Source organism: Sphingopyxis sp. GW821-FHT02C12, assembly GCF_059421785.1.
In genome coordinates this window covers 1-57,671 of sequence record NZ_JBWKVQ010000002.1, presented here as the reverse complement: position 1 = coordinate 57,671, position 57,671 = coordinate 1, and the positions used below count along the sequence as shown (strand labels likewise).

At 65.1% G+C, this 57,671-nt stretch carries 45 protein-coding genes (1 of these 45 running past the window's edge); 19 read left to right on the top strand and 26 right to left on the bottom strand.

Features of this window, described 5'->3' with window-relative positions; translation table 11 throughout:
- Nucleotides 1-119, top strand: the end of a protein-coding gene (locus AC07U1_RS15425; RefSeq protein WP_495178419.1) for a CaiB/BaiF CoA-transferase family protein. Its footprint begins 2,185 nt before the window's first position; only the last 119 of its 2,304 coding nucleotides appear in the window; the start codon falls outside the window, past its left edge; the stop codon is at nt 117-119.
- 15 nt (nt 120-134) lie between these two features.
- Here AC07U1_RS15425 and AC07U1_RS15420 read toward each other — a convergent pair whose 3' ends face one another.
- Nucleotides 135-509 (bottom strand): EthD domain-containing protein, encoded by a 375-nt coding sequence (locus AC07U1_RS15420; RefSeq protein WP_495178420.1) that lies wholly within the window; start codon nt 507-509, stop codon nt 135-137.
- Nucleotides 510-653: 144 nt separating this feature from the next.
- Here AC07U1_RS15420 and AC07U1_RS15415 point away from each other — a divergent pair, with 144 nt between their 5' ends.
- Both AC07U1_RS15415 and AC07U1_RS15410 read left to right on the top strand, forming a co-directional pair.
- Nucleotides 654-1,064 (top strand): Zn-ribbon domain-containing OB-fold protein, encoded by a 411-nt coding sequence (locus AC07U1_RS15415; protein WP_187141342.1) that lies wholly within the window; start codon nt 654-656, stop codon nt 1,062-1,064.
- The gene (locus AC07U1_RS15410) at nt 1,061-2,224 is read left to right on the top strand and encodes a thiolase C-terminal domain-containing protein (protein WP_187141341.1); all 1,164 of its coding nucleotides are present in this window, start codon (nt 1,061-1,063) and stop codon (nt 2,222-2,224) included. The genes AC07U1_RS15415 and AC07U1_RS15410 overlap by 4 nt, the downstream gene beginning before the upstream one ends.
- Before the next feature lie 187 nt (nt 2,225-2,411).
- Here AC07U1_RS15410 and AC07U1_RS15405 read toward each other — a convergent pair whose 3' ends face one another.
- From AC07U1_RS15405 to AC07U1_RS15385, 5 genes are read right to left on the bottom strand one after another with little or no spacing between them, the layout of a single operon-like run.
- On the bottom strand, nt 2,412-3,197 hold the full coding sequence (locus AC07U1_RS15405) for an SDR family NAD(P)-dependent oxidoreductase (protein ID WP_492739847.1): 786 nt from the start codon (nt 3,195-3,197) through the stop codon (nt 2,412-2,414).
- Nucleotides 3,194-4,678, bottom strand: coding sequence for an aldehyde dehydrogenase (locus AC07U1_RS15400; protein WP_492739846.1), 1,485 nt, complete (start codon nt 4,676-4,678; stop codon nt 3,194-3,196). Before AC07U1_RS15400 ends, AC07U1_RS15405 begins: the two co-directional genes overlap by 4 nt.
- 22 nt (nt 4,679-4,700) lie before the next feature.
- Entirely contained in the window at nt 4,701-5,477 is a 777-nt protein-coding gene (locus tag AC07U1_RS15395; protein ID WP_492739844.1) for an enoyl-CoA hydratase/isomerase family protein, read from the bottom strand.
- Nucleotides 5,478-5,488: 11 nt separating this feature from the next.
- Nucleotides 5,489-6,262 (bottom strand): enoyl-CoA hydratase-related protein, encoded by a 774-nt coding sequence (locus AC07U1_RS15390; RefSeq protein WP_495178421.1) that lies wholly within the window; start codon nt 6,260-6,262, stop codon nt 5,489-5,491.
- Nucleotides 6,259-7,863 carry a GMC family oxidoreductase gene (locus AC07U1_RS15385; protein WP_495178422.1) on the bottom strand — a complete coding sequence of 535 codons (1,605 nt, stop codon included), beginning with the start codon at nt 7,861-7,863 and terminating at the stop codon, nt 6,259-6,261. Before AC07U1_RS15385 ends, AC07U1_RS15390 begins: the two co-directional genes overlap by 4 nt.
- A 128-nt stretch (nt 7,864-7,991) precedes the next feature.
- Here AC07U1_RS15385 and AC07U1_RS15380 point away from each other — a divergent pair, with 128 nt between their 5' ends.
- Nucleotides 7,992-8,312 carry a 2Fe-2S iron-sulfur cluster-binding family protein gene (locus AC07U1_RS15380; RefSeq protein WP_495178423.1) on the top strand — a complete coding sequence of 107 codons (321 nt, stop codon included), beginning with the start codon at nt 7,992-7,994 and terminating at the stop codon, nt 8,310-8,312.
- Between the two features lie 44 nt (nt 8,313-8,356).
- A complete protein-coding gene (locus AC07U1_RS15375; RefSeq protein WP_495178424.1) occupies nt 8,357-8,983 on the top strand; it encodes a TetR family transcriptional regulator in 627 nt (208 codons plus the stop codon).
- A gap of 11 nt (nt 8,984-8,994) precedes the next feature.
- On the opposite strand, the gene AC07U1_RS15370 is transcribed toward AC07U1_RS15375, so the two are convergent.
- The gene (locus tag AC07U1_RS15370) at nt 8,995-11,130 is read right to left on the bottom strand and encodes a molybdopterin-containing oxidoreductase family protein (protein WP_495178425.1); all 2,136 of its coding nucleotides are present in this window, start codon (nt 11,128-11,130) and stop codon (nt 8,995-8,997) included.
- A gap of 227 nt (nt 11,131-11,357) precedes the next feature.
- Here AC07U1_RS15370 and AC07U1_RS15365 point away from each other — a divergent pair, with 227 nt between their 5' ends.
- From AC07U1_RS15365 to AC07U1_RS15355, 3 genes are read left to right on the top strand one after another with little or no spacing between them, the layout of a single operon-like run.
- Nucleotides 11,358-12,554, top strand: coding sequence for a cytochrome P450 (locus AC07U1_RS15365; protein WP_495178426.1), 1,197 nt, complete (start codon nt 11,358-11,360; stop codon nt 12,552-12,554).
- Between the two features lie 57 nt (nt 12,555-12,611).
- Nucleotides 12,612-13,802 carry an acyl-CoA dehydrogenase family protein gene (locus tag AC07U1_RS15360; protein ID WP_495178427.1) on the top strand — a complete coding sequence of 397 codons (1,191 nt, stop codon included), beginning with the start codon at nt 12,612-12,614 and terminating at the stop codon, nt 13,800-13,802.
- Nucleotides 13,799-14,815, top strand: coding sequence for an acyl-CoA dehydrogenase family protein (locus AC07U1_RS15355; protein ID WP_495178428.1), 1,017 nt, complete (start codon nt 13,799-13,801; stop codon nt 14,813-14,815). The genes AC07U1_RS15360 and AC07U1_RS15355 overlap by 4 nt, the downstream gene beginning before the upstream one ends.
- Nucleotides 14,816-14,858: 43 nt before the next feature.
- Here the strand turns inward: AC07U1_RS15355 and AC07U1_RS15350 are convergent, their stop codons facing one another.
- Entirely contained in the window at nt 14,859-16,283 is a 1,425-nt protein-coding gene (locus tag AC07U1_RS15350) for an aldehyde dehydrogenase family protein (protein ID WP_495178429.1), read from the bottom strand.
- Between the two features lie 84 nt (nt 16,284-16,367).
- Here AC07U1_RS15350 and AC07U1_RS15345 point away from each other — a divergent pair, with 84 nt between their 5' ends.
- From AC07U1_RS15345 to AC07U1_RS15330, 4 genes are all read left to right on the top strand, one after another.
- Nucleotides 16,368-18,515, top strand: a complete 2,148-nt coding sequence (locus AC07U1_RS15345) for a molybdopterin-containing oxidoreductase family protein (protein ID WP_495197736.1) — start codon at nt 16,368-16,370, stop codon at nt 18,513-18,515.
- Nucleotides 18,516-18,596: 81 nt separating this feature from the next.
- Complete coding sequence (locus AC07U1_RS15340; RefSeq protein WP_492739831.1) at nt 18,597-19,205, top strand: TetR/AcrR family transcriptional regulator; 609 nt, start codon at nt 18,597-18,599, stop codon at nt 19,203-19,205.
- A gap of 115 nt (nt 19,206-19,320) precedes the next feature.
- Nucleotides 19,321-20,097: a hypothetical protein gene (locus AC07U1_RS15335; RefSeq protein ID WP_492739830.1), complete on the top strand. Its 777-nt coding sequence runs from the start codon at nt 19,321-19,323 to the stop codon at nt 20,095-20,097.
- A gap of 19 nt (nt 20,098-20,116) precedes the next feature.
- The gene (locus AC07U1_RS15330) at nt 20,117-21,718 is read left to right on the top strand and encodes an AMP-binding protein (protein WP_492739829.1); all 1,602 of its coding nucleotides are present in this window, start codon (nt 20,117-20,119) and stop codon (nt 21,716-21,718) included.
- Here AC07U1_RS15330 and AC07U1_RS15325 read toward each other — a convergent pair.
- Entirely contained in the window at nt 21,690-23,297 is a 1,608-nt protein-coding gene (locus tag AC07U1_RS15325; protein ID WP_492739828.1) for an AMP-binding protein, read from the bottom strand. The two genes, AC07U1_RS15330 and AC07U1_RS15325, sit on opposite strands and share 29 nt — an antisense overlap.
- 159 nt (nt 23,298-23,456) lie before the next feature.
- Here AC07U1_RS15325 and AC07U1_RS15320 point away from each other — a divergent pair, with 159 nt between their 5' ends.
- The gene (locus AC07U1_RS15320; RefSeq protein ID WP_492739827.1) at nt 23,457-24,662 is read left to right on the top strand and encodes an aromatic ring-hydroxylating oxygenase subunit alpha; all 1,206 of its coding nucleotides are present in this window, start codon (nt 23,457-23,459) and stop codon (nt 24,660-24,662) included.
- Between the two features lie 3 nt (nt 24,663-24,665).
- Here the strand turns inward: AC07U1_RS15320 and AC07U1_RS15315 are convergent, their stop codons facing one another.
- The 4 genes from AC07U1_RS15315 to AC07U1_RS15300 all read right to left on the bottom strand — a co-directional run bounded on the left by AC07U1_RS15315 (nt 24,666) and on the right by AC07U1_RS15300 (nt 29,960).
- Entirely contained in the window at nt 24,666-25,841 is a 1,176-nt protein-coding gene (locus tag AC07U1_RS15315) for a CaiB/BaiF CoA transferase family protein (RefSeq protein WP_495178431.1), read from the bottom strand.
- Nucleotides 25,831-26,571, bottom strand: coding sequence for a cysteine hydrolase family protein (locus AC07U1_RS15310; protein WP_495178432.1), 741 nt, complete (start codon nt 26,569-26,571; stop codon nt 25,831-25,833). The genes AC07U1_RS15315 and AC07U1_RS15310 overlap by 11 nt, the downstream gene beginning before the upstream one ends.
- Before the next feature lie 61 nt (nt 26,572-26,632).
- On the bottom strand, nt 26,633-29,023 hold the full coding sequence (locus AC07U1_RS15305; RefSeq protein WP_495178433.1) for a TonB-dependent receptor: 2,391 nt from the start codon (nt 29,021-29,023) through the stop codon (nt 26,633-26,635).
- Between the two features lie 346 nt (nt 29,024-29,369).
- On the bottom strand, nt 29,370-29,960 hold the full coding sequence (locus tag AC07U1_RS15300) for a TetR/AcrR family transcriptional regulator (RefSeq protein WP_495178434.1): 591 nt from the start codon (nt 29,958-29,960) through the stop codon (nt 29,370-29,372).
- A 223-nt stretch (nt 29,961-30,183) separates the two neighbouring features.
- Here AC07U1_RS15300 and AC07U1_RS15295 point away from each other — a divergent pair, with 223 nt between their 5' ends.
- On the top strand, nt 30,184-31,818 hold the full coding sequence (locus AC07U1_RS15295) for a tannase/feruloyl esterase family alpha/beta hydrolase (protein ID WP_495178435.1): 1,635 nt from the start codon (nt 30,184-30,186) through the stop codon (nt 31,816-31,818).
- A gap of 47 nt (nt 31,819-31,865) precedes the next feature.
- Here the strand turns inward: AC07U1_RS15295 and AC07U1_RS15290 are convergent, their stop codons facing one another.
- On the bottom strand, nt 31,866-33,401 hold the full coding sequence (locus AC07U1_RS15290) for a class I adenylate-forming enzyme family protein (RefSeq protein ID WP_495178436.1): 1,536 nt from the start codon (nt 33,399-33,401) through the stop codon (nt 31,866-31,868).
- Nucleotides 33,402-33,477: 76 nt separating this feature from the next.
- The gene (locus tag AC07U1_RS15285; RefSeq protein ID WP_495178437.1) at nt 33,478-34,626 is read right to left on the bottom strand and encodes an aromatic ring-hydroxylating oxygenase subunit alpha; all 1,149 of its coding nucleotides are present in this window, start codon (nt 34,624-34,626) and stop codon (nt 33,478-33,480) included.
- A 105-nt stretch (nt 34,627-34,731) separates the two neighbouring features.
- Between AC07U1_RS15285 and AC07U1_RS15280 the strand changes: the two genes are divergently transcribed.
- The 3 genes from AC07U1_RS15280 to AC07U1_RS15270 are packed head-to-tail and all read left to right on the top strand — an operon-like array spanning nt 34,732 to nt 40,464.
- Entirely contained in the window at nt 34,732-37,041 is a 2,310-nt protein-coding gene (locus AC07U1_RS15280; RefSeq protein ID WP_495178438.1) for an arylsulfatase, read from the top strand.
- A 19-nt stretch (nt 37,042-37,060) separates the two neighbouring features.
- Nucleotides 37,061-39,169 carry a molybdopterin-containing oxidoreductase family protein gene (locus AC07U1_RS15275; protein WP_495178439.1) on the top strand — a complete coding sequence of 703 codons (2,109 nt, stop codon included), beginning with the start codon at nt 37,061-37,063 and terminating at the stop codon, nt 39,167-39,169.
- The gene (locus AC07U1_RS15270) at nt 39,166-40,464 is read left to right on the top strand and encodes an MFS transporter (RefSeq protein WP_495178440.1); all 1,299 of its coding nucleotides are present in this window, start codon (nt 39,166-39,168) and stop codon (nt 40,462-40,464) included. Before AC07U1_RS15275 ends, AC07U1_RS15270 begins: the two co-directional genes overlap by 4 nt.
- A 4-nt stretch (nt 40,465-40,468) precedes the next feature.
- Here AC07U1_RS15270 and AC07U1_RS15265 read toward each other — a convergent pair whose 3' ends face one another.
- The 3 genes from AC07U1_RS15265 to AC07U1_RS15255 all read right to left on the bottom strand — a co-directional run bounded on the left by AC07U1_RS15265 (nt 40,469) and on the right by AC07U1_RS15255 (nt 45,190).
- Nucleotides 40,469-41,650, bottom strand: a complete 1,182-nt coding sequence (locus tag AC07U1_RS15265; RefSeq protein WP_495178441.1) for a lipase family protein — start codon at nt 41,648-41,650, stop codon at nt 40,469-40,471.
- Nucleotides 41,651-41,718: 68 nt separating this feature from the next.
- On the bottom strand, nt 41,719-44,178 hold the full coding sequence (locus AC07U1_RS15260) for a TonB-dependent receptor (RefSeq protein WP_495178442.1): 2,460 nt from the start codon (nt 44,176-44,178) through the stop codon (nt 41,719-41,721).
- 157 nt (nt 44,179-44,335) lie between these two features.
- Entirely contained in the window at nt 44,336-45,190 is an 855-nt protein-coding gene (locus AC07U1_RS15255; RefSeq protein ID WP_495178443.1) for an alpha/beta fold hydrolase, read from the bottom strand.
- Between the two features lie 145 nt (nt 45,191-45,335).
- Here AC07U1_RS15255 and AC07U1_RS15250 point away from each other — a divergent pair, with 145 nt between their 5' ends.
- Nucleotides 45,336-45,977, top strand: coding sequence for a TetR/AcrR family transcriptional regulator (locus AC07U1_RS15250; RefSeq protein WP_056351936.1), 642 nt, complete (start codon nt 45,336-45,338; stop codon nt 45,975-45,977).
- Nucleotide 45,978: 1 nt separating this feature from the next.
- On the opposite strand, the gene AC07U1_RS15245 is transcribed toward AC07U1_RS15250, so the two are convergent.
- Genes AC07U1_RS15245 through AC07U1_RS15235 form a run of 3 tightly spaced genes read right to left on the bottom strand, consistent with a single transcriptional unit; the run spans nt 45,979 to nt 49,920 of the window.
- Nucleotides 45,979-47,193 carry a cytochrome P450 gene (locus AC07U1_RS15245; RefSeq protein WP_492739808.1) on the bottom strand — a complete coding sequence of 405 codons (1,215 nt, stop codon included), beginning with the start codon at nt 47,191-47,193 and terminating at the stop codon, nt 45,979-45,981.
- 10 nt (nt 47,194-47,203) lie between these two features.
- Nucleotides 47,204-48,703, bottom strand: coding sequence for a class I adenylate-forming enzyme family protein (locus AC07U1_RS15240; RefSeq protein WP_492739807.1), 1,500 nt, complete (start codon nt 48,701-48,703; stop codon nt 47,204-47,206).
- Nucleotides 48,704-48,741: 38 nt separating this feature from the next.
- Nucleotides 48,742-49,920, bottom strand: coding sequence for an aromatic ring-hydroxylating oxygenase subunit alpha (locus AC07U1_RS15235; RefSeq protein WP_495178444.1), 1,179 nt, complete (start codon nt 49,918-49,920; stop codon nt 48,742-48,744).
- 120 nt (nt 49,921-50,040) lie between these two features.
- On the opposite strand from AC07U1_RS15235, the gene AC07U1_RS15230 reads away from it, so the two are divergent.
- The gene (locus AC07U1_RS15230) at nt 50,041-51,648 is read left to right on the top strand and encodes a GMC family oxidoreductase (RefSeq protein ID WP_495178445.1); all 1,608 of its coding nucleotides are present in this window, start codon (nt 50,041-50,043) and stop codon (nt 51,646-51,648) included.
- A 265-nt stretch (nt 51,649-51,913) separates the two neighbouring features.
- On the opposite strand, the gene AC07U1_RS15225 is transcribed toward AC07U1_RS15230, so the two are convergent.
- The 5 genes from AC07U1_RS15225 to AC07U1_RS15205 form a co-directional block, all read right to left on the bottom strand.
- The gene (locus AC07U1_RS15225; protein WP_495178446.1) at nt 51,914-54,304 is read right to left on the bottom strand and encodes a TonB-dependent receptor; all 2,391 of its coding nucleotides are present in this window, start codon (nt 54,302-54,304) and stop codon (nt 51,914-51,916) included.
- A 68-nt stretch (nt 54,305-54,372) separates the two neighbouring features.
- Nucleotides 54,373-55,557, bottom strand: coding sequence for a hypothetical protein (locus AC07U1_RS15220; RefSeq protein WP_495178447.1), 1,185 nt, complete (start codon nt 55,555-55,557; stop codon nt 54,373-54,375).
- Nucleotides 55,550-56,725, bottom strand: a complete 1,176-nt coding sequence (locus AC07U1_RS15215; protein ID WP_495178448.1) for a sulfotransferase family protein — start codon at nt 56,723-56,725, stop codon at nt 55,550-55,552. The genes AC07U1_RS15220 and AC07U1_RS15215 overlap by 8 nt, the downstream gene beginning before the upstream one ends.
- Complete coding sequence (locus tag AC07U1_RS15210) at nt 56,722-57,489, bottom strand: 3'(2'),5'-bisphosphate nucleotidase CysQ (protein ID WP_495178449.1); 768 nt, start codon at nt 57,487-57,489, stop codon at nt 56,722-56,724. The genes AC07U1_RS15215 and AC07U1_RS15210 overlap by 4 nt, the downstream gene beginning before the upstream one ends.
- On the bottom strand, nt 57,486-57,671 hold a 186-nt coding region (locus AC07U1_RS15205), incomplete at its 5' end, for an adenylyl-sulfate kinase (RefSeq protein WP_495178450.1). The genes AC07U1_RS15210 and AC07U1_RS15205, both read right to left, overlap by 4 nt.

Genomic DNA, 57,671 nt, shown 5'->3' with positions numbered 1-57,671 from the left:
GCGTCCAGTCGTTGAAAGATGCCGCCATTCTCGAACCGCTTGCCGAACTGACGCGACAGCAGGCCGAGGCGCATATGGCGAGCGACGAACCCGTGACCGCGACGGGACGCTGGAAATAGGTTCTTTCGACCCGCCTATCCGATGACGTGAAAATCGTCCGACAGGAAGATAGGCGAATTGGGCAGATCGATGAATTTCCTCTCGTCGGCGAGCAGCAGCGCGCCGGCGATGCGTCCGGCCTCGGTCGAACCTGCGGCGGCAAAGCTGGCCATATCGTCCCACCACAGCTGCGCGACACCATCGAAATCGAGGCTCGAGGAGCCGCGCACATCGGCGAGCGGAAAGGTGCCCGGGAGCGTCAGGCTGTGCGACTGGACATATTTTCGGATGCCGAGCGCCGAGGCATGGTCCTTGACCAGCGGCGCATGCTCGTTCCGCCAATAGTCATGGAATTGCTCGCGCGTCAGGCCCGGCAAGCGCTTGAGGCAGAAGGTCACTCGCAGCATCATCGTCTCTCCCCATCCGTCTGTGCGTCCATGCGAAATCCGCGTCGCGCACTTCCTCATTGCACGTTACCATCAAATCTATATACAGTAGATAAATGAAGCAAGGGCCGCGCAGGCGATGCGGCAGGAAAGGATGGCAAGGGGCGGATGACCTATCATTCGGCAACGGGTCCGGTCGGCGCCGAGGGGCGCTATTGGGACGCGCTTCTCGAAGGGCGGCTTGAACTGCCGCGCTGCACGGGCTGCGGACGCTGGCATTGGCCCGCAGTTTGGCGTTGCGGCAGCTGCGGCAGCTGGGACCATGAATGGACCCAACAGTCGCTCGAAGGCGAGGTCTTCACCTATACCCGCACCCACCACCCGTTCGGCGGGACCGAAGCCTTCGCCAAACCCTTCTCGACCTTGATCGTCACCCTGAATTCGGTGCCGGTCCGCCTCGTCGGCGTATTGGAAGGTGACGAAGCGGGCCTCCGTATCGGCGCCCCTGTCACCGGAACGATCGCGCGCACCGCCTTTGGCGATGCCCAAATCCCCGCGCTGCGCTGGAGCCTTTCATGACCCCCAATTTGTCGGGCCTGACGGCCGCCGCCGGCGTCGGTTATCGCCAGTACAAGCGCGGCACTGCGCCCGCCCCCGAACGCGGCGTGCTGGTCCGCGCGATCGTCGACGCCTGCGAGGACGCGGGTTTCGACCCGGCGGATGTCGACGGCTTTGTCTCCTATGGCGACGACAAGAACGAGCCGGTGCGGCTGATGCCCGACCTCGGCACCAAGGCGATCAACTGGTCAGCACAGGTGTGGGGCGGCGGCGGCGGCGGCATCGCCGGAGCTTTTGGTATCGCGGCGTCGGCGATCCTGACCGGACAGGCGCGCGCCGTCGTAGTGTTTCGCGCGCTGGTCGAAGGGAATAGCGGGCGGCTGTCGGCGGCGGTCATGGCGCATCATCTCAACGACCATATGGTGTCGTCGGGCATTCTAGCCCCCGCGCAGGTCTGCGCGATGCGCGCGCAGCGGATGTTCGAATATCATGGCGTGCCCTATGAGCTGTGCGAAGAACTCGTCCGCGCCTCCTATTATCACGGCAGTCGCAACCCCGACGCGGTCGCCTATGGCAAGGATTTCGACCATACGGAATATAGCGGTTCGCGGATCATCGCCGAACCGTTCCACCTGTTCGATTGCAGCCGTGAGAATGACGGCGCGGGCGCGATCTTGCTCGTCTCGACCGAGATGGCGCGCGACCTGAAGAAGAAACCGGTGAAATTGCTGTCGGTCGCGCAGGGGACCGAGGCGGGTTATGGCGACCTGCTCGAGAATGACGCGACCGAACTTTATCCGACCGCCGGCTTCCGCGCGATCCGCGACCGGCTCTACGGCACCGCGGGACTGACCCCGGCCGATATCGATGTCGTCCAGCTGTACGAGAATTTCAGCGCGCAGGGGATCGCGTCGCTGATCGACCATGGCTTTTGCACATACGAAAATGTGGCAGAGGTTGTGCGCTTCGAAAATCTGATCGCGCCGAGCGGGAAGCTGCCGGTCAACACATCGGGCGGCAATCTGGCGCATGGCTTCGTCCATGGTTTCGTCACGGCGGTCGAGGCGGTGCGCTGCCTGCGCGGCGAAAGCCCGAACCCGGTACCGAACGCGCGCACCTGCCTGCTCGCCGGCGGTCCCGGCGCACCGACGATCAGTTCGGCGATCTTTGGGGTCGATTAAGAGTTTTTGCGTCGAACGGCCGGTTTCGGGTGGGCGTGGTCGCTCTGTATCTTATTACTTTGTCATTCCCGCGAAAGCGGGAACGCAGGGAAAGCTCAGCCTACGCACGCTCTGGGTCCCCGCTTTCGCGGGGATGACAAAAAGAGGAAGCGACCGCTTCCCACACCAAAGCCAGCGCAGGCACCTGTCAACTGACGGTCGAAATACCGCCGCTCACCGGCAGCAGCACGCCGGTCACCCAGGCGCCGGCGCGCGACGAAAGGTAGATCACCGCGCCCGCGATATCGTCCATTTCCCCTGCCCGCGCGCCCAGTGGCGAGACGAAGGCCTTGGGCACCTCGTCGTCCGCACCCATGCCAAGAAATTGCTCGGTGAGCCGCGAGGGGAAGAGGCCCGGCGCGATCGCATTGCAGCTGATGTTGCGCTTGGCGAGGTGGCGGCCGAGGTGACGCGACATCATCGCAACGCCGGACTTGCTCGACGCATAGGCGAAATTTTCGAGATGCCCGGGGTTCAGCGCGGCGATCGACGCAATGTTGATCACCCGCGCCGGATCCCCCGGCGCTGCACCGCTTTCGAGTTGCGGCAGCAATTTGCGCGTCAGCAGGAAAGGCGCGGTCAGGTTGAGGTTCAGCACCGCATCGAAATCCTCGCGCCCATCGGCGTCGAGCGGCGTGGTGCGGTCGGTGCCGGCATTGTTGACGAGAATATGGAGCGGCCGCTCGCCAAGTGCTTCGGCGGCCCGTGCGATGCCGTCGTCGGTTGCGATATCCGCCGCGACGCCCTGCGCATTGCCGCCAAGTTCGGCGACGATGGCATCGACGTCGGCGGCGCCGCGCGCGACGACCCACACCTCGACCCCCGCCTGCGCCAATCCGCGCGCGATCATTCGGCCGATGCCCGATGTCGCGCCGGTCACGAGCGCGCGCTTGCCCGCGACGTCGAACAGGCCGGCGGTGTAGGCTGCGCTCATGCCAGCGTGCCGGGCGCTTGCGGCAGGAAGATCGTCTTGACCTCGGTAAAGGGCTCGATGCCCTCCGGCCCGCCCTCGCGACCGACGCCCGATTTCTTGAAGCCGCCGAAGGGATTGGTCAGGTCGAAATCGCGGCCGTTCTGAGTGAAATGCCCCGTACGGATGCCCCGCGCCACCGCATAGGCGCGGTCGGTGTCATGCGTATAGACGCCGCCCGACAGGCCGAACGGACTGTCGTTGGCGATCGCGATCGCTTCCTCGACGCTGTCATAGGGAATGACCGCGGTAACCGGGCCAAAGATTTCCTCCTGCGCGATCGCCATGTCGTTGGTCGCGTCGGCAAACACGGTGGGTTCGACATAATAGCCGCTGTTCAGCGCCGGCGGACGGCGACCACCGGTCGCGATGCGCGCGCCCTCTGCGACGCCCTTGTCGAAATAGCTGCACACTTTGGCATGGTGCCGCGCCATTGCGAGCGGCCCCATCATCGTCGCGGGATCGAGCGGATCGCCGATGCTGGTCGCCGCCATCGCCGCTGCGAGGCTTTCGACATAGGCATCCTTGCGCGCACGCGGGACAAGGACGCGGCTGAAATTGATGCACACCTGGCCGCAGAGCAGGGTGATCATCGGCGCAAGCGCGGGTCCCATCGCCTCGGGCTCGAAGTCGTCGAGCACGATTGCCGCCGACTTGCCGCCGAGTTCCATCGTAAAGCGCGCCATGCGCGACGCACAAACCTGTGCGATATGCAGCCCGACCTCGGTCGAGCCGGTGAAGGCGACCTTGTCGACACCCGGATGGCGGACGAGCAGGTCCGACGCCTCGCGGTCGGCGGGCAACAGGTTGATCACGCCATCGGGGAAACCCGCCTCCTCGGCAGCTTCGGCTAGCATGAACGCCTCGAGCGGGGTTTCGGGCGCGGGCTTCAGGATCACCGTGCAGCCCGTCGCGAGCGCTGGCGCCAGCTTGATCAGCAGCGAGGCGAGCGGACCGTTCCACGGCGCGATTGCCGCGACGACGCCGACGGGTTCGCGCACCACCACCGCGACCTTCGACATCATGCCATTCGACGGGCGGACATCCTCGAACGGATAAGTCTCGGCGAGTCCGGCATAATAGTCGAGCAGCCCCGCTGTGCCCGCGCCCGACCCCTGCGCCATCCAGATCGGCACCCCGACTTGCGATATCCAGGCACTGTCGAGCGCGGCGCCGCGGCGTTGCAGTGCCTGTGACAGCGCGCGCATATAGCTCGCGCGTTCGGCGGCGGACATCCGCGGCCAGGGGCCCTCGTCGAACGCCTTGCGCGCCGCCGCGACCGCACGCTCGACCTCGGGCACGCCCGCCGCGACGACTTCGCCGAACACTTCCTCGGTCGCGGGATTGGTGACCGTGAAGCGGCCGCTGCCCTCGACGGGAATCCAGCGCCCACCGATAAAGAGCCGGTCGGGATGCGCCACCTGCGCGTTCGCTTGGCCAATCATCGTCTTCTCCTGATATTGCTGTTCAGCGTTTGTGGTCGTCGTGGTCCGACAGGAATTTCCCGAAGGTTTCGCCGCCGGCCGGAGCATCGGTCATGCTCGCGATCATCCAGTCATATTCAGCCTGCCAACCTTCGATTGGCGTGCGCGTCAGGCTGCCGTCGACGAGCGTCTTGATGCCGCCGATGCCCTGCGGCGGATGCGCAGCGATGGCGGACGCCAACGCGATCGCACGCGCGTCGAGATCGGACGCATCAACGACCGCATTGACCAGCCCGATGCGTTCGGCCTCCTCAGCTTCGACCACCTGCCCGGTCATCAGGATCGCCTTGGCGCGCGGCGCGCCGACCGCGCGCGGCAGCGACCAGGTCGCATTGGCGCAGCCATAGCCGACCGCGGTCACCTTGAAGCGAAAGCCGGGCGTCGCGATGCGCATGTCGCAGGCGAGCGCGAGCAGCGCGCCCGCGCCGAAGCAGATGCCGTCGATCGCGGCGATGATCGGCAGCGGATGCGCGGCGACGCGCCCGAACACCGGATCGCGCGCCTCGAAGGCGCGGCGCATCGTGGCGGCATCGAAGCCCGCCATCTCGTGGATATCGAACCCTGCGCTGAACGCCCTGCCCCCGCGCGCACTGATGACGATGGCGCGGATGTCGGGGTCGGTTGCGGCATGGTCGAGCTGCTCGGCAAAGGCGGTGAAGGTCGGCGTGTCATAGGCATTATGCACATCGGGACGGTTGAAGATCAGGTGCAGCACCCCGGGCGCGGGGGTCGCGACGATCAGCGTCGGGTCGGTGGTCATGGTCGGGGTCCTCAGCTCGTTTGCGGCATATGCGCCGCCTGGTCGGGGTCGAAAGCGGTCACCATTTCATAGCCCAGCGATGCCTCGAAGATCGGCATCGCGCCGCGCAGCCAATGGTTGAGCGCCCGCTTGCTGAGCTCGACCGCAAGCGGCGACCGCTCGGCCAGCGTCGCGGCGTAGCGCAGCGCGAGCGGCAACACCTCCGCGGGCGCCACCGCGTCGGAGACGAGCCCGATCCGCTCGGCCTCGCGGCCGTTCAGCTTGTCGCCGGTGAGCAGGTAGCGCTTGGCCTTTGCCATCGAACAGAGCAGCGGCCAGACCATCGCGGCATGATCGCCCGCGGCGAGGCCGATACGCAGATGCCCGTCGGACAGGTTCGCCTCTTCATTGACCACCGAGATATCGGCGAGCAGCCCGAGTGCGAGGCCGATCCCCGCTGCGGGACCGTTGATCGCGGAGACGAGCGGCTTTCGCATCTCGATCAGTCCGGTCAAGATCTGCGCGGTCTCACGCATCATCCTGATCTTGTTGGCATAATCATTGCCGTCGCCCGAGATATCGGCCCAGTCGCCGCCGACGCAAAAGGCCCGCCCTGCCCCCGTCACCACCGCCGCGCGCGCCTCCGGATCGGCGTCGATCGCGGCAGGCAGGCGCACAAGCTCGCTGTGCAGCACATCATTGGTCGCATTCATCCGCTCGGGGCGGTTGAGCGTCAACAGGACGATGCCCGGCGCCGGCCGCGCGACCGTGATATGCTGGAAATCATAGGCGGCGGTACTGCTCATGCGTCGGTGCGGATCATCTCGGCGGCTTTTTCGCCGATCATGATCGTCGCGGCATTGGTGTTGCCGCTGGTGATCTGCGGCATGATCGAGGCGTCGGCGACGCGCAGCCGCCCGACACCGCGCACGCGGCATTGGGGGTCGACCACCGATGCGTCGTCCGACCCCATGCGGCAGCTGCCGACGGGGTGGTAGGTGATCATCGTTTTGGCGCGGACATAGGCCTCCCAGCCCGCATCGTCGGTGGGCACCGGGGCGGGCGAGCGGTCGCCGAGCGTGATCGCATTCAATGCGGGCATCGCGAACAGGCGGTCGACCAGCTTCATCGCGCCGATCAGCGTGTCGACGTCGGCGCGGTCGCCGAGCAATTGATGATTGATCACGGGCTCGAGCGCATCGCCCAGTTCGACACGCCCGCGCGACTTGGGCCGCGTGAGCGACACGTTGATGCTGATGCACGGCTCCTTCGGCATCACCGCCTCAGCCGACGACACCGTCTCGGGCTCGACATTGTAAGCGAGCGGCATGAAGTGGAGCTGGACGTCGGGTTCGTCGAGCCCGTCGCGGGTGCGCGCGAGACCCATTGCCTGCACCGCGGGCGCACCCATCGGCCCGGTCTTGTTCCAGAAAAATTTGGTCAGGTGCCGGATCATGTCGAACGGCCCGACCTGGCTGTTGAGCGTTGGTACGCTGACGAACTTGTTCTGGGTGATGCCGGGATGTTCCTGGAGGTTATGGCCGACCTCGGGCCGGTCGGCCTGCACCGCGATGCCGCGCGATTGCAGATACTCGCCCGCGCCGACCCCCGAGCGCAGCAGCAGCGCGGGCGACCCCATCGCACCCGACGAGACGATCACCTCGCGACGCGCGCGCAGAACCTTCGCATCGCCACCCTGGCGATAGCGGATGCCGACCGCCTCGCCATTCTCGATCAGGATCGTTTCGACATGCGCGTTGGTGACCGTCATCAGATTGGGACGTTTGCGCGCGTCACGCAGATAGGCTTTCTCGGTACTGCACCGCCAGCCGTCGCGCTGCGTCGCCTGCGTGAGGTATGCGCCCTCCATCTGCCCGCCGTTATAATCGTCGAGCCGCGCCAGCCCATATTGCTCGCACGCGCGCAGGAACAGGTCGCACAAAGGATGCGGGTCGCGCATCGGCGACACCGACAGCGGCCCCTGCGACCCATGACTCTGGTTCGGCGCACCGCTCCAACTCTCACTGCGCAGGAAATAGGGAAAGACGCCGTCGAAATTCCAGCCCGTCGCGCCGAGCCGTTCCCATGCGTCGAAGTCGGCGCGGGTGCCGCGGATATAGACCTGCCCGTTGATCGCACTGCCGCCGCCGAGCATGCGCCCGCCCGACCAGATGAAGCGCCGCCCGTTGATCGACGGGTCGGGCAGCTGCCAATATTTCCAGTCGTAGCGGTCGTCGACGAGCATCTTGGCGAAACCGACCGGCATCTGGACCATCAGTCCGGTCGATTCGCCGCCGGCCTCGACCAGAGCGACGCGGACGCCGGGATTCTCGCTCAGCCGCGCCGCCAGCACGCAGCCCGCGCTGCCCCCGCCCACGACGATATAGTCCGCTTCCTCGCCTGACATGCACTCTCCATCAATCGACTAATTAATTTTAAGCTTCATATGCGCCTTCGTTGACACCGTCACCATGAAATATTAATTGATCAATTGAAAGTGGGTTGAACCACGGTGGCCGGGACAGGGAAAACCATATGCCAAGCGTGAATTTCCAGAATGCCGACGGCACCGTCGAGACGGTCGAGATCGAAGTCGGGGACTCGGTCATGCGCGGCGCACGCGACAATATGGTCGAGGGGATCGAGGCCGATTGCGGCGGCGTCTGCGCCTGTGCGACCTGCCACATCTATGTCGCCCCCGAATGGCTGGCGCGCGTCGGAGCCGCCGGCGCCGACGAAAGCGAGATGCTCGATTGCGTCAACGACCCGCGACCGAACAGCCGCCTGTCCTGCCAAATCGCGATGACCGACGACCTAGAGGGCTTGACAGTCTTCCTTCCCGAGTCCCAACGATAGGCGGGGCGAACATAGCGGACATGGGCATGGACAAAGAGAGCGGCTTGACGATCAAGGCAGCGCGGCGCGAGGAACGGTCGGCATCGGCCGAAGCGCTTTTGAACGCGACCGCGCAACTGCTGTCCGAGGCGAGCAACATCGACGTCTCGCTCAACGAGATTTCGCAGCGCGCATCGGTGAACAGCGCGATGATCAAATATTATTTCGGCAACAAGGAAGGACTGTTGCTCGCGGTGCTTGAACGCGATGCCGAAACCGCGATGACCGCGCTCAAGGCGCTGAGCGAGATGGATATCCCGGCCCAGAAGAAGCTGAAGATCCATATCAACGGCATCATCAACGCTTATTTTCGCTCGCCCTATATCAACCGCCTGATCCATTACATGGTCGAGTCCGGCAGTCCCGGAGCGAGCAAGCGCGTCGCGCAGATCTTCATCGAACCGATGATCGAGGTCTATCGCGACATCGTCGCGCAGGGGGTGCGCGAAGGCGCCCTCAGGGACGTCGATCCCGGCCTGCTCTATTATTGCCTCGTCGGCGCCGCCGACCATATTTTCCACGCGGGCTATTCGGTCCCTTCGACGCTCGGCGTCGCGCGGCTCGACGACGGCATCAAGCAGAAATATGCTGAGATGGTCTGCGACATCTATCTGCGCGGTCTCGCGCCCTGAGCGCGCCGCGCTCACGCCGGCTGTAGCGCGGTCAGCTCGACCGCGATCCCGTCCATCAGCGTCGTCCCCGACACCGCCTCGACCACATCGGGGCCGTGGCCGAGCAGGATATTGACGTTCGCGCCCCCGGCCCGGTTCGCGCGCTGCCAGCCGCCGGTGCCATGCCCGAAGCAATGCGGATAAGATACCGTGCCGCGCAAATGGTCGGCGCTGACCTCGACCTCGACCTCGATCGCACCGAAGCGGTTCGACAAGGTCGCGCGATCACCATCCACCAACCCACGCTCGGCGGCATCGGCGGGGTGAATATGCAGCGTGGGCTTTTGCGAGCGGATCAGCCGGTCGACATTGTGCAGCCAGCCATTGTGCGAACGCATGTCGCGCCGCGAAAGCAGTTTCAGCCCCTCGATCGGTGCCGTCGCGAACAGCCGATCGAGCTCGGCGGCAACCATATCGTCCCACAGATGAATTTTCCCGTCGGCGTGCGCGATCTTGTCCTGATTGCCCCAGGGGATCGGAATGTCGAGCATCACGCCGTGCGGATGGTCGCGCAGCTTGTCGATCGACCAGTCGCCATGCAGGCCCGCCGGCCCCTGCCGGATAGCACCGTCGAGCACTTCGAGCGGGCGGAGCTGCCCGCCCGCTGCCTGCGCCGCGACCTCACCGGGCGAGGCGGCAGGCATCCGCAGCCCCATCCGCGCCAATATCTCGCAGAAGGTATCGAACTCGCTCCGCGCTTCGCCGACCGGAGCGATCACCGGTTCGGCATATTGCAGGAACGGCTGCACCATGCTCATGAACGGCACCATCGGCAGGTCGGCGCGCTCGTAGAAGGTCAGGCCCGGCAGCACATAATCGGCGTAGGAGCCGGCCTCGTTGATATAGAGGTCGAACGACACCGACAGCTCGAGCTGTTCGAGCCCGCGCCGCAGCCGCTCGCCCCCCGGCGCCGCGAGCAGCACATTGCCGCCGAGCGAGAGCAAGGCGCGGACCTTGCCGGGGCCGGGCTCCAGAATGTCGTCGGGCATCACCGCCGAGGGCAGGAATTGCGTGACGCTCGGGAAATTGCCGACGCGGCTGCGCACCTCGTCATAACCGCCCGTCGTCGCGCGGTCGCTGCCCGCCAGCACCGGGGTCGCGAAGGTGCTGCCGCCCTCGTGCCCAAATGTTCCGCCGACCATGTTGAGCGCCGAGAGCAGGAAGTTCGCGAGCGTCGCATGTGGCCCGCGGCAGATGCCGACGCGGCCGTAGCAGACCGATTTCGGGCTGGCGGTGAGGCGGCGCGCGAGACCCTTGATCGTCTCGACCGCGATCCCCGTGCGCCGGGCGACATCGTCATAATCGATGCCCGCGAGCGCCACCCGCAATTCAGGCCACCCGGCGCAGCGCTCCGCCAGAAACGCCTCGTCGGCCAGCCCTTCGTCGGCGAGCGTCTTGAGCATCGCCAGCATCAGCCAGCAATCCGAATTGGGCTCGATCGCGACATGTTCGTAGCGCGCCGCGGTTTCGCTGCGCCGCGGATCGACGACCACCACGCCCCCGCGCGCCGCGACCGCGTCGAACTGCTGCCGGACGCGCGGGGTGAAGATCAGCGAGCCGTGCGAGATCAGCGGGTTGGCGCCGAAGATGAGCATGAAATCGGCATTGTTGACGTCGGGCACGTCGATCGTCAGCGGGCTGCCATAGAGGATCCAGTTGGCGGTGAAGCGGGCATTGGTGTCCTGCGACCCGGCGCCATAGATTTTGGTGGTGCCCAGCGCTTTCAGGAACATGCGGAACCCTGTCATGCCATCGGTCGCGTAGGCGGGCGGATTGCCCTGATAGCTCGCCACCGCGTCGGGCCCATGTTCGGCGACGATCGCCGACAGCCGCGCCGCGATATCGCCCAGCGCTTCGTCCCAGCTTACCGGCTCGAACCGCCCCGGCGCGACGCGCTTCATCGGCCGCGTCACCCGGTCGGGGTCGTGCGTCACGCCATGATAGGCGATGCCCTTGACGCAGGCTTGCCCCTGCGACGACGGATTGTCGGGGTCGGGCCGCGCGCGCACGACTTTGCCATCCTCGACCGTCGCCACCAGCCCGCACACTGCCGTGCAGATGCGGCAGAAGGTCACATGGTCGCCGTCCTCGCCCGTCGCTGGTCGCATGATTCGCTCCGGTTAGTTGATCGGTTAGAACCTTTCACTCTTTTTGCCGACTGTCCAGATTCTTCAAAATGTAAAGTCGATCCATATCGCCTGAAATCCCCATAAAGCGCCATTTCCTGTGCGGCAGGCATCGCAAATAATTAACCGATTGGTTGACATGACTTGCCATTTGATCGAAATTGCCTCGCGAAAAAGGCCGAAGGCGGCACAGGCGAGAGGATCGATCGATGGCAGACGTCAAAGACTATGCGGTGGAAGAGTTCAGCCAGCACGACCGCGCGCTGATGCAGCGCCCCTACGACTTCTACGACAAGGTGCGCTCGGGCGGTTGTCCGGTCGCCCGGTCGGAACAGCTCGGCGGTTTCTGGTACACCACCAACTATGCCGCGACGCGCCGCGTCTACGACGATTTCCGGACCTTCAGCTCGGCCGACGGCACCGCGCTGCCCAAGCAGCCGCTGGCGCTCTATCCGATCGACCTCGATCCGCCGCAGCAAACCCGGATGCGCAAGCTGCTCAACCCGATCTTCCTGCCCGATGCGATCCAGAAATATCGTCCGCGTTTCGAGGCGATCATCACCGAGTTGCTCGACGCGATCGCGCCGACCGGCGAGGCCGAATTGCAGGAACAGCTCGTCCGCCCGACGCTCGCGACGGTGATCATGCCCTTCCTCGGCGTACCGCGCGATGATTGGGACACGCTGTCGTTCAAAATCGATTTCCTGACCCGGATGCGCGTCGAGGATCCCGAAACCTGTGGCCAATATGGTCTCGAACTCAGCCAGTATCTCTACGAATTCGCTGCACGGCGGCGCCAGTCGCCGCCCGAGGACGATCTGATGCAAACGCTGATCGACGCCCGGATCGGCGACGAAGCGCTGACCGACGACGAAATCGTCGGTATCGCGACTTTGGTGCTGTTCGGCGGGCTCGACACGACCAGCGCGGTCGCGGGCATGTCGCTCTGGTATCTGATCGAACATCCCGAAGAGCGCGCGCGCCTACTGAACAACGAGATCGACTTCCCGACCGCGCTGCAGGAATTCGTGCGCTATGCCTCGCCGATCCAGGGCCTGCGGCGCACCGTCACGCGCGACACCGAGCTCGAGGGGTGCCCGCTCAAGGCCGGCGACTATGTGATGGCGATGAACGGAGCGGCGAACCATGATCCGGAGCATTTCGCCGACCCCAATGAGGTCCGTTTCGACCGCGAAGTGCGCACCGAGCACGACCATCTCGGCTTTGGCGGCGGCGCGCATATCTGCATCGGCCAGCATTTCGCCAAGGTATTGCTCGAAATGATGATCCGCTCGATCTTCGATCGCCTGCCCGACCTGCAGATCCGGTCGGATTTCCAGCCAGACTTCGCAGTCGGGGAATCGCGGGTGCTCAAGACCTTGCCGGTCACCTTCCGCGCATCCTGACCATGTTCTAGGGTGGGTCCGCGACCCGCGCTCCCACCCTGTCGACAGGATCATCATGTGCTGAAGCTCACCCCCGAAGAAGCGGCCTTTCAGGACGACGTGCGCGCGTTTTTCGCGCACGACTATCCCGCGCATGTCATCGCGAAGAATGAGGCGGGCCAGCGGCTCACGAAACAGGACCATATCGACGCGCAGCGCGCGCTGAACGCGCGTGGCTGGCTTGGGGTGGGCTGGCCGCTCGACGTGGGCGGCACCGGCTGGACACCGATCGAACGCTATATCTTCGATCAGCAACTCGAATATGCGCACGCCGCGGGGATCATCCCGATGGCGGTCATCTATATCGGCCCGATCATCGCGGCCTTCGGGTCGGAGCAGCAAAAGGCCGAATGGCTGCCCGCGATCCTCGAATCGCGCTGTTTCTGGGCGCAAGGCTATTCAGAGCCCGAGGCGGGGTCGGACCTCGCATCGCTGCGCTTTTCGGCGGTGCGCGACGGCGACGATTATATATTGAACGGGACGAAGATCTGGACCTCGGGCGCGCTATGGGCCGACTGGATCTTCTGCCTCGCGCGGACCAGCCGCGAGGAGCGCAAGCAGCAGGGCATTTCGCTGATCTGCGCCCCGCTCGACCTGCCGGGCATCCGGGTCCACCCGATCCGCCTGATCGACGGGTCGGACGAACTCGCCCGCATCGAATTCGACAATGTCCGCGTACCCGTTACCAACCGCATCGGCGACGAGGGGCAGGCTTGGCACTATGCCAATGTCCTGCTCAAGACCGAGCGCCTGTCCTACGCGCATATCGGGTCGAAGAAGCGCGACCTCGCGAAGCTGCTGGAGCAAGCCGCCAAACTGCCGGCGAGCGGCGGCGGCACGATGGACCGCGACCCGGCCTTCCGCCTGGCCCATGCCCGCGTCGAGGCGCGGCTCGCGGCGATCGAGGCGTCGATCCTGCGCGCGCTGCGCGGCGAGGTGTCGATGGCGACCGCGGCGGCGCTCAAGATCGCCTGTACCGAATGTGCGCAGGCGATCAACGAATTGAGTATAGATCTCGCAGCGCGTCACCGCCTGCCGATGCTCGATCGCGACCGCGCCGACTGGGCGGCGGCAGCACCCGCAGTTGGCCCCTTCGGCCCGGCTGCGGTGCAATCCTATCTCTTCGAACGCGCGCAGACGATCTATGGTGGATCGACCGAGGTGCAGAAGAATATCATCTGGCGTTCGCTGGCGGGAATGGTGCGATGAGCGCCGCTCTGTCCGAAGCCGAACAGGCGATGCTTTGCAACGCCGTGCGTGCCTTTCTGGTGAAGGAGGGCGCGCCGCGATGGCCCGATTTCGCCGACCGCCTCGGCATCGGCGCGGCGCTGGTCGATGCGCAGCAAGGCTCCATCATCGCCGAGGAAATCGGACGTGCGCGGGCGCATTTGCCCTTCGCCGAGGTGGCGACGGCGGCGTGGCTGCTGGATCATTGCGGCGCCACTGCCCTGCCCGCGTACAAGGTGGCTACGCTCGCTTGGGCCGAGCCGGGCCTCCGCTATGATTTCGCAGGCATCGAAACGCGCGCGCGGCGCGACGGCGACGGCTGGCGTCTCGACGGAACCAAGGCGGTGGTCGGCTGGGCCCCTGAGGCCGATATCATGCTTGTCGCCGCGCGCACCGGCGACGAGGGAGTGTCGCTGTTCCAAGTCGATTCCGCCAGGACCGAAGGCCTCCGGCTGTCGCCCTATCGGACGATCGACGGCCACCCCGCCGCCGACCTGATCTTCGAGAACCACAGCCTTGCGACTGACGCGCTGATCGGCCCCGAAGGCGCGGCCACCGACCTGCTCGAAGAGGCCCGCGACCGCGCGCTCGCGCTGCTCGCGGCCGAGGCGGTCGGGCTGCTCGACAGCCTGCTCGAACAGACGGTCGCCTACACCGGCCAGCGCCGCCAGTTCGGCCAGCCGATCGCGGGTTTCCAGGCGCTCCAGCACCGCATGGTCGACATGTATCTCGAATGCGAACTCGCGCGCTCGTCGGCGTGGCTCGCGGTGGAGGCGCTCGACAAAAGCGCGGCAGCACGCGCCCGCGCCGTGTCGAGTGCGATGGTCAATGTCGCGCGCGCGTGCCGCTTCGTCGGGCAACAGGCGATCCAGCTGCACGGCGGCATGGGCATGACCGACGAGCTGGCGATCGGCCATTATGTGAAGCGCGCGATGGCGATCGAGGTCCTATGGGCCGACGCCGACTGGCACCTCGCGCGGATCGCCGGGCTTTAGGATCGGCGGGCGCTTGATCGAGCAGCGCGCCCGCCGATGGCCGTCAGGCCGGTTTCTTCGGCACGAAGATCACCTTGGGAAAGGTGTATTCGCGCAGGCCCTCGGCGCCGTTCTCGACCCCGAAGCCCGACTGTTTCGCACCGGCGAAAGGAATATGCGGCCCGTTCTGGAAATTGTCGTTGATCCAGACGGTCCCCGTCTCCATCCGGTCGGCGACCGCGACCGCCGCATCGATGTCCTTCGACCACACCGCCCCCGCCAGCCCATAGTCGCAATTATTCGCGCGCGCGACGACATCGTCGATGTCGGAGAAGCGCAGCAGCGGCAGGATCGGGCCGAAGGCCTCCTCGGTCACCACCGCCGCATCCTCGGGCGGGTTGTCGACGAGGGTGATCGGGATGAAATAGCCGTCGCCCTCGGGCACATCGGCCCCCTGGAGCAGGGCCAGCCCCTCGGCGCGCGCGCCTTCGATCAGGCCCCGAACGCGGTCGTACTGCGCGCGGTTCTGGACCGGGCCGTACTGCACGCCCTGCTGCGCCCCGTCGCCGATGACGGCCTCTTTCGCGAGACGATGAAAGGCGCCCAGCATCTCGTCATAGATATCGTCGTGAATATACAGGCGCTTGGTCGCAATGCAGACTTGCGCGCTGTTGTAGAAGGAGCCGAAGAACAGCTTCGGCGCGACCTCCGCCACATCGACGTCGGACAGGACTATCGCCGCATCATTGCCACCGAGTTCGAGCGTGATGCGCTTGAGGTCGCGCGACGCCGCCTCCATCACGCGTTTGCCCGTCGCGGTCGAGCCAGTGAAGCTGATCTTCGCAAAGCCCGGATGCGCGGTCATCAACGGACCGAGCGTATCGTCGCCCGAAATGACGTTATAGACCCCGGCCGGCAGGATATCGCGCCACAGTTCGGCGAGCTTCAGCGAACAGAGCGGGGTGTAGGGCGACGGCTTCAGGACCATCGTGTTGCCCGCCAGCAACGCAGGGGCGATCTTCCACATCGCGAGCAGGAAGGGGAAGTTCCACGGCACGATCGCGGCGACGACGCCCAGCGGTTCGTGCTTGACGATCACCTGGCGCGTGTCGCTGTCCTCGACGATTTCGTTGGGCAGGTCTTGCCGCGCGACCGACTTCAGCCACCAGGCGCCCATCTGCACCTCGCCCTTGGCGAGTGCGGTCGGGCGGCCCTGTTCGGCGACGAAGAGCGCGGTGAACTGGTCGAGTTGCGGCTCGATCGCCTTCGCCGCCTTGACCAGCAGGTCGCGGCGCCCTTCCCAGCCGAGCGCCTTCCACGCCGGCAGCGCGCGCGTCGCCGCGGCGACCGCCAGGTCGAGCTCGGCCTGCCCCGCAGACGGCGCCGACGCAAAGGCCTTTCCGGTCGCGGGATTGAACACGTCGACGCGGGTCGCGGTATCGACCGCCGCGCCGTCGATGGTCAGCGTGTAGTCGTTCGTAAAGTCCATTTTCACCCTCGCCCAATGATGCAGAAACTGTCTCTTGCGGGCGGGTTTGCACCAATTTTAGCGATAATCAAATTATAATAGATAATGAGTGAAATTTATGAGGAGCGGGCGATGATCGACAGCCAGACCACGCGGCTCGCGCCCGGCGAGGATGGGGTGCATTTCACCTTCTGCCGGCTGTGCGAGGCGCATTGCGGACTCGCCGCGAAGGTCGAGGCCGGGCGGATCACCGATGTCCAGCCCGACAAGGACAATCCGCATTCTTTGGGCCATGTCTGCCTGAAAGGCATCACCTTTCACAACGTCACCTATGACCCCGATCGCATTCTGACCCCGATGAAGCGCGTCGGCGGTCCGGGCGAATTTGCGCCGGTCGGCTGGGACGAGGCGCTCGACGATATCGCCGCACGTCTCACCCATGTGATCGACACCCACGGCCCCGACGCAGTCGCGTCGTACAAGGGCAATCCAATCGCCTTCGGCATCGACGTGTCGTTCAGCCTGAAGGCGTTCCTCAAGGCGCTCGGCATCACCAAATATTATGGCGCGGGGTCGCAGGACACCAATGCGCGACTGACCGCCTGTTACCTCGCCTTCGGGTCGGCGGTGACTTACGAGATTCCCGACCTGCCGCATAACGACATGCTGCTGATGTTCGGCGCCAATCCGCTGGTCTCCAACGGATCGATGCTCTGGTCGCCGCGCGTGCGCCACGACCTCGACGCGATCGCCGCGCGCGGACGCGTCGTCGTGGTCGACCCGCGCCGCACCGAAACCGCGCGCCGCTATCAGCATGTCGCGGTCCGCGCGAACGGCGACATCTGGCTGCTGCTCGGGCTGCTCGGCGTGCTGATCGACGAAGGACTCTACGACGCGGACTATGTCGCGGCGCATACCGAGGGGTTCGCCGACCTCGTCAGCGCGGTCGCCGCGCATGGCCTGGCCGACTGCGCCGAGCGCGCGGGCGTCGATGCCGACACGATCGCCGAAATCGCGCGCAGCTTTGCCGCGACGCCGCGGGCGGTCGCTTATGGCCGGCTCGGGGTGTGCCGCGGGCCCCACGCGACGCTCGAGAATTTCCTGCTGATCGCGCTCAACCTGCTCGGCGGCAAGCTGGGCCGCCAGGGCGGCGCGATCTTCAGCCGCACGATCCTCGGCGGATCGCAGAAGGTGCTGACCGGCGGCTATGGCGATACGCGCAGCCGGGTCGGCGACTTCCCCAGCGTCGCGCAATTCCTCGCCTCGGCGATGCTGCCCGCCGACATATTGGAACCCGGAGCGGGCCAGGTGCGCGCAATGATCCTGACCGGCGGCAATATGGTGATGTCGGCGCCCGGCGGGCAGGCGCTGGTCGATGCACTGCAGCAGCTCGACCTGATCGTCGCGCTCGACCTCTACCAGACCGAGAGCAACCGCTACGCCGATTATGTCCTGCCGGTGCCGACCTTTTTCGAACGCGACGATTATCCGATGGCGGGACTCGGATCTATGATCCGGCCGTTCGTGCAGGTGACCGACGCCGTGATCCCGCCGGTCGGCGAGGCACGATCCGAATGGGAGATTTTCAATGCGCTGCTGGCCCGGATGGGCAAGCCGACCCATGGCCGCCCGATGGACGATCTCGACAAGGCTTTCCGCCTCGGCCCCGCGGGCGACGATATGGGCGCGTGCGACGGCTGGAGTTTCAACAAGCTGCGCGCGGCTCCGCACGGCGTGATGGTCGACCTGCCCGATCCCTATGACCCCTGGCCGCGCATCGCCTGGCCCGACGGCCGGGCCAGGCTGTGGCACGCGATGATCGCCGACGAATTCGTGCGCCTGGCACCGACGCCGTCCGACACGCTGCGCCTGATCACCCACCGCGACATCCGCTCGCTCAACAGCTGGCTGCATAATGTCCCGCGCCTCGTGCGCAGCCTGCACCCCGACCTGCTGATGCACCCCGAAGATGCGGAGCGGTTCGGCCTGTCCGATGGCGAGACGGTCGAGCTGTCGACCGGGTCCGCCACCGTCGCGGTCTGCGTCGCGATCACCGAGGATATGCGCCCCGGCACCGTCAGCTATCCGCATGGATGGGGCCATCATGGCGGCTGGCAGCACGCCAATGCGCAGGGCGGCAGCAACATCAACTGGCTGCTTCCGGTGGGCGAGGCAGCGGTCGAGGCGATTTCGGGAACGACGATCATGGACGGACTGGAAGTATTGATCCGGAAACGGCCTGTAGCGGCGTGACGAATTTGCGACTTGTTCGCGATGCCAGCCTTGCTACGACGGTCGGATGCAGCATTCCCCGGTCGGGGCAGGAGATCAGGCATGGACAGCGGCCCGGCATCAGCCCGGACGGACGATAATTCGACGCAGGAGCGCATCCTGCGCGCTGCCTATGATTGTTTCGAGCAATATGGGATCGGCAAGACGACGATCGAGAATATCGCGAGCCGCGCCAAAGTGTCGCGTCCAACCGTCTATAAATATTATCCGAGCAAGGATGCGATCCTCGACGAGATTTCGGTGCGCGAAACCTGGCGAGTCAACAGCGAGGTACGGCGGCGGCTGGTGCGATCGGACGACTTCGCTGATTTCCTGTCCGATACGCTGCTGCTCGTCATCCGGCTGGCGAACGAGAACATCTATATTCGCCGCATGGTCGAAAGCATCGAATTTCAGGAATCGGTGATTTCGCCGAGCAGCCTGATGCAGCAATTGCAGCGCACCTGGTGGGCGAACATGTTCGAACAGGCGCGGGCGCGCGGCGAGATTGCGACCGACCTGAAAATCGACGAGTGCATCTATTGGCTCGCGCGCGCGCAGGCGATGCTGATGCTGCAGGTCGCCTCGCCGCAGATCGAAGATGCCGAGAAACGCCGCTTCATCAGGCGTTTCATCGTCCAGCCTTTGCTCGCGGGCAGCGAAATCCGATAAACCTCCATCGCTGGGTTGACGGCCCTTCCCCAAGCTGACACAGATATTTAATCAATCGATTAAGTAGCCGCAGCGATATCGACGCGCGGCGCAGCGTGGGAGGCCCGCTCGAGCGATGACCGACGATACGGCGCGCCGCATGGCCGCCAATCCCGCTTATGGTGACGGCTATTTTGTCCGGACGACGCGTTTTCGCCGGCTCGGTCCCGATCGGGTCGAGGCGGTGCTGGAAGACCCGTTCCATGCGCTGGCGCTGCTGATCCACCACGACGACCAGAGGCTGACCGCCGTCGAGGGGCGCTGGGAGCGCCACCCGCTATCCAGTTGCGCGGAGGCAGGCGGCGAGATGACCGGCCTCGCGGGCCTGCCCTTGGTCGATGACCTGCGGACCCGATGGTTGCAGACCGAGCCGGCCCTGCAATGCACGCATATGTTCGACACGCTACGCCTCGCGGCGGTGCATATCGCGAAGGGGCGAGCCGACCGCCGCCATGACGTCATCCTGCCCGATTCCGACGCCGATTATCAGCCGGTTCGGCTGTTGCAGGATGGCGCGCTCGTGCTCGAAATCGTGATCAACGGTGATTTTCACATCACGGCCCCGTCCGCTTACTCCGGTGCCCCGCTGCTCAATGGGTTCGCGCGCTGGGCCGCCGAGCGGCTGTCGGCAGAAGATTTCGAGCGCCTGTTCCTGATCCAGCGCGGCGCCTTCGTCGGGCGCGGCCAGCGCATGGACATCACCCGCTATTATGGCCGCGACGGCGCGCTGTCGGGTCCGCTGCCCGCCACCTGCTTCGGATCGCAGCCCGAACGCTATGCGGCCTCGCTCCGCCTCGCCAACGCCCGCCCCGGCCTGCGCCGCGAGGATGCCGCCCTTTTTCCCTTCGCCTGACCACAGCAGGAAGACCCCGATGTCCGACATGCCCTTCCCCACCCCCGACCAGGCCGTCACTCGCCATCTGCTCGAGCGCCAGGCGCGCGAGCATCCGGACGATCTCTACATGCGTTTTCAGGACGGCAGCGAATGGAGTTTTGCCGAGGCGCTCGATCAGGCGCACCGTGCCGCGGGGGCGCTCAAGCGGCTCGGCGTCGAGCAGGGCGACCATGTCTTCAACTGGCTGCCCAACGGCAAGGCCGCGGTACGCGCCTGGCTCGGCACGCATATGCTGGGCGGCGTTTTTGTGCCCGCCAATCTCGCCTATCGCGGCAGCCTACTCCGCCATGTGTTGTGGCTTGCCGACGCGAAGGTCGGGCTGGTCCACCGCGACCTGATGCCGCGCCTCGCCGAGGTTGAGCGCGGTATGCTAGAAAAGCTGATCGTCATCGGGGGCGCCACCGAGCCGGTGGACGGTCTCGAACTCCATGACGAGGCGATGCTGGTAGAGCCAGGCAGCGCGGGCGACCTCGCGCGGCCGATCGCACCATGGGACGATATGGCGATCATCTTCACCTCGGGCACCACCGGCCCGTCGAAGGCGGTGATGTGCTCCTATGCGCATATGTGGACCTTCTACCACGCCGCGATGCCGGCGATGATCGGCCGCGACTATCGCCATCTCGCGCATCTGCCGATCTTCCATTCGGGTGGCTTCGGCTGCCTCTATGGCCAGTTGTCGAACGCGGGATCGGTGGTGCTCGTCGAATCGTTCAAGACCGATCAGTTCTGGCAGATCGTCCGCGATCATGGCGCGAACACGACCACCCTGCTCGGCGCAATGATCCCCTTCCTGCTCAGCACCCCGCCCTCGGACGACGATCGCAACCACAGCCTGAAATCGGTGAGCGCGGTTCCCTACACCGCCGACGTCAAGGCCTTTACCGCGCGTTTCGGGGTCGGCGCCTTCGCCGCCTACAGCATGACCGAGCTCGCCAATCCGGTGCAGAGCCCGCTCAATCCCGACAAGATCGGGGTCGCCGGGCGGCTGCGCCCCGGGCAGCACATTCGGCTGGTCGACGAACATGATATCGAGGTGCCCGAGGGCGCGGTCGGCGAGGCGATCCTGCGCTGCGACCAGCCCTGGACGATGTTCAGCGGATACTACAAGAATCCCGAGGCGACCGCCGAAGCCTGGCGCAACGGCTGGCTGCACACCGGCGACCTGCTGCGCCGCGACGCCGATGGCGACTATTTCTTCGTCGACCGCCGCAAGGACGCGATCCGTCGCCGCGGCGAGAATATCTCGGCCTATGAGGTCGAACAGGAAATCCGCGCCTTCGGCGGAGTCAAGGAGGCCGCGGTGATCGGGGTCGCGAGCGACAAGACCGAGGATGAGGTGATGGCGTGCATTATGCCGTCGGACGGCGCCGCGATCGACCTGATGGCGCTGACCGACTTCCTCGCCACCCGCCTGCCCCATTATATGGTGCCGCGCTATTTCCGGCTGATGCCCGACCTGCCGCGCACGCCCACGCAAAAGATCCAGAAATATGCGCTGCGCGATGACGGAGTCACCGCCGACACCTGGGATCGCGAGGCGGCGGGGATCAGGTTGCGGCGGGAACGGATCGGCTGAGCCGGTCCCAGGTCGCGTCGTTAACGGGCCGCTCGCGCAGCCCGGCCTTGCGGATCTTGCCCGTCGGGGTGCGCGGCAGGTCCGCGACGAACTCGACGAAGCGCGGGACCATGTAGCGCGGCAGCCGCTCGGCGAGATAATCGACGAGATCGCTTTCGGTGAGCGGCGCGGAATCGCCCAGCTGCACCACGATCTTGATCTCGTCCTCGCTGGCGCGCGCATTGCCGGGCAGCGTGGGGACGTCGGCGGCCTTCACGCCGATCGCCGCGGCTTCGGCGACCGCCGGATGCGCACGCACCTCGCCCTCGAGCTCGAGCGACGAGACATTGTTGCCGCGCACACGGAGGTAATCATTGGCACGGTCGAGGAAATAGAAATAGCCGTCGCCGTCACGGCGCAGGATGTCGCCCGTCTTATACCAGCCGTGGCGCGACGCTTTGGCATTCGCCTCGGGCTTGTTCAGATAGCCCTGGGTAATCAGGAAGGGCACCTTACCCCGGATCAGCAATTCGCCCGCCTGTCCGTCGGGCAGGTCGCGGCCTTCGGCATCGACGATCCGCACCTCGTACAGCGGCGACAGCTTGCCGCAGGTCTGCGCATTGGGCAGGTTCGACGCATTCAGCGGAAACCCGATTTCGGTCATGCCCCATCCGGTGCAAACCCTGACCCCGAAACGCGCCTCAAAATCGCGATAGTCGGGCAGCACCGGGTTCATCAGCACCCATAACAGCGGATTGTCGGCGTCGTCGGGCCGCCGCTCGGCATTCATCAGGAAGCCCGCGATGCCCATCAGCTGGGTGTGGGTGCAACCATGCGCGCGCACATCGGCCCAATAATGGCTGACCGAAAAACGGCTGCGGAAGATCATATGCCCGCCACGCACCGCCGCGAAAACGAAGCCGACGCGCCCCGACGAATGGAAGGTCGGCCAAGGCGAATAATAGACGGGGATCTGATCGGGATCGATCACCTCGCCGCTGAAATTATGCTGGACCTGCTGGATCGAACCCCACGCCTGAAGCACGCCTTTCGACGGTCCGGTGGTGCCCGAGGTGTAGATGACGGCATTGGTGTCGGCGAGTTGCGGCTCGGCATGATCGATACGCGGTGCACCCGCCTCGACCGAGGCCAGCGTCGCGACCGGGATATCGCTGGCGCATAGCGCTTCGTCGATGGTGATAATGCGTTCGAGCGTATCGAGGCGATCGCGGACCGCATTGACCTGATCGACACAGGCATTGCTGGTGATCAGCACCCGCGCGCGGCAATCGTTCAGCGCATAGGCGAGCAGATTGCCCTTATATTCGGGGTTGATCGGCACCTCGAGCGCACCGCGCCAGCTGAGTCCGATCCACGCGCAATAGGCGGCAAGACACGGATCGAGCATCGTCACGACGCATTCCCCGCGCGCGACCCCGATCGAGGCCATCGCGTCCGCGACGCGCAGCGCCGCCTCGTGAAACGCGCCGCCGGACATCGTGCCGCCCGCGACGTCGGTGATGAACGGCGCGGACGGATCGCGCGCCGCGCGCTCGCGGATCAGCACCGGGACCGAAGGCATATTCAGGCTGTCGACCATAACTCTCCCCGCGCTTCGCTTTGCCGGCATGCCGGTGCGTAAAGTCACATTTTTCACAAAGCCCTTTTTATATAGGTTTTTACTATTTACAATGCTATATATATGTAAAGTCAATGACGCCGGCCCGCTGGGACCGCGACGTCCCCCACGGAGAGTCGAATGTATCTGAGCCCCGAACATAATCGCCAAGTCGCGGAAAAGCTGTTCCGCCACATCCGCGACAACAGCACCGACATGATCGAGGAAACCTACGAATATCCGCTGTCGGTCTATTCGGACCCCGACATCGCGGTCGCCGAGCGCGAAAAGATCTTCGAACATTATCCGATGATGGCGCTTCACGGCAGCCAGCTTCCCGAATCGGGCAGCTATGTGACGGTGAAACTGAACCGCAGCGAGGCGCTGGTCACGCGCGGCAAGGACGGCCAGGTCCGCGCCTTCCTCAACATGTGCCGCCACCGCGGCGCGACTTTGGTGACCGAGGCCGAGGGCAAGCAGGGGCGCTTTTCCTGTCCCTATCATGGTTGGACCTACACCAATGAGGGCGAGCTGATCGGCCTGACCTTCAAACAGACGCTGGGGCTCAGCCTGCCGTGCCGCGAACGCAATCTGATTGCCCTGCCCTGCGAGGAACGCCACGGCTTCATCTGGATCGTCGAAAATCCTGAAGGGTCGATCGACGTAGCCGCGCATCTCGGCCCGGTGATGGACGGGGTGCTCGCGGGTTATGGTCTCGACCGCCAATATTTCTACCGCGAAGCCTTTTTCGAGTTCGACCAGAATTGGAAGATCATGGTCGACGGGCTGACCGACGGCTATCATGTCCAATGGGTCCATGGGCCAACGATCCGGCCCTATTTCTATATGAACATGATGGCGCGCGTCGAAGGCACCGGCGACCATGCGGTGACGACGACGCCGCGGCGCAAGATCGACGAGATATTGGACAGCGAGCCGGGCGAACACGACCTCGATCCCTATGTCGTCTATGGCAATATGGTCTTTCCCAATGTCAGCATCCAGCTGCACCCGCATCACGCCGAATTCTGGACGATGTATCAGGACGTCCACAACCCCGGCCGCTCGCGCGTCCATCTGCGCTTCCTGACCCCCAGGGCGCCCGGCGACTATGACGAGCGCGGCCAGACGATCCTCGCCAAGAATTGGGACATCGCCGAAGCCGCGATCCTGAACGAGGATGTGCCGATCGGCGACAGCATCCAGCGGTCGGCGAACATGCCGAACACCGGCACGATGCTGCTCGCGCACAACGAAGTGATCAACCAGCAGTTTCACCGCAGCTATGACCGGGTGATGGCGGGCCCAAGCGTGGTTCCGATGCAGGCGCGCGCAGCGCGCGGCTGAGACTCAGCGCGCGCCGAGGCCGAATTCGGCGCGGATCGCGACGTCGTCCTCGCCAACTTCGGGCGCCAGCGGCATGCCGAAATGCTGTCCCGCGACATGGATCGCGGTCGAGGTCAAAGTCAGCTTGCGCCCGTCGGGCAGCGACGCCTGATAGGTGTTGTCGCGCGCACTGAAATGCGGGTCGGCGATGACATCGGCAAAGCTGTTCACCGGCATCGCCGCCACATTGTCGCGCTCGAAATCGGCGAGCCAGTCGGCGCGCGGGCGCGAGGCGAAGATCGGGATCAATGCGGCATTGACCTCCGCGTCCTCGGTCCCCGTCTGCGGCTCGCGCGTGTAGATGGCTTCGAGGTCGGGACGGCCGACGAGCTTAAGCAGCGCCTGCCAGCTCTTCGGCGTGAAGGTCATCAGGAAGACCAGCTTGCCGTCGGCGCAACGGTAATTTTCCATCCGCGCCCAGAAACGCATTTTGCCGCTGGCATCGAGGAATCCCGGCCGCGCAAAGGTCGTGTCGGGATTGAGCAAAGGATCGAGCGCCTCGGGCAGCCAGTGCGCCGAACAATCGGCCGCCGCGACCTCGATCGCCGCCCCCTCGCCCGTCCGCCGCGCGCGATGTACCGCCGACACGACGGCGAAGGCCGCCTCCAGCCCATAGGCGTACATGCCGATCGACGGCGCCTGCGCCCCGTCGTAGCGCGAGATGCTGCCGCTCACCGGCGTGCCGAGCCCGCCATAGGCGTCGAACGACGGCCCGTGCGAGGCGAGCTTGGCATAAGGGCCCGTCTCGCCGAGCCCCGACAGCGAGCAGAAGATGATTGCAGGGTTCACCCCCTTCAGCACCTCATAACCGAGCCCCAGTCGCGCCATCACGCCGGCGCGCATGCCCTCAATCACGACATCGGCCTTGGCCGCCAGCGTCAGGAACTCCGCGCGTCCCGCCTCGCTCGCGAGGTCGATGATCACGCTTTCCTTGCCGCGATTCCAGCGCAGATGCATGTAGGAAAAGCCCGTTTCGTCGCCCACCGACCAGGGACCGGCGCGGCGCAGCGGGTCGCCGCCGTCGGGATCCTCGACCTTGATCACCCGAGCCCCCATGTCGGCAAGCCTGCCGCCGAGCGCATCGGGGCCGAAATGCGATACCTCGAGCACCAGCAGGTCGGTCAGGAAATCATAGGGCATGGGATTGCTTCTCCATCGCCGCGACGGCATCGGCGGCAGTCACGATTTCGGCCAGATAATTGCCGATCAGCCGTTCGGCATCCTCCTGGTCGCGCGCCGACAGCGTGCCGGTGCAATCGGCGACCAGATATTGCCGGTATCCAAGGTCGAACCCCGCGGCAACGCTGAGCAGCACGCAGGCTGTCGTCACCACCCCGGCGTAGAGGATCGTGTCGATGCCTTCGCGCCGGAGAAGAAAGTCAAGCTCGGTCCCGCCGAACGCGCCCGACCCCGATTTGACGATCGACAGGTCGCCGGGCTCGTCGCCGACCTCGGCGATCGACGCAGCGCCGGGCGATCCCTCCAAAGCCCCGGCCGCTTTCACATAGGGGCGCAGCGCCGGGACGACATCGGCATAGTCCGGATGCCGGCTGGCAAGCCGCGCATGGACCACGCGCACGCCCGCACGGCGCGCGGCGGGCAGCAACAAGGCAAGATTGGGCGCGATGGTGTCGGCGAAGCGCGCGAGCAGATGGTCGGCGCGATCGTCATGCCCCGCCGCGCGCATTGCGGCAATCGAGGAGCCATCCGGATCGAGCTGCCAGTTGATCAGGTCGACGAGGACGAGCGCGGTTCGCGCCGGGTCAAAGCCGTTCCACGGATCGCCGGGCGTAAAGGCATCCGCATTATACCAATGGGCGGAAAGGCCGGACGGCAGCATGCCACCTATGGTGCCGGCTGATTGGTCCACCTTGCCCTCCTGCAAAAAACGCGGCCGCCGGCAATCCCCGTGCCGGCGGCCGTGCTTCCTTTTAGCGCTGCGACCCGAACTTCGTGCCGATCGTGACACCGGCGGTAGTCCCGCGCGAAAGCACCGAATAATAGCCGAAGGAGGTCGTCGACACGTTACGGAACACATCGTTCTGGTTGAACAGATCCTTGCCCCACACCGAGACGTAGAACGCATCGTCGGGCGCATGGAAAGTGGCCGACAGGTTGAGGGTCTCGGTCGCCTTCTGGATCGGAGCACGTCCGATGCCGGCCGGATAAGCTCCCGCTCCCGTGCCGCCCGCAGGATAGGCGCCATAGGTCGCATGGTCGAACGAGTCGACGTAGCTGAACAGGCCGCTCAGTTCGAACTTCCCGCCGTTGGCCAAGGGGACATTATAATTGGCCTGGACGCTGACGGTGACGTCGGGCGTTGCCGGCAGGTCGAAACCCGAGCAATCCGCATTGGGAGGAACCGCGAGGCCCGATGCCCGGCGCCGATAGATGGCACAGTTTTTGAAGCTGTCATATTCCGATTTGAAGAAGGTCGCGAAGCCCGTCGACAGCGAGAAGCGGTCGTTGGGGCGGTAGGCGGCTTCGATTTCGAGGCCCGAGATCGTCGCCTTCGCCGCATTGATCGACTGCTGGGTATTGGTCACCGGATCGACGATCGGAACCTGCAGATTGTCGTACTTGTAGTAATAGGCAGCGGCGTTGAAGGTTACTTTGCGGTCGAACAGGCTGGTCTTGAGCCCGACTTCGAACGCGTCGATCGTCTCGGGCTGGGTCGGGATGACGTTGGGGATCGACGAGATATTATAGACGCCGCTCTTGAAGCCGCGGTTGTAGCTCAGATAGCCCATGACATCGTCGCTGAACTTATAGTCGAAAACCGCACGATAGGTCAGCTCGGAGAAGGGCGCGCTAAGGCCCTTGCACGCCGTGTTCGCCGCGCAGATCGCGGCCGAATTGCTGTGGATCGCAATGACGCCGCCGGTGCCGTTGGGCACATAGGTGGTGCCCGCATTGTCCTTGTCGAGGACATGCTTTTCGTCGGTGTAGCGCAGACCTACCGTCAGCTTGGCAGCGTCGCTGAACGCATAGGATGCTTCACCGAAGAGGCCGAGCGACTTGATGGTCACGAAGGCGCTCTGATCGATATAGGCCAGGCCCGACGCCGGGCCGGCGCCGGCCGCCGAGCGGTCGAGCAGCGCTTGCGGCACCGTGTGCGGCCGGAGCGTGCTGGGAACGGGCAGTCCGACATATTGGTCAAGCCCCGCATAGCCGTCGCGGTAGTTGAGATAGAAGCCGCCGAGAATCCACTGGAACGGCCCATCGTTCATCGAGGTGATGTCGATTTCCTGCTGATAGCTCCGACCCTTTAGCGCGGTATCGAACCAGAAGACGTTCGCGGGCGAGCCGTCGAGGTCATATTCGACCCCCGAGGTGCTGTGGCTATAGGCCGTGATCGACTTGATGTTGACCGGCCCGACATCGGCGTCGAGGGTCAGCGAGCCGCCATAGCCCTGGAAGCGGACTTCGGGATCGATCTGGCCATAATAGGAGCGTTCGGGCCGCGAAATATCGATCCCCGATGCCACCTGGCCGGTCGTGGTGGTTTCCCCCAGGATCGGCTGCAACGCCACCACGGCATTGGTTTCGCCCTTCGAATAATAGCCCGACAGCGTCGCGGTGAAATCGGGCGTGGCTTCCCAGAGCACCGACCCGCGAAAGCCGAAGCTCTGATCACCGCCGACATATTTTCCGGCGCCGTTCAGCGCCTGGGTGCGGTTGCGAATATAGGGACGCTCGTTGCGGTAAAAGCCGCTGACACTTAACGCGAGCGTGTCCGAAAGGCCGCCCGTCACGAAACCGCGGGCGCCCTCTTCATCGGTGCCATAGGTGCCTTCGAGCATTCCGCCGAATTCGGTGTCGGGCTTTTTCGTGGTGACCAGGATCGCGCCAGACGTCGCGTTGCGGCCGAACAAGGTTCCTTGCGGGCCGCGCAGGACCTGCACCGACTGCACATCGGGGAAACCCTGAAGCAGGATACCGGTCTTATCGGTCTGATAGACGCCATCGACATAAACAGCGGTCGTGGCTTCGTTGCCGGGGGTGATGTTCCGCCCGCCGACGCCGCGAATATAGGGCTGCGCCGCGCTCGATCCTTCGGTGATCAGAAGCGACGGCGTGACCGCGGCCAGTTCCAGAACATCCGAAACGCCGCTTTGCTGGAGCTGATCGGGCGTAAACGCCGAAACAGCGATCGGCACGTCCTGCAAACGTTCGTCGCGCTTCTGCGCGGTCACAACGATTTCATTGACGCCCGAACTGTCGTCGGCCGCGTCCCCGGCATCCTGCGCCATCGCCGCCGTCGAGACGGTCGAAACCGCAATCGCCAGCGTGCATGTGGCGAGCTTGTAAGAAAAGCGCATAGCATCCTCCCATTGGCGACGCCCGCCCTTCGTTGAAGGCGGCGCCGCGCAGTCCATCACTGTGGGACGCGCGCTGCTCGAAACGATCAGGGCAGATCGGTTCGGCCGGTGCTGTTGCCGTGCATCACTCCCGCTGCTTACAGACAACAGATTCGATAAAATGTCAACAATGTCACCGAGCAACGAGCACGCTGTGCGGTGCGCAATCTATGATATGTAGTTTAATTCGCGGAAATCCTTGAGAATCTTCCCGCCAACAAGGCTTTCACGTCCGGATTTCTATCGTACTCACAGGCGATGTCGATCCTCGGCGAGTCGCGAATCGGGCCTGCGCCGCCCCGAATTATCAGCTTGACGCGGTGACCCGATTGGCAAGCAAGGGTTCGACGACGAAGCGACGCACCATATGCCGCAGCTTGGCCTCGTCGCCGCCGAACTGGTCGAGCACGCGCAGCAGCATGACCTGATTGCGCGACAGCCAGTTCACAACATCGGCTGGGTCAAGGTCAGCTGCAAGTTCTCCGCTCGCCTGCGCGCGGTGCATCACCGATTCCCAGCGATGCCGTGCCTGCTCCTGATAAGGGCTGGTGGGGAGTTGGCTCTGCGCCGACACTTCCAGATCCTCGACGAAACGGCGTATATAGGGATTGCCGCTCGCCACCTGGACCGACGCCACAATCGCCTCGGTCGTCGTGTCGGCGAAATTCCGCTGGCGCTGGATTCGCGCGCGGACGAGTTCCTGAATCTTGTCGAGTTCGGCAAAGCCGATGTAATCGACGATCTCCATCTTGCCGCCAAAAAATTTATAGACCGTCGGGCGCGAGACGCCGGCGGCTCGCGCGATATCCTCGACCGTCGTCTTCTCGATCCCATAACGTTCGAAACAGCGACGCGCGCCTTCGACGATCTTCGCGCCGGTCTTGCCGATATCGGGCATGACCTTTTCCTGGCGATTTTTCGAAACGTCCAATGGCTCCGTCCTTCCCCTGCCCGGCTTTCAAACGGGTCTTTGACCGGTAGACCCGCCCGTGAAACCGGCGATCGGCTTCATGCCCTGACCTCACCATAGCATCAATATTTACATTTTCCATTTTTTGTTATTTGATAGCGAAGCTGACTTTCAGAGTCGGCAAAGCGACGATGGGTGGAGGATAATGGATATGCGATATCGGACAATGCTGATGATGGCCGGCGCGCTGACCGGATCGCTGACGACACCGTTTGCGGCGGCGCATGACCCGCGACCAGTTGCAATCCCCGGCGTAGCGGCCGCAGCCTGTTCGCCCGAGGCGATCACATGGGCGGGCAAGGATGTCGCGATCGAGTCGATCCGCTGGCTGGCCGACCCGGTGCCCTATTGCCGGATCGACGGGGTCGTGCGGACCGCAAATCCCGGGCCGAATACCGTCGGCTTCATGATCGCACTGCCGCAAAGCTGGAACGGCCGCTATCTGATGACGATTCCGGGTGGGTCGGCGGGCTACATCGTCAATCCGTCGCGCGAGCATCTGACCGCCGGCTATGCGGTGGCGACCACCGACAAGGGATCGCACTCGCGCGGTGCGCTCGACATGTCATTCCGCGGCGATCCGGCAAAGTCCGAAGATTATGCGCATCGCGGCACGCATGTGGCGGCAGTTGCGACGCAAACGCTGGCGCGCGGCTATTATAACCGCAGCGCGATGCCGCGCTATATCATGGGCTGTTCCGGGGGCGGCGTCAGCACCCTGATGGAAGCGGAGCGATACCCCGGCGATGCCGACGGCTTCATCGCGGCAGGCGCCCCAACCAGCGCCCATGTGCAGACGTTCTGGGCCTATGTCGCACAGCATGTCGCGCGCGATCCGGCGCGCTGGATATCGCCCGCCGACATGACGCGCGTCGGGCAGGCCATCTTGGCCAAATATGACGCGGCCGACGGCGCGCGCGACGGGCTGATCTGGGATCCGACGCAAATCCGCCTGTCGCATTCCTTGTTCCCGTTCCTCAGCGATGCGCAATATTCGACGCTCGAAATCCTGGCCGGCGGGTTGCCCCGGGTTGCGGGGTCCGACGTCGCGGCGCCGGGCTTTTGGTTCGCCAACCCCTCGCTGCTGGGACCGATCGCGCTGGGCACCGCGCCGCCGCCATGGACCGACAAGACTCGGCCGCCGCTGTTCGGATCGACCGTGCTCAGCATGAAGGCTTTGCGCGCTACCGGCTATGATGCGCTGACGCAGATGGATTTCGGGGATCCGGCACAGCGCAACGAAGACGACGCGCTGTGGGCGCGCGTCGGCGGTTATGGCTATGATCCCGCCAATCTCGCGGCGATGCAGCGAACCGGCGGCAAACTAATCATGTGGACCGGCGCCTCCGACGAATCGATCCCGCCCGCCTATACGGCGGATTACAGCGACGCGGTCCGGGCTCAGTACGGCTCCGAAAGCGGAAATTTCTTCCAGAGCTTTTTCGTGCCCGGGATGTTCCATTGCCGCGGCGGCGAAGGCTCCCCGACCGACAGCAGTCGCGCGATGCTGGACGCGATGCAGCGCTGGGTGGAGGGCGGCACGCCGCCAGCCGACATCATGATGACCAACAGTCCTCGGACGCTGGAACTCAACTCGACGTCGAACACGTCGATGTATGTTTCGGGGATGAGCCTCGAAAACCCCGCGACGGCCGACAGCGATGCCGGGGTGGCGCGCAGCTATCGCATCTGCGCCTATCCCAGCGTTGCGAAGTTCACGGGCGCGGAGGGAAGCGACGTCAGCGACGCGCGCAACTGGAAATGCACGGGAACGATGAAACGGTAAAAGGGCGCGGCCGGCGGGCGGCACGAGGCGCTCGCCGGCCCCTATTGCTATTTCCCGAACAACGCCTTCGCCTGTTCCGGCACCGCCGGAAACAGCCCGCGCAGCGTCGGTTTGGAAATCTTGCCCGACAGGGTGCGCGGCAGCGGTTCGTCGATGAAGACGACGCGGCGCGGACGTTTGAAGGCCGCGAGCTGCGCCGAGCCGTCGGTTTCGAGTGCGGACAGCGCCGCGCCTTCGTCCTTCACCCCGCTCGCGACGATCATCGGAACTTCGCCCCAGTCGCTGTCGGGAACCCCGATCACAGCGAGTTCGCCGATGTGCGGGTTCGCCGACAATATCTTCTCGATCTCGGCCGGATAGACGTTGATGCCGCCCGAGATGATCATGTCCTTCGACCGGTCGACGACCTTCACGAAGCCTTCGTCGTTCATCATGCCGGTGTCGCCGGTGCGCAGCCAATCGCCCGCAAACGTCGCCGCGGTGGCCTCGGGATTGCGCCAATATTCGCGCATGACATGCGGTCCGCGCACCATGATCTCGCCGACCTCGCCATTGGCGAGCGCATTGCCGTCAGCATCGCCGATCTTCATCTCGCTGCCGACGATCGGGCGTCCCGCCCAGCCGATATGTTTGATCGCGTCCTCGCCGTGCATCGTCGCGGCGAGGCCCGACGCCTCGGTCAGGCCATAGGACTGGATCAGCGAAATGCCCTTGGCGCGATAGGCCTCGATCAGGTCGACGCTGACCGGCGCGCCGCCGGCGGCGGCTGAGATCATGCTCGACAGATCGGCCTTTTCGAACCCCGGTGACCGCATCAGCCGTTCCCAAACGACCGGAACCGTCGTCGCCGCGCTCACCCGATGCCGCTGGATCACGTCCAAATAGCGGTCGATGTCAAAATCGGATTCGAGCACCATCGTCCCGCCCGCATTGACCGCGAACTGGATGAAGCAGGAAACGATCGCGCCGGTAAAGACGAAGGGCACCGCAACCATGATCGAATCGCGCCAGGTCAGCCCTTCGGCGATATTCTTGGCGAGGCCGGGATACATGGCGCCGCCGTGCGTGAGCAGCGCGCCTTTCTGGCGCCCGGTGGTGCCCGAGGTGTAGCAGAGGAAGCCGGCATCGTTGAGGCCGATCGTCTCGGTCGGCACCGGACCGGTATCGATCAGCAGCGCGGAAAAGCGCCGCGCATCGCTGCCGTCGAGGCTGTAAATCGCGAAGGGCAGCTTCGATGCCGCCAACTCGAGCCGGTCGAGATGCTTCGCCTGAGTAACAACGATCTTGCAGTCGGCATCCTCCAGCAAAGGCAGAATTTCACTCGCGGTGAGTTTGAAATTGAGCGGCACGATCATCGCCCCGAGCTTCAGGCACGCGACGGTCAGCAGCGGCGCCTCGATCCTATTGTCGAGGTGCATGCCGACGCGGTCGCCCTTGACCACCCCGGCGGCGCGCAGGCCCCGCGCGATCGCGTCGCTGCGCGCGTCGAACTCGGCCCAGTTCGTCCGGACGTCATCGGTGATCACCGCCGTATGTTCGGGCCTCCAGCGTGCCCAGTAACGGACGAGTTCGGCGATATTCATGCAGTCTCTCCCGAGGGGGTTTTCGCGGGCCCGGCTCTTCGTCCGGGCCTCTTACATCATCCGTGCCGCGCGCGCGTCACGCCAGCGCGTCGAATTCGCGCGCCATCTGCAAGTGCAGATGCTGCGTCGGCACTTCGTTGGCGCCATAGAGGAAGCCGGTGGTCGGCAGCGCCGCGGCATTGGCCTGGATCATTTCCTCCATCGGAAAATCCTCCTCGGTCGCGGCCTGCCGCAAAATCTCCCAGCTGCGGTTGATCCGCTCGGCAACCTCGTCGGTCAGCTTCGCCGGATCGGTCAGGAAGCGGATGTGGACATGGCATTTGCCGGGATCGGTCAGATGCGGCCACACGGTCCAATGCTCGATATGATCGGGCGTCGGGATCACGCTCATGTTGGGGAAAATCATCAGGTTGCCGGTCAGATAGCGCCAGCCGCCCTCGATCGGTTCGCCGGCCTTGAGCTTGCGTGCGAGCCGTTTGCGCGCCGAATAGGATTGGCCGTGCCGCCCGAGATCGAGCCACACCGCGGCGCCGGTCTGGATCAGCTTTCCGACCCCTTCGGCGTGCAGGAATTGCGGATGCAGCACGTCGATCGCGCCGTCCATCACCAGCTTCCAGTTGATGTCGAGGTCGATCTTCTGGTCCATGAAGACGACGAGCTTGTCGATGTCATAAGCCGCGAGCCGCTCGTCGGCCTCGCCCAGATAGTCGGCGATCGGCGTGTCCTGCGGCGCCTGAGGCAGCTTGATCCAGATAAGGCCGTGGCGTTCCTCCGCCTCGACCGCGAAGAGATTGCGGCACCCCTTGTCGAGCGTGCCATATTGCTCCTCGAACGGAATGCCGCGCAAGCTGCCGTCGCCCTTGAAGCTCCAGCCATGATAGGCGCAGACGAAAAAAGGCTTCTTGCCCTTCTCGCTTTGCTCGACCTTGCCGCCGCGGTGGCGGCACATGTTGCGGAACACGCCAACGCTGCCGTCCTTCTGCCGCACGATCAGCAGCGGCACGCCGAGTATGTCGCGGGTGACGAAACTGCCGGGTTCTGGGATTTCCATGCTCGTCGCGGCGGCGAGCGGCTGGCGCCGGAACACGTCGAGTTCGCGGGCCAGATGGTCGGCGTCGGTGAAATGCGCGGCGGGGACCTCGATCGAATCTGCGGCCATGTCGGTCGTGCCATTTTCCAGATGGTCGACGATGCGGCGATAGATCGTGTCCAATTCGATTTTCATGCCCTGTCCCTTGCCAATTCGGATGTTTACACTTTACGAAGATTGTAATTCATCTATAGTACGGCGTCAAGCATCCGGCGATCGACAGACACGAGGTGTACGGGAATGAGGAAAAGCAGGATTTTCAGCGCGGCGGTCGCCTGCCTCAGCGCGGCGAGCATCGCCACGCCGTCATCGGCGGCACCCGGCGATCAGCCCAAGATCGGTAAGACCTTCGCCGATTCGACCCCCGGAAAAATCAAGCGGACCATTGCCCCTGCGGGCGCGCCCAATGTCCTGGTCTGGGTGATCGACGACATGGGCTTCGGCCAGCTCAGCAGCTATGGCGGCTTGGTCGAAACCCCGAATATCGACCGCGTCGCGCAGCGCGGGCTGCGCTACACCAATTATCACACGACACCGATCTGTTCGGCGAGCCGTGCCGCGCTCCTCACAGGGCGCAATTCGCACCGCGTCCATATCGGCGGCCATTCGGCGATCGCGGTCGGCTTCCCCGGACAGGATGCGCTCGTCCCGCGCGGCGCGGGCACCGTTGCCGAGAATCTGCGCCAGTCGGGCTACCTCACTTACGCGGTCGGCAAATGGGACCATCTGCCGCAAGCCGACGCCTCGGCCGCGGGTCCCTTCACCTATTGGCCCAGCGGCCAGGGCTTCGACCGCTATTATGGCTTCCTAGCCTTCGACGCCGACAATTTCGACCCGACGCTCTGGTCCGACCATGACCCGGTCGCGCTGTCGCCGCGCCCCGACTATCATCTGAGCGCCGATATGGCCGAAAAGGCCATAGTCTGGATCGGTGCGCGCGATGCGACCGATCCGAAACGGCCATTCCTGATGTATTGGGCAACCGGTGCGGTCCACGCGCCGCATCACGCGCCGAAGCGCTGGCTCGATCATTATAAGGGCCGCTTCGACGCCGGCTGGGATGTCGCGGCGCGGGAGATCCTCGATCGCCAGAAGACGCTCGGCCTCGTCCCCGCCGATATGGTCCTGCCGCCGCTGCCCGCCGGCGTGAAACATTGGGCCGACCTCAGCCGCGACGAGCAGCGCATGTTTGCGCGCCAGATGGAGGCTTTCGCCGCTCAGCTCAGCCATGCCGACGAGCAGTTCGGCCTGATCCTCGCCGCGCTCGAAGCGCGCGGCGAACTCGACAACACGGTCATCCTGATCACCGCGGACAATGGCGCGAGCGCCGAGGGCGCGCCGCAGGGCACGTTCAGCGAACATTATTTCGCCAACGCCTATTTCGCGACGCTCGAGGAAAATCTGCGCCATTATGACGATTGGGGCGGTCCCTCGACCTATCCCCACTATGCCAATGGCTGGGCGGTCGCGGGCAACACCCCGTTCCGCTATTACAAGCAGACCGCCTATGAGGGTGGCACGCGCGTGCCGCTGATCCTCTCCTGGCCGGGGGGCATCGCCGCACGCGGCGAGCTGCGCGGCCAGTATCAGCATGTCACCGACATCACCCCGACGATTCTTGACGCCGCGGGCATCGCCCCCGCCGCGATGGTCAATGGCGAGCGGCAGATGGCGTTCGACGGCGTCAGCATGAAATACAGCTTCGCCGCGCCCGCCGCGCCGACGCGGCACGCCACCCAATATTATGAAATGTACGGCAACCGCTCGATCTACGCGAACGGCTGGAAAGCCGTCGTGCCGCACCGGCTCGACGTGTGGGATTTCATGAACCGGCCGCTGTTCAGTGACGACAAGTGGGAACTCTACAACCTCGCGACCGACCCCGGCGAGCAGCGCAATGTCGCCGTCGCCAACCCGCGCAAGCTCGCCGAGATGAAGGCGCTGTTCGACCGCGAGGCGAAGGCGAACAATGTCTATCCGCTGTCCAACACCAGCGACGCGTGGGGTTTCGTGCGCAAGATGGCCGCCGAGGACATGGCCCGGCGCGGCTATCAGTGGACCTACACCGGCGCCACCGCGCGCATTCCGGAAGCGCTCGCCCCGCCCATGCAGTCCGCAAGCTTCACCATCGAGGCGAAGCTTGATCTCGACAGCGACGCCGGCGGCACCATCGCCGCGATCGGCGGGCGGCATGGCGGCTTCGCGCTCCACCTGCGCAAGGGGCGCCCGGTCTTCTCCTACCGCAGCCTCGACATGAAACTGACGGAAGTCGCCGCCGACCGCCCACTGGGGCGCGGCCCGGCGACCATCCTACTACGCTTCGAACGGCGCGGAGAGAGCGAAGCGATCGTCCATATCCTTGCTGACGGCGTCGAAATTGCCAGCGGCACGATCAAGGGCGCCCTGCCCCGCCTGTCCTTTTCGCCGAGCGAGACCTTTGACCTCGGGCAGGACAGCGGGTCGGGTCCGCTCGCTGATGGCAAGACCGCGGGCAAGCTCGATGGCCGCGTCCGCACAGTCAACATCCGCATCACCCCGCCCGCGCGGTGACACAGGAAGGAAGTCGCATATGGCCTTCACCACCATCCCCGGCGCCGATGGCGACCATATCACTTATTGCCGCGTCTGCGAGGCGCTGTGCGGCATGGTCGCCACGGTCGCCGACGGCAAGATCGTCAAGGTTCGCCCCGACCGCGACAATCCCCATTCGCGCGGCCATATCTGCGTCAAGGGTCCCGCGCTCGCCGAAGTCACTTACGACCCCGACCGCGTCACCACCCCACTGAAGCGCGTCGGCGGGCCCGGCGAGTTTGCGCCCGTCGGCTGGGATGACGCGCTGGACGACATCGCCGCGCGCCTGTCAGCGTCGATCGAGGCGCATGGTCCGCAAAGCTTCACGATGAACACCGGCAACCCGCCGAGCATGGGCTGGCCCAGCTCGATGGGCAATTATCTGTTCAGCCGCGCGATGGACTGCACCAAGCTGTTCACCCCGTCGTCGGAGGATATCACGTCGGTGGTTCTCGCGACCGAGCTGATCTTCGGCACCCACGGCTTCGTCTTCCCCGACCTCGCGCAATGCGACCATCTGCTGATCTTTGGGTCGAACCCGCTGGTCAGCCACGGCTCCTTGCTCATCGCCCCGCGCTTCAAGGAGGATCTGGTCGAGATCGCCGAGCGCGGGCGCGTGATCGTCGTCGACCCGCGGCGCAGCGAGACCGCGCGCAAGTTCGAGCATGTCTCGATCATCCCCGCCGGCGACGTCTGGCTGCTCGGCGCGATGGTGCAGGTCGTCATCGCCGAGGGGCTGGCCGACAGGGCGTTCGTCGAGCGCCATTGTTCGGGCTTTGCCGAGCTTGCGGCGGCGATCGACTGGATCACCCCGGAGCTTGCCGCCCCGCGTTGCGGCATCGAGGCCGACGCAATCCGCACCCTCGCGCGCGATTTCGTCGCCGCGCCGCGCGCCGCGGCCATGGGACGCATCGGCATCTGCCGCGCCAGTTACTCGACGCTGACCAACTATTTCCTCCACCTCCTCAACCTGCTCGGCGGCAAGTTTCATCAGCCGGGCGGCGTCGGCTGGGGGCATGGCGGCACCGCGACCGACGCCCAGGCGACGGGACCCGGCCAGGCACGCCACAAACGCCACAGCTCGCGCATCAGCGGCCAGGCTTCGGTCTGGGGAACCCAGTCGAGCCTGACCTTCCTCGAAGAAATGACCACCCCCGGTGACGGCCAGATCAAGACATTGCTGACCGTCGGCGCCAATCCGGTGATGTCGATGCCCGGCGGGCCGCGCCTGCCCGAAGGCTTTGAGGCGCTCGACCTGATGGTGTCGGTCGACCTCTACATGACCGAAACCTCGCGCCACGCGCACTACATCCTGCCCGCGACGACGGCGCTCGAACGCGAGGACATCAACCAGTTCTTCATGAACCATATGGTGCGTCCCTTCGCCCAATATGTGCCCGCAGTGGTCCCGCCAACCGGGCAGGCGCGCGGCGAATATGAGATTTTGCGCGACCTTGCCGCGCGCATGGGCCGTGACGGCGCCTTCGGCAACATGACCCCGTTCGAGATGGCCGACGGCGCGCTGCAGGCGGGGATCGAGGGGCAGGACGGGCTGTCGCTCGCCAAGCTGAAAGCCAATCCGCACGGGGTGATGATCGAACGCGGACGCTGGGCCTTCGACTTCGAAAAGCGCATCGGACACCCCGACGGCAAGATTCATTTGTGGGACGATATCGCCGGCGAAGAGGTGACGCGCCTCCACGCCGAACCCGATCCCGACCCGAACATGCTGCGCCTGATCAACCTGCGCAAACTGCGCTCGATCAACAGCTGGATGCACAATGTCGACAAGCTCGTCCGCTCGGATTCCCCCGCGCTGCTGATCAACCCGTCGGACGCCGCCGCGCGCGGCATCGACGACGGCATGGCGGTGAAGATCTCGACCCAATGGGGCGCGATCGAGGTGGTGGCCGAGGTGACCGACGAGGTCCGCCCGGGCTGCGTCGCCTATCCGCACGGCTGGGGCCATCGCGGCGGCTGGCGGGGCGCCAATGCGCAGCCGGGCCGCAACCTCAACGAAATTACCCCCGCGACCCCCGACCAGGCCGAACAGGTGTCGGGCATGAGTTGGCTCGAAGGCTTCCCGGTGGAGATTTGCGCGGCATGACGGCCTGGGGATGGCCGTCGCCAACCCGCGCCTGGTATGTCGCCGGGCTGCTCTGCCTGATCGCCGCACTGTCCTATCTCGACCGTTACATCATCGCGCTGCTCGCCGATCCGATCATCAGGGACATGGGCATCGATGCCACCGCGATCGGCCTGCTCATCGGACTCGGTTTCGGATTGCTCTATGCCTTGTCGGGGGTGCCCGTCGCCTATCTGATCGACCGCGGCACGCGCGTGCGCATCGTCGGCATCGGCGTGATCGTCTGGAGCCTGTCGACCGTCGCATCGGGCTTCGCGCCCAATTTCGAGATATTGCTGATGACGCGCGCCGGGGTCGCGATCGGCGAAGCGGTGCTGGTCCCCGCGACGGTATCGCTCGTTGCCGACCTCTTCCCGCCCGAAAAGCGGGCGCTGCCCATCGGCCTGTTCATGGCGGTATCGACGCTGATGGCGTCCGGGGCCTTCCTGATCGGCGCTTATGCCTTCGAACTCGCGGTCATCCTCTCACCCGATCTCGGACTCAGCCCATGGCGGCTGACGCTTGTCATCGTCGGTGTACCCGGATTGGTCCTTGGCCCGCTCTGGCTGCTCACCGTCGCCGAACCCGATCGCGTCGAAGAACCCGGACAGGCCGACCAGACCAGCCTCGCGGCGGCCCTCGCCTATCTCCGCCGCCACTGGCGCTTCTACCTGCCCTTCTATCTTAGCTTTGGCGTGTCGGCGCTCGCGAGCTACAGCTTCATCGCCTGGACGGCGACGATGCTGACGCGCAGCTATGGCCAGAGCGTCGCCGCCGCCGGCGCGATCTTCGGGCTTGTCGGCGTGATCGCGGCGGCGATCGCCGCCTTTTTCTGGCCGGCAATCAGCGCCTGGGTCTTGAAGCGCGACCGCGCCGAACTCGCGGTGCTCGCGCTCGCGGTCGGCCTCGGCATCGGCCACGCCGCGGTCGCTGCCTTCCCGCTCGCGCGCGACATCGACGGCGCAATCGCGATCATCGCCGTCGCGACCTTCGGCTATGGCGCGGCGGGCGGCCTCGCGGTGCTGATCATCCAGCACATCGCCCCGCCGCGCATGCGCGCCAAGATCACCGCGCTCTATGTGCTGGTCGGCAATCTGGTCGGCCTGACCTGCGGCCCGGCCTTGTCGGCGTGGATGTCCGACACCGCCTTCACCGGCAACGATGCGCTGCGCCAGAGCCTGTCGATGCTGGCGCTGGTCATGCTGCCGCTAACCGTCGGCCTGGTCCTGTTCGCCATGACGGCGCACCGCCGCGTCGCCGCCGACGAAGGCCGCTAGGCCGCTAGGGCTTGCAGGTCGGCGCGATCGGTCCGCCCTCGATCGCCGCCTTGGCAAAGGCGATCGCATCGGCTGCGGCGGCGTTCACAACGCCCGAATGATCTTTGTCCTTGTAGATACGCGCCTCGACGACATTGCCGCGGCTGCACAGGTCGTTGACCAAGGTCAGCGTCGTCATCGGCAGCGCCGCCGTGTCAGCCGCGCCGATGCCGAAAAAGACCGGTGCCACGAGGTCGAGCGTCGGAAACGAGCGCAAATCGACGTCGGTATCCCAGAGCCGCTTAAGCATGCCCGGCCGAAACGCCTTCGACGGATCGAGGTTGCGTGCGGCGGCCGCCTTCATCAGGTCAGGCAGGCACGCCGATCCGACGAGCGCCTCGATCTCGCGCCCCTGTTCGGTGAAAACCGCATCGGCATCGAGATCGGCATGGGTGCGCGTGAGTTCATAGCCGATCATCGCATAAGCGCCGGTGACCATGACGTCGGTCGCGCTCGACGCAAGTCCGCTCTCGATCGCTTCGCGCGATAGGTTCGGCGCGCCCGTCGCGACAACGCCGCGCACCTTCAGTTCGGGCGCGTGGGTCGGCGCATAGCCGGCGGCCGCGACGACCGTTCCGGCGCCCTGCGATTGCCCGACGAGGATGACCTGATTGGCCGTCCCGTAACGTGCGTCGCGCACGACGGCCCGCGCGCTGTCGAGGAGGCTGTACGAACTCGCGCGATAATTGGAATAGGGATGGATACCCGGTGTGCCGAGTCCCTGATAATCGCTCGCCACCACCGCAAAACCGGCGTCGAGCCAACTCGAGATATAGCGGCCATCGCGCTCGCCGCGCGGGCGCGCCGATGGCGCGCAGACGTCAGCGATGCCGGTGGTGCCATGCGCCCAGGCCATTACGGGCCAGCCGCCCTTCGGCGGCGTACCACGCGGGAGGAAAACCGCGGCCGAAACCGGCACCATATGTTCGTCGGCGATGCCGTCGCGCGCGGTGTAGAGGATGCGCGTCGCCCTGCCCGCGCCGGGCACCGAAAAATCGGCGGGCAACGGCTCTTCGGCCAGTACGACGCCCGCATCGCCCGGCAAAGCACCGGACCAAGCGTAAAAGGCCGGCACGCCGCCATCACCGACGTCGGACGGCGCGGCCCTCGCCGGCGCCATCACAAGGCCGAGCAAGACGATCAACATGAACCCGGCCCGCTTTCGCGGCGCCGGGTTCATCGTCGATCTTGCGCCGCGCGAACCGCGACCGGGCATCAGAATTTGACCGATGCTTCGATGTAGAATTCGCGCGGATTATCGACGAAGGCCGACAGGTCGCTGAGCACGCCCGGACCGGCGGTGCCCGTTCCCGTGCCACCGGTGAACGGGATTTCCGAGCCGCCGGTCACCACCAGCTTGTTGCTCAGGTTGCGGCCGATCAGCGCCAGCGTCCAGCGATCGTCGGGGCCTTTCAAGCGCAGCGACGCGTCGAACTTCGTGAAGCTCGGCTGGATCGCGTCGGGGCGCAGCGTGTCGGAGAAATTATATTTGGCCGAATAGCTCATGTCGCCGCTCGCTTCGAGCGTCATGCCCGAATCCGACAGCTCGACCGCGTAGCTGGCACCGAGGCGACCTGCAAAGCGCGGTGCCTTGGGCGGCGTCAGCCCGTCATAATCCTGGCTGGTGAAGGGCCGCGGCGGGTCGCCGGGATTCACCCGAGGCGGCGCAAGCAGGTTGCAACCCTGCGCGATCGTCTGGCCACCATAGCATTGCCCGACATAATCCTTGTAGGACGCATTGTTGTAGGCCGCCGCGCCGCGCAGCGAGAAGCCGCCCGAACGCCAGTTGAAATCGCCCTCGATGCCTTTGACGCGGAGCGTACCGGCATTCGCCACGACCTGCCCGATCGTCACTGGATCGAAATTCTGCACCTGCAGATCGAGATAGTCGTAATAATAGGCCGTCGCGTTAAGCGAAAGCGCGCCGCCCATCAGGATCGCACGCCCCCCGACCTCGCCGCCGCGGGCGCGCTCGGCACCGAACTGCCCGGCCGCGACGGTCGCCGCGAGGGTCAGGGTCTGCGAAATGTTGAACCCGCCCGATTTGAAACCTTCCTTGTACGCGGCGTAAAAGGTCAGGTCGCGCGAGGGCTTGTAGCGAAGCGTGACCTGCGGCGAGACGTCGGATTCGCGATAACGATCGTCAAGCCGCAAACCGCCCGGAAACGCCGCACCAAAGGCGGGATTGGCGGCGAGCGACGCCTGGAAGCTGTCGCGCGATTCATAGCTGTACCGCGCGCCCGCCGCGAGTTCGATCGCGTCGGACAGATTCGCCGTCACTTCGCCGAACGCCGACATCGAGCTGCCGGTGAAGCCGTTGTCGCGCTTGAACGTCACATAGGTCGGCCCCGCGGCGACAGCCGGCAAGGGGAAGATATAGGCATCGGTGTTGAAGATGAACTTGTTGCTCGACGCGAACAGCCCGAACAGCACGTTGACCGGCCCGCCCCACTTCGACTGGAAGCGCAGTTCCTCCGACGTCTGGCGATAATCGGCGAGCTGCGAGAAGGTCGCCGGATAGGCTTCACCCGACACGTTGTTCAGGTCGTTCTGCTTGAAGCGGTAATAGGAGGTGATCGAGGTGACGTCGAAAACGTCGCTCTCCAGCGTCGCGGTCAGGATACCGAAACCCGATTTGAGCCGCGAATACATGTGTCCGTCGCCGGCATAGCGATAATCGAGGTTCGCCACCTCGACGGGGATCGTCGAGCTGTCCGACCGGCCGTTGATGACGCAATCGGCATTGGGACTCGGCGGAATGCCGTTGGCAGCGAAGGGCGTGGTGCGACCACCGCCGCAGATGCGCTCGATGATGTCGGTCGGGCCGCCGTCCTTCTGGTCGGTGTAGCCGCTTTTGACCTGGAAGGTCAGATTGTCGGTGGCGTCCCATTCGAGCGTCGCACGTCCGCTATAGGTACGGCCGCCGCCGCGATATTTGCTGTTGCTGTGGCGCTGGAGGCCGAACGGATCGGTATAGGTCGCCGCGGCGGTGTTGGTGAAGGCGCCCTCGCTGTCCGCGATGCGAAAGGCCAAGCGCGCGCGCAGCCCGTCGGCGAGCGGACCGGAAATATAGCCCTCGCCATATTTTTCCTGCGCCTCGAAACCATAGCCCGCTTTGAATCCGGCCTCGAAGACGTCGCGCGGGTTGTTCGTGGTGACCGCGATCAGGCCCGCGGTGGCGTTCTTGCCGAAGAACAAGGCCTGCGGCCCCTTGAGCACTTCGATGCGCTGGACGTCATATTGGCTGAGACCGATCTCGCGGCCGCGGCTCATCGGCATGCCGTCGACGACGAAGGACACCGACTGGTCGAAACCCGCGCTGAGCGCGGTCGAACCGACGCCGCGGAGGAAGATGCTGGCCGACGAACCCGACGCCGCCTTGCCCGCGACCATCGTCGGCACGAGCTGTGCGATATCGTTAAAGTCGGTGACCGCGTAATTGTCGAGCGCCGCGCCGCCGAGCGCGGTGATCGCGACCGGGGCGTCGATCAGCCGCTCGTCGCGGCGGCGCGCTGTGACGATGATTTCGGCGTCGTTGCCGGCATTGGCTTCGTCGGCGGGCGGCGGCGCGGCGGGCGCGTCCTGCGCATAAGCGGGCGCAGCAACCGCCGCGAGCGCGATAACCGATGCCAGGCAAGCGTAGCGAATTGCAGGACGCGAAACTTTGCGATCCATGACCGTCTCCTCCCAAAGGTCGAGCCGTCAGCTGCGGCCCTGTGGGATTTAACCTACAGTCATTAGATTTAAAGTCAATCGCAAATTTAACGCCATAAGGTTTTCGTCGGACACATATTATCCATCATAAAATCTGATACTTAGTGCCAAATCTCTATCACGAAACCGGCATCAGTAACCGCTTCGCAAAAGCGATCACGCCATCGTTGAATGCATCGTTGCGATCGCCCGCGACCATATGGCCGGCGCCCTGCACGTCGAGGATTTCGAGCCGCGGCACCTGCCGCCGAAAGGCCACGATCCCGGCCTCGCTGACGACGTCGCTCGACAGCCCGCGAACCAACAGCACCGGCATGTCGACCAGCTCGCCCAGTGTTTCGGTCGCACGCTCGACGACGATATGATGCGTCCTCGGCGCGGTATCGAGGATGCGCGGATCCCAATGCCAGTACAGGCGCCCCTCCCGCGGGCGCAGATTCTTCATCAGCCCGCTTGTGTCGGTTGGCCGCGCACGCTGCGGGTTATAGGCCGCGACCGCTGCCGCCGCCTCGTCGATGCTCGCAAAGCCTTCGCGATGCCCGTGCATGAAGCCGACGATGCGCTCGATCCCGCGCGGATCGGGTTCGGGCACGATATCGACGAGCACGACGCCCGCAGGCCGCAGCCCTTCGTGCACCGCCTGGATCGCGGTCGCTCCGCCCAACGATGCGCCAACAAGGACGAACGGCACGCGCAGATCGGCCGCCACCGCGCGCAGATCGGCCGCGCGGTCGCTGAGTGCATAGGCGCCGGTGGGCGACCAGTCGCTGTCGCCATGCCCGCGCGCGTCGAAATTGATCACCTGCAATCCCGCGTCGAGCAGGCTGTCAACCGCACGGTTCCAGCTGTGTCGCGTCTGCCCGCCGCCGTGGAGCAGGATCACGCACGGCGCATCCGCCGCCCCGCCGCGATCACCGACAAGTTCGACTCCGTCCGAAGACACGAACACACGGGCCTGCAAGTGATCCGTCATCGACTGGCTCTCCTCATACTCGACAATGATCTCGGGATTATCTAACGTCAATAGATTGAACAGGCCACCCCAAGCGGCGGCGTTTTTGCACTGGCACGCGCCCGCCCGGGCTGCCATGAGCAATTTGGGCAAGGGGAAAATTTCGTTGGCACGGCCATCCAAACCGCTGATATCGCGCGCCAATGCGGCCGAGGCCGCGCTTGAGGTGATCGACGAGGTCGGGCTTGAGGAACTGAGCCTCAACCTCGTCGCGCGCAAGCTCGGGGTGCGGCCACCCTCACTCTACCATCATTTCAAAGACAAGTCGGAACTGCTCCAGGAGGTCGCGCGCATGATGTTCGTGCGCATCCCGACGGTGAACGATCCCGCGCTGTCCTTCGAGGAACAGATCATCGCGCGCTGCGTGGTGACCCGCCGCACCCTGCTCAAACATCCCAATGCCGCACCGCTGATGCTGCGCTATTTCCCGCGCCACCTGCTGCTCGCCGCCTATGAACGCGCGGCGTCCGAGGAACCCTACCCCCCCTCAATCCACCTGACCGTGATCGATGCGATTGAGAAATATACCTTCGGAACCGCGCTGTTCGAGGCGTCGGCTCAGGTGCGCGGCATCCCGGTGATCCCGGCGGTCGATGCGGCCAAATATCCGTACTTCGCCAAGGCTGTGGACGACAATCCCTTTGGCGACGAGGAGATGTTCGTCGAGGCGCTGCGCATGTTCCTGGTCGGCGTCAGGCGGCGCCTGGGCACGGATACCATCGGCGCGCCGCTCGGCGACGCCGACTAGGTCAGACCGCCCATTCGATCGGTAGCGCTTCGAGCGCCATCACCGTGCCGATGCGAAAGGCATGGCGTTCGCCCGCCGTCGCACGGAACGCCGGGATGCGTTTCACCCATTCCTCGGTCAGGATGCGAAGCTCGGCCCGGCCGAGAACATGCCCGACACACAGATGCGGACCCGACGAAAAGGTCAGGTGCGCGGTCTTCTTGCGGTCGAGGTCGAAGACGTTCGACTGCTCGAACTTCGCGGGATCGCGGCTGCCGAGACAGAGTATATTGAGCACCATCTCGCCTTCGCGAAAAGAAGCATCGCCGATCTGTTTGTCCGCGACCACCAGCCGCGGCGTGTTGACGACGCCATAGAGCCGCACCGCCTCGTCGGCGAAAGCAGGGATCAGCGACGGATCGGCGGCGAGCCGCGCCTGCACTTCGGGCATCTGCGCGAGCTGCTGGAAGGCGAAGCCGGTGACGTTGGTGACCGTGTCCATGCCGCCGAGGAAAAGCACGAAGCTCATAGCGAGAATTTCATCGTCGCTCATCGTCCGGCCGTCGACGTCGACGGTGATGAAGTGCGACATCAGCTTGCCGTCGGGCGCGGCGCGCTTCTCCGCGATCAGACCCTTGAGTTCACCGAGGATCAACGCGCTCAGCCGCCCCAATTCGGCTTCGTCATTCTGTGCCGAGAAGAAATCCTCTGCGAGATGGCGGAAATCCTGCAACCGGGCGAGGTCCATGCCCATCAGCTCCATGAAGACGCTGACCGGGAACACCTTCGACACATCGGCCTGGAAATCGCACGCGCCCTTGCCCGCGACCGCCTCGACGAACTCGGCGGCCCATTCGCGGATCCGCGGTTCGAGTGCCTTGATCGCGCTCGGTCCGAACATCGGCATCATCGCGCGGCGATAAGGCAGGTTTTCGGGCGGATCGAGGCTTAGCGGGATCATGAAGGGCGGGTTCTTGACGCGCGGAATCTGCATCTCGCGCACCGAAAAATGCTCGGGGTCGAGCACGATCTGGCTGATCGCGTCGAAGCTCTTGACGATCCAATGTCCGCCGTTGAGCCGGCTCCAGAAAATATCGGGCGCGTCCGACAGCGCGGCCGCGTAAGTGCCCTGCACATCCTCGCCGATGCGCGGATCGGCATAAATGTCGAAATCGAACACCAGATGCGCCGGAATGTGCGGCGGCACCGGCGCGGCGGCGAGTTGGGCGGCGGTCATCGACGGCTCCTCATCTGACGCGCTCCATCGTCTCATGAGCGCCGGCATAGGCTTCGCGCACCGCGGGCTTCGACAATTTTCCGGTCGCGAGCCGCGGCAGCGGGTCGGCAGAGAAAGCGACGTAACGCGGCACCTTGTAGTTCGACAGGTTCGTGTTGCAGTGGTCGATCAGCGCCGCGACGTCGACCTCGGCGGCGCCGTGATAAACGACGAAAGGCGTCTCGCCGAACTTCGGATCGGGCGCGGCGATCGCCAGCGCCTCGATCACGCCCGGAAACTCGCACACCACCCGCTCGACCTCGGCGGCCGAGATGTTGAGTCCGCCCGAAATGATCAGGTCCTTCATCCGATCGACAAAGGTCAGCAAGCCGCGTTCGTCGAGCGTGCCGATGTCGCCCGAATAGAGCCATCCGCCACGGATCGCCTTCGCGGTCTCCTCCGGATTGCGCCAATAGCCCTGCATCATGCCGGGCGAGCGCATCAATATCTCGCCGGGCTCGCCGGGGTCGCAGTCGCTGCCGTCGGGGCGCACCACGCGCAGATCCATGAAGACGCCGCCCCAGCCGCATTTCTCGGACTCTTCGATCGCCAGATGCTCGGGCATCATCGTCGCATTGCCGCCGACTTCGGTCTGGCCGTAAATCTGCCGGATCGTGATGCCTTTGGCCTTCCAGGTGTCGAGCAATTGCCGGCTGACCCGCGCGCCGCCCGCGGTCGCGAGGCGGATCGACGACAGGTCGGCGTCGGCGAAGCCCGGACAGCGCGTGATCGCCTCGAAGAAAGTGGGCACTCCGCCGAAACAGCCGATCTTCTCGTCCTGAATCAGTTGCAGGATAGCGTCGGGGACGAAGGCCGGTTCCATGTAGACCGTACAGCCCTGCACCGTATAATGGATGAGTTGGACGAAGCCCGCCGAGGTGTTCAGCGGTGCGAGCGTGATCACGCGCGATCCCGGCGACGACGAGACCTCCTCGACCGCCCAGCACGCCGCATAGGCGGTCATCGACCGGTTGGTGAAGACGACCCCCTTGGGCTTAGCGGTCGATCCGCTGGTCGCAATGATGACGACGGGGGCTTCGGGCACAGGATCATGCGCCGGCGATGCGGCTGCGGCGTGGCGTAGCGCCTCTATCTCCGCCATGGCGCGCGGGATCAGCCCCGCCGCCGTGACATTTGCCTCGAAATCGGGGGCGGCAAAGGCAAAGCGCGGTTCGGTCGTCTCGCACAACTCGCGGATTTCGCGCGGCGTGAAGCGGAAATTGACCGGATTGACGATCCCGCCCGCGCGGATGATCCCCATGATCAGCGCGCAATAAGCGAGGCTGTTGGTCGAACAGATCGCGACGCGATCGCCCGGCTGCAGTCCGTCGGCCTCCAGCATCGCGGCGACGCGGTCGGACCAGGCCTTATATTCGCCATAGCTCAGCCGGTCGCCGCCGAGCACCACCGCGGGCTGCTCGGGCCGCATCCGCGCCCACCAATCCATCGCACCCGGCAATGTCTGCGCCATTCAGTCCCTCTCTGTCCGATCTATCGCCGGGTCCGTCGTTACAGCAGTGCTTCGATCGCTTCATAATAATGGATGATATTGGTCTCGAGCCCGCAATAGATCGTTTCTTCGGGCACCCCGGCGTTCAGCCCCTGCTGGCTGATCTCGGCCGCCCGGAAATCCTCGCCGCCAAAGACGCTGAGGATCAGCTCATAAGAGCGCGCAAACACCTCCTCGGCCTTCGGCGTCGACGCCGCTTCGGGGGTAAGCATGAAATATTCGACCGTCGTTCGGGCGGGACCGCGCGGCATCAGCAGCATGACGCTGATATAATATTGGCTGGTCACCACGACGCAGTTGGGGAAGGTCGTGTAAGCGTGGGTCACCAGCTTGTGGACATTGCCGTCGGCCTCTTCGTCCAGCATTTCGGGGACATAGCCGATGCGCCCCGACACTTGCCGGATGTTCGGCCCGAACATGTCGACGATGTTCGGCGCGTCCTGAAAGCGGTCGCCGATCGACGCGGCGTGGAGCCGCTGGACATGATAACCCTCGAGGAAGGGTTCGAGCACGACCTTCCAGTTCGCCTGCAAATCGAACGTCTTGCGGCCATAGACATGCGCCGATCCGATGCCGAGCGCGTCGAAATCGTCAGCGACCTGCTGCGACAGGTTCGACCAGTCGGCCGGGATGTCGCGGTTGAGCTGGACATAGACGATCCCGCCCCACTCGCGCGCTTCGAGCTCGATCAGCCCACGCTGGTTCTTGTCGAGCCCCTGAAAAGCCTCGCTGCGCGACACGCCGATCAGCTTGCCGTCGATGCCATAGGTCCAGGCGTGATAGGGACAGGTCATGCGGCTCTGCTTGTGGACCGCGCAATCCTCGATGATCTTCGAGCCCTTGTGCTGGCACGCGTTGACGAAGGCCTTGATCGTGCCGTCGCGGGTGCGCGAGACGAGCATGGGAAAACCATAGCTGTCATTGGCGACGATGCTGCCGGGTTCGAGCAGCGCCGAGCAGGTGACGGGGACCGGAAAACGGCGGAAGATCCGCTCCTGCTCGCGGTCATAGCGTTCCTGGCCGGTGAAGATCGCGTTGGGGCGGGTCGCGCCGAAGGGGACCACGACCGCATCCTTTTCGGCGGGGATCTTACGGATCGCCTCGATCTGGCTCGGGGTCAGATCGGCGAGCGTGGTCAGTTTGCGGGCGGGGCGCGCAATTTCACGAACTTCACCCATATCGCCAATCCTCTCCTTTTCGTTGGCCTCAGCCTATTCGACCCTTTACCTAATAACAATAGTTTTTTATGGTGCGGGTGAAAGCGCCGTAAAAATGGCCGGAATCGAAGGGATAGGCTCATGGACTTCGACTATATTATCTGCGGCGCGGGCGCCGCGGGCTGCGTGCTCGCCTATCGATTGTCGGAGAATCCGGCGGTGACGGTCGCGCTGATCGAAGCGGGGCCGCGCGACCGCCATCCGTTCATTTCGATGCCCAAGGGACTCGCCAAGGTGATGCAGGATCCCAAGCATCTGTGGGTCCATATGAGCGAGCCCGAGGCATCCACCGCGGGCCAGTCCGAGGCATGGGTGCGCGGGCGCGTGCTCGGCGGGTCGTCGTCGGTCAACGGCATGATGTATGTGCGCGGCCAGCCCGCCGATTTCGACGCGATCGCCGAGCAATCGAGCGACGACTGGAGCTGGGAGCATATCGGCGCCGCCTATCGCGCCTTCGAGAATCACGAACTGGGCGCGGACGAAACGCGGGGGCATGCGGGGCCGATGAAGATATCGATGCCGACCCAGCGCCTGCCGATTTCGGACGCGCAGGTCGCGGCCGGCGAAGCGATGGGCTGGGCGAACAAGCCCGACATCAACGCCCCCGACGACCAGGTCGCGATCGGCTATGCCCCGCGCACGATCTGGAAGGGCAAGCGCCAGAGCGCCGCGCAGGCGTTCCTGCGCCCCGCCGAGACGCGCCCGAACCTGACCATATTGACCGAACGCACCGTCGACCGCGTGCTCTTCGACGGCACGCGTGCGGTCGGGGTCGAGGTGGTTCACGACGGTCAGCGCGAGACGATCAATGCGAAGCATGAGGTGATCCTGTGCGGCGGCGCGATGGCGAGCCCGGCGATCCTCGAACGATCGGGCGTCGGCGACGCAAGCCGCCTCGCCACGCTCGGCATCCCCCTCGTCCATCACAATCCGCAGGTCGGCGAAGGGCTGATCGAGCATCGCGGCATCATCATGCAGTGGAAGCTGACCAAAGCGGCGCTGTCGCAGAACCGCGTCTTCGGCGGCTGGCGGCTGCTGCTCGCGACGCTCCGCTATTATCTGACCGGCGACGGCCCGATGTCGGCGGCGGCCTATGAGATCGGCGGCTGGTTCAAGTCGCGCCCCGGGCTCAACCGCCCCGACGTCCAGATGCTGATCGCGCCGTTCAGCTTCGACATGGCGACGCAGCGCACGCAGCTCGAAAAACATCCGGGGATCAACGCGGTGATCTATCCGCTGCGCCCGACCTCGCGCGGCAGCATCCATATCGCGACGCGCGACCCCGATGCGGCGGCGAGCTTCAAACCCAATTACCGCGACACCGACGAGGATCGCGCCGCGATGGCGGGCGCGGTGCGCGTGATGCGCGACTATGCGAAGCAGGAACCGCTGGCGGGCATGATATCGGAAGAGACGCTGCCCGGGCCTACCTTCGCCACCGACGCCGAAATCCTCGATGCCTATGACCGGTTCGGGACCTGCGGCTATCATGCGGTGGGCAGCTGCAGGATGGGCAAGGACGACGCCTCGGTCGTCGATCCGGCGCTGCGTGTGCGCGGCGTGGAGGGGCTGCGTATCATCGACACCTCGATCATGCCCGCGATCCCGTCGGGCAACACCAATGGCCCGACGATGGCGATGGCGTGGAGGGGCGCGGACATTATTTTGCGCGATGCGCCGGTGGGTTGATCGGTGAGAAGCGGACATAAAGATCCTCCCCTTGGCAAAGCCATGGGGAGGGGGACCGCCGCGAAGCGGTGGTGGAGGGGTCTGGCATTGCGCTGACGTCTGAGGGTGTCGACCCCTCCGTCAGCCCTGCGGGCTGCCACCTCCCCATCGCTTCGCGTGGGGAGGATCTGCATGCCCGTTCCTATCAACACCAATTCACTAAGGCGGCGGGACCGCCGGCGATGCCCTTATCGCCTTTTCGCCGCCCCGCCGCCTCGTCACGCCGTCACGAACCGAATTTATAGCCGATCGTGACGCCCCCGGTGATCCCGCGGCCGAGCGCCGTCGAATAGCCGAATGTCGTCGTCTGCATGTTGCGGAAGACGCGGTCGCCCTGGTTGAGCAGGTCACGGCCCCAGACGGTGACGTAGAGATTGTCCTTCAGCGGCCGGAAGGTCGCCGACAGGTTGAGCGTCGTCAGCGATTTCTGGATCGGCGCTCGGCCCTCGCCCGCCGGATAGGGGGTGCCGCCGGCATCGATCCCCGCCGGATAGAAGCCGTGGGTCGCATGGTCGAATTCGTCGGTGTAACTGAGCAGTCCCGCCAATTCGAGTTCGCCGTCGCGGCCGAGCGGCAGCTTGTAGTTCGCCGATATACTGGCCATGATATTGGGCGTGACCGGCAGATCCTGACCCGAGCAATCGGCGTTGGTCGCGAGCGCCAGCCCGACCCCCGCGGGGCGATAGATTTCGCAGTTCGGGAAGCTGTCATATTCCGACTGGAAGTAGGTCGAAAAACTGCCGTTCAGCGTCAACCGGTCGTCGGGGCGGAACGACATTTCGGCCTCGAACCCGGAGATCGTCGCCTTCGCCGCGTTGATCGAAATCTGGGTGTTGGTCGCGGGATCGACCACCGGCACCTGCAGATTGTCGTATTTATAATAATAGCCCGCGAGGTTGAGCGTCAGCTTGCGGTCGAACAGCTGCGATTTCAGCCCGACCTCGAAGGCATCGATCGTTTCGGGCTCGGTCGCGCGCGCCGACAGCGAGGAGATGTTGTACACCCCGCTCTTGAAGCCGCGGTTGTAGCTCGCATAGACGAGCAGATCGTCCGAGAATTTATGGTCGAGGACGAGGCGATAGGTCAGTTCCGAAAAACCGGTGCTCAGCCCGTCGCATTGCGGATCGGCGGCGCAGACGTCGCCGATCGTCTGCGGGATCGCGATGACCCCGCCGGCGCCGTCGGGGACATAGGTTACCTTGCCATTGTCCGCGTCGAGCGTCGCGGTCTCGTCGGTGTAGCGCAGCCCGGCGGTGATCTTTGTCCCCTGCCCGAACTCGTACGACGCCTCGCCGAACAGCCCGACCGATTCGATTTTCACGAAGGTGCTGAGATCGATATAGGCGAGCCCCGACGTCGGCCCGAGGCCGAGCGCCGACAGGTCGAGCAGCCGTTGCGGAATGAAATGCGGCTGGAGTTTGCTCGGAACCGGAAGCCCGACATATTGGTCGAGTTGCGTGTAGCCGTCGCGATAGTTGATGTAGAATCCGCCGAGCAGCCACTGGAAGGGCGCGCTGCCTTTCGACGACACCAGCAATTCCTGTTGCCAGGTGCGGCCCTTGAGGTCGGTGTCGAACCAGAAGACCGAGGCGGGCGACAGGTCGAGGTCGAGCTGAACCCCCGAACCGCTGCGCGTATAGGCGCTGGTCGAGCTGATCGCGATGTCGCCAAGATCATAGTCGAGGTGGAGCGACGTCCCCCAGCTGTCGTAGCGCACCTCGGGCGGCACCTCGCCATAATAGCTGCGCTTCGGATTGCGGATATCGACCCCCGACACCGCCTCGCCGATCGAGAAGGGCGATCCCGGCGCGGGCTGCATCGCCATGATCGGCGTCGTATAGCCCTTGATATAATTGCCCTGCACCATGGCCGAGAAATCGCCGCTCTCGAACAGCAGGTTGCCCCGGAACCCATAGGTTTCCTCTTCGCCGGTCCGCTTGCCGATGCCGTTCGACGGGTTGCGGTTGGTGATGTAGGGCGTTTCATAGCGGTAGAAACCGCTGACGCTGAAGGCGAGGTTCTCGCCAAGCCCGGTGGTGACATAGGCGCGCGCGCCGCGATCGTCGGTCCCCAACGTCCCCTCGACCATGCCGCCGAAATCCTGGCTCGGCTTCCTGGTCGAGATCAGGATCGCGCCCGAGGTGGCGTTGCGCCCGAACAAGGTGCCCTGCGGCCCGCGCAGCACCTGAATCGATTCGACCTCGGGAAAGGTCTGGAGCAGAATGCCGGTCTTGTCGGTCTGATAGACGCCGTCGATATAGACCGCCGCGCTCGACTCGTTGCCGGGGGTGATGTTGCGGCTGCCGACGCCGCGGATATAGGGCACCGACTGGCTGCCGCCCTCGGGCACCACCAGCGACGGCGCCATCTGCGACAATTGCCGGAGGCCGTCGATGCCGGTCGACTGGAGCTGGTCGCCCTGGAACGCCGACACCGCGATCGGAACGTCCTGCAGCGCTTCCTCGCGCCGCTGCGCGGTCACGACGATGATATTGTCGCCGCCGACATTCTCCTCGGCGGCGGGCGCCGCCGCGTCGCTCTGCGCGGCGGCGGGAACCGCCACCATTGCCAGCATGATCGCCGTCGAGCCCAGCAAGATTTTGTGCGAAACAATCATCTTAATCCTCCCCATATCCTTGTTATCAAGTGATATTATTCGATCCGGGTCAGGCACCCGGCGGCCTTTCAAGCATAGCGCCGGTCGGCCGAGAGCCGCCGCAACCGCGAGATCGCCTGACGCTCGGTCGGCGAGACGCGCGGTTCGTCGGCGGGAAATTCGTCGCGCACCGCAGCGAGCGACACGAGCCTGGTGCGCGGCGCGCCCGGTGGGGTGCGCGAGGCGAGCTGCTGGAACCGCATGAAGATGAAGCCCGAGGTGATGCCGGTGGTGTCGAGCCAGTTCCAGACCCCGGGGTCCTCGCCGGCGATCACATAGCGAAACCGCCCGTCGCTCGACGCCAGCGATTGCGCCCCGGTGATGCTCGACTGGACCGAGCGCGGCGACAGGCTGTTGAACCACAGCGGATGGGCGAGCGCCAAGCTCTGGTACCGCGCGTCGTTCGGCTCGATGGTGATGACGAGCGCCTTGCCCGCCGGCACTTCCCAGCGGCCCTTGGTGTTATACTGTCCGGGGAAATAGCCGGCATCCGCGGGGCCCACGCTCGGCGCCGGATAGGTATTGACCGGCAATATCTTGCCCCAGTTACGCGCGAAATCGTCGAGGAAGCGCACCTGGTCGACCATGTTTTTCGCCGCGATGGCATAGAGCTTCTGGACGTCCGCCAGCGCCGGTCGCCGCGGAATCGGGGTCGGCCGGTCCATCCGCTCGATCAGCATCGGGGTCGGCTGTTCGGTCAGCCAGTCGTTGACGGTCTGGCGCACGAACAGGCAGCGTGCGCGCTGGTCGCAGGGCATCCAGTTGCCGGGCCGTTCGGGGCCGCCGATCCACAGTTCGAAATGGCCGTCGGCCTCGATCTGCAACCGGCTCGATTCAAGCACGCCGATGCGGTCGCCGACGACGCCGTCGTCGCCGGCGAGCCCCGACACGAGTTCGAAGCAATAATCGACGGTGGTGCCGCGATTGCCGAACAGGCGATAGACGCCGGCGCCGTCGATCTGGGCGCTGTAATAATGATGGTCGGGGGTGGGCAGGCCCCAGGTGCGGACATTGTCCATGTCCCGCACAAAGGCGGGACGATCGACGTCATAGCTTTTGAACGCGCGTTCGACGTGGAAAATCCACATGCCCGACAGATAATGATAGCCCTCCGCCAGCTCGGCGTCGGTGGTGCCGGGGTGGGCGCGAATGATCGCCTCGACCTCGCGCGCCGCTTCGAGAAATTGCGTATAGCCGCTGGCGGAATCAGACATGGGCCCTGGTCTCCTTGCTGGTGGCGTCGAGGAAGCCAAAAGCCTCGTCGACCATCGCCTCGGTCAGTTCGTACCGTTCCAGCGAATATTGGTTGATGCCGTGCTTGCCGGCGGGATTGTCGGCGATCCACGCGCGGATCGCGGCTTCGCCCTCGTCCGACAAACGCGTCCCGCCCTGCGCATAAATGTCGCGGATATGCGGGATCGGGTCGGCGAGCATGTCGCGATAATCGACCTCGATCATCTTGAGCCGCGCCCCGAGCCGGACGCGCGCCTGTTGGAAGCGGTGCATTTCGGGCACCCAATATTCGAGCGCGATACGCCCGATCGCGGCGGGCGAGCGCGTCAGATACGGCTGTCCTGCGGCTTCGAGTGCGTTGCAGAAGGAGGCGACGACGGTACGGAAGTCGCGGCGCGGATAGACGAAGGTCGCGCCGGGGTGACAGGCGAGCATCTCCTCGAGATGGCCGACATGCACCGGGCTCTTGAGGATCCATTTGCGCCCGCGGCGGCCGCCGTCCTGCCATTGCAGATAGCGCAGCAGGTCGGCGACATAGGCGTAGCTCGGGCGACGCGGCAGCGTGCGCAGATGGGCGAGATAATCGGCATCAGGGACGCCGGTGTAGATTTGGCCGACATGCTGGAAACTCAGATGATGGAGGTTCCAGTCCTCGTCGGCGTCGTCGGCGACCGCGGGGTGCGCGGCGTGGAGCGCGGGATTGCCGGTGCGGATCGCGTCGGCGACCGCCTCGGCATAGGCGAGCCGCCCGCCGGGCAGGTGCGGCGGCTCGCCCGGGAAGGGCGCGGGGTTGAGCAGGCGCCAGAATTTGAGCGACTGCATCGCGGGATCGGCCGACATCATGCGCTGGAGCACGGTGGTGCCGCTGCGCGGGAAGCCGAGCACGACGATCGGGTCGGCGACATTCTCGGTCAGGATTTCGGGGTGGCGCGCGAGGTCGTCGGCGAAGCGCAGGCGGTTGATCAGCAGGCGCTGCACCATCGTGTCGAGCTGCGCGAGACCCTGGGGGGTCGGCGTATTCTTGCGCGCGAAATGGTAGAAGGCGTCGAGCGCGGCGCGGAAATCCTGCGGTTCCTCGCGGTCGATGCCGCTCTCCCCGCGCGCCGCGGCCAGCGCGCGCGCGCCGTCCGCCGTGTCGAAACCGGTCATGCGTCTTTCCCCCCGATGTGTGAATTGCGGCACGCCGCGAGCAGGCCGTCGGCCATGTCCTTGCGGCAGATCAGCAGGTCGGGCATCGCCACGTCGCGCTGGTTGTAGACGAGCGGCGCGCCGTCGATGCGCGAGGCGTGGAGGCCGTGCGCGAGCGCGACCGCGGCGGGCGCAGCGCTGTCCCATTCATATTGGCCGCCGCTGTGCAGATAGATGTCGACCTCGCCGCGGACGACCGCCATCGCCTTGGCGCCCGCCGAGCCCATCGGGACGAGCTCGGCGCCGAGTTTTTCGGCGACCGCCAGCGCTTCGGCCGCGGGACGCGTGCGGCTGACCGCGAGGCGCGGGCGCGCGGCGGCGTCGGGAAGCGGGCTGGTGCGATCGGTCGCGAGGACGATACCGCCGTCGAGGCCGGGCAAGGCGACCGCACCGATCACGGGCTCGCCGTCGATCGCGAGCGCGACATGCACCGCCCAGTCGCTGCGGCCCTCGCCATATTCGCGGGTGCCGTCGAGCGGGTCGATGATCCAGACGCGGCGCTTGCCGAGCCGGTCGGGGGTGTCCTGGCTTTCTTCCGAGAGCAGGCCGTCGTCTGGCCGCTGCTCGCGGAGTGCATGGATCAGGAACTGGTTCGCGACCTGGTCGCCCGCCTTGCCGAGCGCCTTGCCGGCGAAGAGGCCGGAGTCGCGCACGAGGAGCAGGATGCGCCCGGCGCATTCGGCGAGATGCGCGGCGAGCGCGGCGTCGTCCATGACGGCGCTCATTCGATCAGCCTGTCGACGATCAGGCCCGCGGCCTCGTCCGGGGTCAAAGCCGTCGTATCGATGCGGATCTCGGCGTCTTCGGGCGCCTCATAGGGACTATCGATGCCGGTGAAGTTCTTGAGCTGCCCGGCGCGCGCTTTCTTGTAGAGCCCCTTGACGTCGCGCTTCTCGGCCTCGACCAG

Coding starts and splice junctions, on each gene's coding strand:
- AC07U1_RS15420 (WP_495178420.1), bottom strand. CDS start 509: ATGATGCTGCGAGTGACCTTCTGCCTCAAGCGCTTGCCGGGCCTGACG.
- AC07U1_RS15415 (WP_187141342.1), top strand. CDS start 654: ATGACCTATCATTCGGCAACGGGTCCGGTCGGCGCCGAGGGGCGCTAT.
- AC07U1_RS15410 (WP_187141341.1), top strand. CDS start 1,061: ATGACCCCCAATTTGTCGGGCCTGACGGCCGCCGCCGGCGTCGGTTAT.
- AC07U1_RS15405 (WP_492739847.1), bottom strand. CDS start 3,197: ATGAGCGCAGCCTACACCGCCGGCCTGTTCGACGTCGCGGGCAAGCGC.
- AC07U1_RS15400 (WP_492739846.1), bottom strand. CDS start 4,678: ATGATTGGCCAAGCGAACGCGCAGGTGGCGCATCCCGACCGGCTCTTT.
- AC07U1_RS15395 (WP_492739844.1), bottom strand. CDS start 5,477: ATGACCACCGACCCGACGCTGATCGTCGCGACCCCCGCGCCCGGGGTG.
- AC07U1_RS15390 (WP_495178421.1), bottom strand. CDS start 6,262: ATGAGCAGTACCGCCGCCTATGATTTCCAGCATATCACGGTCGCGCGG.
- AC07U1_RS15385 (WP_495178422.1), bottom strand. CDS start 7,863: ATGTCAGGCGAGGAAGCGGACTATATCGTCGTGGGCGGGGGCAGCGCG.
- AC07U1_RS15380 (WP_495178423.1), top strand. CDS start 7,992: ATGCCAAGCGTGAATTTCCAGAATGCCGACGGCACCGTCGAGACGGTC.
- AC07U1_RS15370 (WP_495178425.1), bottom strand. CDS start 11,130: ATGCGACCAGCGACGGGCGAGGACGGCGACCATGTGACCTTCTGCCGC.
- AC07U1_RS15365 (WP_495178426.1), top strand. CDS start 11,358: ATGGCAGACGTCAAAGACTATGCGGTGGAAGAGTTCAGCCAGCACGAC.
- AC07U1_RS15355 (WP_495178428.1), top strand. CDS start 13,799: ATGAGCGCCGCTCTGTCCGAAGCCGAACAGGCGATGCTTTGCAACGCC.
- AC07U1_RS15350 (WP_495178429.1), bottom strand. CDS start 16,283: ATGGACTTTACGAACGACTACACGCTGACCATCGACGGCGCGGCGGTC.
- AC07U1_RS15345 (WP_495197736.1), top strand. CDS start 16,368: ATGAGTGAAATTTATGAGGAGCGGGCGATGATCGACAGCCAGACCACG.
- AC07U1_RS15340 (WP_492739831.1), top strand. CDS start 18,597: ATGGACAGCGGCCCGGCATCAGCCCGGACGGACGATAATTCGACGCAG.
- AC07U1_RS15335 (WP_492739830.1), top strand. CDS start 19,321: ATGACCGACGATACGGCGCGCCGCATGGCCGCCAATCCCGCTTATGGT.
- AC07U1_RS15330 (WP_492739829.1), top strand. CDS start 20,117: ATGTCCGACATGCCCTTCCCCACCCCCGACCAGGCCGTCACTCGCCAT.
- AC07U1_RS15325 (WP_492739828.1), bottom strand. CDS start 23,297: ATGGTCGACAGCCTGAATATGCCTTCGGTCCCGGTGCTGATCCGCGAG.
- AC07U1_RS15320 (WP_492739827.1), top strand. CDS start 23,457: ATGTATCTGAGCCCCGAACATAATCGCCAAGTCGCGGAAAAGCTGTTC.
- AC07U1_RS15315 (WP_495178431.1), bottom strand. CDS start 25,841: ATGCCCTATGATTTCCTGACCGACCTGCTGGTGCTCGAGGTATCGCAT.
- AC07U1_RS15305 (WP_495178433.1), bottom strand. CDS start 29,023: ATGCGCTTTTCTTACAAGCTCGCCACATGCACGCTGGCGATTGCGGTT.
- AC07U1_RS15300 (WP_495178434.1), bottom strand. CDS start 29,960: ATGCCCGATATCGGCAAGACCGGCGCGAAGATCGTCGAAGGCGCGCGT.
- AC07U1_RS15295 (WP_495178435.1), top strand. CDS start 30,184: ATGCGATATCGGACAATGCTGATGATGGCCGGCGCGCTGACCGGATCG.
- AC07U1_RS15290 (WP_495178436.1), bottom strand. CDS start 33,401: ATGAATATCGCCGAACTCGTCCGTTACTGGGCACGCTGGAGGCCCGAA.
- AC07U1_RS15285 (WP_495178437.1), bottom strand. CDS start 34,626: ATGAAAATCGAATTGGACACGATCTATCGCCGCATCGTCGACCATCTG.
- AC07U1_RS15280 (WP_495178438.1), top strand. CDS start 34,732: ATGAGGAAAAGCAGGATTTTCAGCGCGGCGGTCGCCTGCCTCAGCGCG.
- AC07U1_RS15275 (WP_495178439.1), top strand. CDS start 37,061: ATGGCCTTCACCACCATCCCCGGCGCCGATGGCGACCATATCACTTAT.
- AC07U1_RS15270 (WP_495178440.1), top strand. CDS start 39,166: ATGACGGCCTGGGGATGGCCGTCGCCAACCCGCGCCTGGTATGTCGCC.
- AC07U1_RS15265 (WP_495178441.1), bottom strand. CDS start 41,650: ATGTTGATCGTCTTGCTCGGCCTTGTGATGGCGCCGGCGAGGGCCGCG.
- AC07U1_RS15260 (WP_495178442.1), bottom strand. CDS start 44,178: ATGGATCGCAAAGTTTCGCGTCCTGCAATTCGCTACGCTTGCCTGGCA.
- AC07U1_RS15255 (WP_495178443.1), bottom strand. CDS start 45,190: ATGACGGATCACTTGCAGGCCCGTGTGTTCGTGTCTTCGGACGGAGTC.
- AC07U1_RS15245 (WP_492739808.1), bottom strand. CDS start 47,193: ATGACCGCCGCCCAACTCGCCGCCGCGCCGGTGCCGCCGCACATTCCG.
- AC07U1_RS15240 (WP_492739807.1), bottom strand. CDS start 48,703: ATGGCGCAGACATTGCCGGGTGCGATGGATTGGTGGGCGCGGATGCGG.
- AC07U1_RS15235 (WP_495178444.1), bottom strand. CDS start 49,920: ATGGGTGAAGTTCGTGAAATTGCGCGCCCCGCCCGCAAACTGACCACG.
- AC07U1_RS15230 (WP_495178445.1), top strand. CDS start 50,041: ATGGACTTCGACTATATTATCTGCGGCGCGGGCGCCGCGGGCTGCGTG.
- AC07U1_RS15225 (WP_495178446.1), bottom strand. CDS start 54,304: ATGATTGTTTCGCACAAAATCTTGCTGGGCTCGACGGCGATCATGCTG.
- AC07U1_RS15220 (WP_495178447.1), bottom strand. CDS start 55,557: ATGTCTGATTCCGCCAGCGGCTATACGCAATTTCTCGAAGCGGCGCGC.
- AC07U1_RS15215 (WP_495178448.1), bottom strand. CDS start 56,725: ATGACCGGTTTCGACACGGCGGACGGCGCGCGCGCGCTGGCCGCGGCG.
- AC07U1_RS15210 (WP_495178449.1), bottom strand. CDS start 57,489: ATGAGCGCCGTCATGGACGACGCCGCGCTCGCCGCGCATCTCGCCGAA.